The sequence below is a fragment of the Bacillus sp. FSL H8-0534 genome (assembly GCF_038005885.1).
Taxonomy (GTDB): domain Bacteria; phylum Bacillota; class Bacilli; order Bacillales; family Bacillaceae_G; genus Bacillus_A; species Bacillus_A pseudomycoides.
The window spans coordinates 3,040,001-3,097,671 of record NZ_JBBOUC010000001.1; the positions used below are offsets into that span (position 1 = coordinate 3,040,001).

57 protein-coding genes, 4 tRNA genes, 3 rRNA genes and 1 other RNA gene (2 of these 65 running past the window's edge) are annotated in these 57,671 nt (G+C 37.8%); 3 read left to right on the forward strand and 62 right to left on the reverse strand.

Features of this window, described 5'->3' with window-relative positions:
• The 41 genes from dusB to metG all read right to left on the reverse strand — a co-directional run.
• Positions 1-929, reverse strand: the 5' portion of a protein-coding gene (gene dusB / locus MHH71_RS15590; protein WP_003194292.1) for a tRNA dihydrouridine synthase DusB. Its footprint begins 70 nt before the window's first position; the window shows 929 of its 999 coding nt (coding positions 1-929); the start codon lies at positions 927-929; the stop codon falls past the left edge of the window.
• A 23-nt stretch (positions 930-952) separates the two neighbouring features.
• Positions 953-1,156 (reverse strand): helix-turn-helix domain-containing protein, encoded by a 204-nt coding sequence (locus MHH71_RS15595; protein ID WP_000387032.1) that lies wholly within the window; start codon positions 1,154-1,156, stop codon positions 953-955.
• On the reverse strand, positions 1,108-1,623 hold the full coding sequence (gene folK / locus MHH71_RS15600) for a 2-amino-4-hydroxy-6-hydroxymethyldihydropteridine diphosphokinase (RefSeq protein ID WP_018767315.1): 516 nt from the start codon (positions 1,621-1,623) through the stop codon (positions 1,108-1,110). Before folK ends, MHH71_RS15595 begins: the two co-directional genes overlap by 49 nt.
• Positions 1,620-1,982 carry a dihydroneopterin aldolase gene (gene folB / locus MHH71_RS15605; protein WP_003194288.1) on the reverse strand — a complete coding sequence of 121 codons (363 nt, stop codon included), beginning with the start codon at positions 1,980-1,982 and terminating at the stop codon, positions 1,620-1,622. Before folB ends, folK begins: the two co-directional genes overlap by 4 nt.
• On the reverse strand, positions 1,983-2,843 hold the full coding sequence (folP, locus tag MHH71_RS15610; protein ID WP_026008711.1) for a dihydropteroate synthase: 861 nt from the start codon (positions 2,841-2,843) through the stop codon (positions 1,983-1,985).
• Entirely contained in the window at positions 2,818-3,690 is an 873-nt protein-coding gene (gene pabC / locus MHH71_RS15615) for an aminodeoxychorismate lyase (protein WP_033798551.1), read from the reverse strand. Before pabC ends, folP begins: the two co-directional genes overlap by 26 nt.
• Positions 3,684-4,271 (reverse strand): aminodeoxychorismate/anthranilate synthase component II, encoded by a 588-nt coding sequence (gene pabA / locus MHH71_RS15620; protein WP_029427745.1) that lies wholly within the window; start codon positions 4,269-4,271, stop codon positions 3,684-3,686. Before pabA ends, pabC begins: the two co-directional genes overlap by 7 nt.
• Positions 4,272-4,276: 5 nt before the next feature.
• A complete protein-coding gene (gene trpE / locus MHH71_RS15625; RefSeq protein WP_006093083.1) occupies positions 4,277-5,674 on the reverse strand; it encodes an anthranilate synthase component I in 1,398 nt (465 codons plus the stop codon).
• A gap of 211 nt (positions 5,675-5,885) precedes the next feature.
• On the reverse strand, positions 5,886-6,809 hold the full coding sequence (cysK, locus tag MHH71_RS15630; RefSeq protein ID WP_018767319.1) for a cysteine synthase A: 924 nt from the start codon (positions 6,807-6,809) through the stop codon (positions 5,886-5,888).
• Between the two features lie 119 nt (positions 6,810-6,928).
• Positions 6,929-7,804, reverse strand: a complete 876-nt coding sequence (gene hslO / locus MHH71_RS15635) for a redox-regulated molecular chaperone HslO (RefSeq protein ID WP_003194276.1) — start codon at positions 7,802-7,804, stop codon at positions 6,929-6,931.
• A 6-nt stretch (positions 7,805-7,810) separates the two neighbouring features.
• Complete coding sequence (locus MHH71_RS15640; protein WP_003194273.1) at positions 7,811-8,599, reverse strand: type III pantothenate kinase; 789 nt, start codon at positions 8,597-8,599, stop codon at positions 7,811-7,813.
• A 225-nt stretch (positions 8,600-8,824) separates the two neighbouring features.
• Positions 8,825-10,726, reverse strand: coding sequence for an ATP-dependent zinc metalloprotease FtsH (gene ftsH, locus MHH71_RS15645; RefSeq protein ID WP_018767320.1), 1,902 nt, complete (start codon positions 10,724-10,726; stop codon positions 8,825-8,827).
• A gap of 86 nt (positions 10,727-10,812) precedes the next feature.
• Positions 10,813-11,355 carry a hypoxanthine phosphoribosyltransferase gene (gene hpt / locus MHH71_RS15650; protein WP_000981837.1) on the reverse strand — a complete coding sequence of 181 codons (543 nt, stop codon included), beginning with the start codon at positions 11,353-11,355 and terminating at the stop codon, positions 10,813-10,815.
• Positions 11,352-12,782 carry a tRNA lysidine(34) synthetase TilS gene (gene tilS, locus MHH71_RS15655; protein ID WP_033798550.1) on the reverse strand — a complete coding sequence of 477 codons (1,431 nt, stop codon included), beginning with the start codon at positions 12,780-12,782 and terminating at the stop codon, positions 11,352-11,354. Before tilS ends, hpt begins: the two co-directional genes overlap by 4 nt.
• Before the next feature lie 226 nt (positions 12,783-13,008).
• The gene (spoIIE, locus tag MHH71_RS15660) at positions 13,009-15,480 is read right to left on the reverse strand and encodes a stage II sporulation protein E (RefSeq protein ID WP_006093081.1); all 2,472 of its coding nucleotides are present in this window, start codon (positions 15,478-15,480) and stop codon (positions 13,009-13,011) included.
• A gap of 262 nt (positions 15,481-15,742) precedes the next feature.
• Positions 15,743-15,814, reverse strand: a tRNA-Glu gene (locus tag MHH71_RS15665).
• A gap of 13 nt (positions 15,815-15,827) precedes the next feature.
• Positions 15,828-15,901 (reverse strand) — tRNA-Met (locus MHH71_RS15670).
• 169 nt (positions 15,902-16,070) lie between these two features.
• A complete protein-coding gene (locus tag MHH71_RS15675; protein ID WP_003194257.1) occupies positions 16,071-16,571 on the reverse strand; it encodes a S1 domain-containing RNA-binding protein in 501 nt (166 codons plus the stop codon).
• A gap of 87 nt (positions 16,572-16,658) precedes the next feature.
• Positions 16,659-17,018, reverse strand: a complete 360-nt coding sequence (gene divIC, locus MHH71_RS15680; RefSeq protein WP_018767322.1) for a cell division protein DivIC — start codon at positions 17,016-17,018, stop codon at positions 16,659-16,661.
• Positions 17,015-17,668, reverse strand: coding sequence for a spore cortex biosynthesis protein YabQ (gene yabQ, locus MHH71_RS15685; RefSeq protein WP_033798549.1), 654 nt, complete (start codon positions 17,666-17,668; stop codon positions 17,015-17,017). Before yabQ ends, divIC begins: the two co-directional genes overlap by 4 nt.
• Positions 17,665-17,973 carry a sporulation protein YabP gene (gene yabP / locus MHH71_RS15690; protein ID WP_003194251.1) on the reverse strand — a complete coding sequence of 103 codons (309 nt, stop codon included), beginning with the start codon at positions 17,971-17,973 and terminating at the stop codon, positions 17,665-17,667. The genes yabQ and yabP overlap by 4 nt, the downstream gene beginning before the upstream one ends.
• Positions 17,974-18,032: 59 nt before the next feature.
• Entirely contained in the window at positions 18,033-18,308 is a 276-nt protein-coding gene (locus MHH71_RS15695; protein WP_003194249.1) for an RNA-binding S4 domain-containing protein, read from the reverse strand.
• A 12-nt stretch (positions 18,309-18,320) separates the two neighbouring features.
• Entirely contained in the window at positions 18,321-19,784 is a 1,464-nt protein-coding gene (gene mazG / locus MHH71_RS15700; protein ID WP_033799597.1) for a nucleoside triphosphate pyrophosphohydrolase, read from the reverse strand.
• A 12-nt stretch (positions 19,785-19,796) separates the two neighbouring features.
• Positions 19,797-21,398, reverse strand: coding sequence for a putative polysaccharide biosynthesis protein (locus MHH71_RS15705; RefSeq protein ID WP_006093077.1), 1,602 nt, complete (start codon positions 21,396-21,398; stop codon positions 19,797-19,799).
• Positions 21,399-21,570: 172 nt separating this feature from the next.
• Complete coding sequence (spoVT, locus tag MHH71_RS15710) at positions 21,571-22,107, reverse strand: stage V sporulation protein T (RefSeq protein WP_006093076.1); 537 nt, start codon at positions 22,105-22,107, stop codon at positions 21,571-21,573.
• A 135-nt stretch (positions 22,108-22,242) separates the two neighbouring features.
• Entirely contained in the window at positions 22,243-25,773 is a 3,531-nt protein-coding gene (mfd, locus tag MHH71_RS15715) for a transcription-repair coupling factor (RefSeq protein WP_006093075.1), read from the reverse strand.
• Between the two features lie 106 nt (positions 25,774-25,879).
• Positions 25,880-26,104 carry an anti-sigma-F factor Fin family protein gene (locus MHH71_RS15720; protein WP_003194238.1) on the reverse strand — a complete coding sequence of 75 codons (225 nt, stop codon included), beginning with the start codon at positions 26,102-26,104 and terminating at the stop codon, positions 25,880-25,882.
• Positions 26,105-26,174: 70 nt separating this feature from the next.
• Complete coding sequence (gene pth, locus MHH71_RS15725) at positions 26,175-26,735, reverse strand: aminoacyl-tRNA hydrolase (RefSeq protein WP_003194236.1); 561 nt, start codon at positions 26,733-26,735, stop codon at positions 26,175-26,177.
• A gap of 72 nt (positions 26,736-26,807) precedes the next feature.
• On the reverse strand, positions 26,808-27,761 hold the full coding sequence (locus MHH71_RS15730; protein WP_000107420.1) for a ribose-phosphate diphosphokinase: 954 nt from the start codon (positions 27,759-27,761) through the stop codon (positions 26,808-26,810).
• Between the two features lie 18 nt (positions 27,762-27,779).
• Positions 27,780-29,159, reverse strand: coding sequence for a bifunctional UDP-N-acetylglucosamine diphosphorylase/glucosamine-1-phosphate N-acetyltransferase GlmU (glmU, locus tag MHH71_RS15735; RefSeq protein ID WP_018767328.1), 1,380 nt, complete (start codon positions 29,157-29,159; stop codon positions 27,780-27,782).
• A gap of 510 nt (positions 29,160-29,669) precedes the next feature.
• On the reverse strand, positions 29,670-29,963 hold the full coding sequence (gene spoVG, locus MHH71_RS15740; RefSeq protein WP_002174553.1) for a septation regulator SpoVG: 294 nt from the start codon (positions 29,961-29,963) through the stop codon (positions 29,670-29,672).
• A gap of 152 nt (positions 29,964-30,115) precedes the next feature.
• Positions 30,116-30,490: a RidA family protein gene (locus MHH71_RS15745; protein WP_006093074.1), complete on the reverse strand. Its 375-nt coding sequence runs from the start codon at positions 30,488-30,490 to the stop codon at positions 30,116-30,118.
• 204 nt (positions 30,491-30,694) lie between these two features.
• A complete protein-coding gene (gene purR, locus MHH71_RS15750) occupies positions 30,695-31,543 on the reverse strand; it encodes a pur operon repressor (protein ID WP_078211859.1) in 849 nt (282 codons plus the stop codon).
• 54 nt (positions 31,544-31,597) lie between these two features.
• Entirely contained in the window at positions 31,598-32,467 is an 870-nt protein-coding gene (gene ispE, locus MHH71_RS15755; RefSeq protein WP_018767331.1) for a 4-(cytidine 5'-diphospho)-2-C-methyl-D-erythritol kinase, read from the reverse strand.
• Between the two features lie 196 nt (positions 32,468-32,663).
• Positions 32,664-32,843, reverse strand: coding sequence for an acid-soluble spore protein SspF (gene sspF, locus MHH71_RS15760; RefSeq protein WP_016116903.1), 180 nt, complete (start codon positions 32,841-32,843; stop codon positions 32,664-32,666).
• A gap of 90 nt (positions 32,844-32,933) precedes the next feature.
• Positions 32,934-33,197 carry a biofilm formation stimulator Veg gene (gene veg, locus MHH71_RS15765; protein ID WP_018767332.1) on the reverse strand — a complete coding sequence of 88 codons (264 nt, stop codon included), beginning with the start codon at positions 33,195-33,197 and terminating at the stop codon, positions 32,934-32,936.
• 277 nt (positions 33,198-33,474) lie between these two features.
• The gene (gene yabG / locus MHH71_RS15770; protein ID WP_003205440.1) at positions 33,475-34,338 is read right to left on the reverse strand and encodes a sporulation peptidase YabG; all 864 of its coding nucleotides are present in this window, start codon (positions 34,336-34,338) and stop codon (positions 33,475-33,477) included.
• A 239-nt stretch (positions 34,339-34,577) separates the two neighbouring features.
• Positions 34,578-35,459: a 16S rRNA (adenine(1518)-N(6)/adenine(1519)-N(6))-dimethyltransferase RsmA gene (gene rsmA, locus MHH71_RS15775; RefSeq protein WP_016116901.1), complete on the reverse strand. Its 882-nt coding sequence runs from the start codon at positions 35,457-35,459 to the stop codon at positions 34,578-34,580.
• Positions 35,456-36,013, reverse strand: coding sequence for a ribonuclease M5 (rnmV, locus tag MHH71_RS15780; protein ID WP_018767333.1), 558 nt, complete (start codon positions 36,011-36,013; stop codon positions 35,456-35,458). Before rnmV ends, rsmA begins: the two co-directional genes overlap by 4 nt.
• Positions 36,014-36,293: 280 nt before the next feature.
• Positions 36,294-37,061 carry a TatD family hydrolase gene (locus tag MHH71_RS15785; RefSeq protein WP_003194214.1) on the reverse strand — a complete coding sequence of 256 codons (768 nt, stop codon included), beginning with the start codon at positions 37,059-37,061 and terminating at the stop codon, positions 36,294-36,296.
• A gap of 177 nt (positions 37,062-37,238) precedes the next feature.
• A complete protein-coding gene (gene metG / locus MHH71_RS15790; protein ID WP_006093071.1) occupies positions 37,239-39,221 on the reverse strand; it encodes a methionine--tRNA ligase in 1,983 nt (660 codons plus the stop codon).
• A 363-nt stretch (positions 39,222-39,584) separates the two neighbouring features.
• Between metG and MHH71_RS15795 the strand changes: the two genes are divergently transcribed.
• Positions 39,585-39,869 carry an AbrB/MazE/SpoVT family DNA-binding domain-containing protein gene (locus MHH71_RS15795; protein ID WP_003194210.1) on the forward strand — a complete coding sequence of 95 codons (285 nt, stop codon included), beginning with the start codon at positions 39,585-39,587 and terminating at the stop codon, positions 39,867-39,869.
• A gap of 20 nt (positions 39,870-39,889) precedes the next feature.
• Here MHH71_RS15795 and rsmI read toward each other — a convergent pair whose 3' ends face one another.
• The 21 genes from rsmI to tadA form a co-directional block, all read right to left on the reverse strand.
• On the reverse strand, positions 39,890-40,765 hold the full coding sequence (rsmI, locus tag MHH71_RS15800) for a 16S rRNA (cytidine(1402)-2'-O)-methyltransferase (RefSeq protein ID WP_003194207.1): 876 nt from the start codon (positions 40,763-40,765) through the stop codon (positions 39,890-39,892).
• Positions 40,734-41,024 (reverse strand): GIY-YIG nuclease family protein, encoded by a 291-nt coding sequence (locus MHH71_RS15805; protein ID WP_033795807.1) that lies wholly within the window; start codon positions 41,022-41,024, stop codon positions 40,734-40,736. The genes rsmI and MHH71_RS15805 overlap by 32 nt, the downstream gene beginning before the upstream one ends.
• Positions 41,011-41,751, reverse strand: coding sequence for a tRNA1(Val) (adenine(37)-N6)-methyltransferase (locus MHH71_RS15810; protein WP_006093070.1), 741 nt, complete (start codon positions 41,749-41,751; stop codon positions 41,011-41,013). The genes MHH71_RS15805 and MHH71_RS15810 overlap by 14 nt, the downstream gene beginning before the upstream one ends.
• A gap of 120 nt (positions 41,752-41,871) precedes the next feature.
• Positions 41,872-42,222 carry a DNA replication initiation control protein YabA gene (gene yabA / locus MHH71_RS15815; protein WP_016116893.1) on the reverse strand — a complete coding sequence of 117 codons (351 nt, stop codon included), beginning with the start codon at positions 42,220-42,222 and terminating at the stop codon, positions 41,872-41,874.
• 14 nt (positions 42,223-42,236) lie between these two features.
• Positions 42,237-43,064: a PSP1 domain-containing protein gene (locus MHH71_RS15820; RefSeq protein ID WP_003194202.1), complete on the reverse strand. Its 828-nt coding sequence runs from the start codon at positions 43,062-43,064 to the stop codon at positions 42,237-42,239.
• A gap of 5 nt (positions 43,065-43,069) precedes the next feature.
• Positions 43,070-44,053, reverse strand: coding sequence for a DNA polymerase III subunit delta' (gene holB / locus MHH71_RS15825; protein WP_018783058.1), 984 nt, complete (start codon positions 44,051-44,053; stop codon positions 43,070-43,072).
• 35 nt (positions 44,054-44,088) lie between these two features.
• Complete coding sequence (gene tmk, locus MHH71_RS15830) at positions 44,089-44,715, reverse strand: dTMP kinase (RefSeq protein WP_003194196.1); 627 nt, start codon at positions 44,713-44,715, stop codon at positions 44,089-44,091.
• A gap of 8 nt (positions 44,716-44,723) precedes the next feature.
• On the reverse strand, positions 44,724-46,142 hold the full coding sequence (locus tag MHH71_RS15835; protein ID WP_033795805.1) for an aminotransferase class I/II-fold pyridoxal phosphate-dependent enzyme: 1,419 nt from the start codon (positions 46,140-46,142) through the stop codon (positions 44,724-44,726).
• A gap of 82 nt (positions 46,143-46,224) precedes the next feature.
• The gene (locus MHH71_RS15840) at positions 46,225-46,404 is read right to left on the reverse strand and encodes a sigma factor G inhibitor Gin (protein ID WP_016116889.1); all 180 of its coding nucleotides are present in this window, start codon (positions 46,402-46,404) and stop codon (positions 46,225-46,227) included.
• 265 nt (positions 46,405-46,669) lie between these two features.
• Positions 46,670-46,785 (reverse strand): 5S ribosomal RNA (gene rrf / locus MHH71_RS15845).
• Between the two features lie 50 nt (positions 46,786-46,835).
• Positions 46,836-49,757: ribosomal RNA gene (locus MHH71_RS15850) — 23S ribosomal RNA — on the reverse strand.
• Between the two features lie 79 nt (positions 49,758-49,836).
• Positions 49,837-49,912: transfer RNA gene (locus MHH71_RS15855), tRNA-Ala, on the reverse strand.
• An 8-nt stretch (positions 49,913-49,920) separates the two neighbouring features.
• Positions 49,921-49,997 (reverse strand) — tRNA-Ile (locus MHH71_RS15860).
• A gap of 131 nt (positions 49,998-50,128) precedes the next feature.
• Positions 50,129-51,680 (reverse strand): 16S ribosomal RNA (locus tag MHH71_RS15865).
• The 16S, 23S and 5S rRNA genes sit together here with 2 tRNA genes alongside, the layout of an rRNA operon.
• Positions 51,681-51,911: 231 nt before the next feature.
• The gene (locus MHH71_RS15870; protein WP_003205416.1) at positions 51,912-52,181 is read right to left on the reverse strand and encodes a pro-sigmaK processing inhibitor BofA family protein; all 270 of its coding nucleotides are present in this window, start codon (positions 52,179-52,181) and stop codon (positions 51,912-51,914) included.
• A 235-nt stretch (positions 52,182-52,416) separates the two neighbouring features.
• A complete protein-coding gene (locus tag MHH71_RS15875; RefSeq protein WP_003194164.1) occupies positions 52,417-52,638 on the reverse strand; it encodes a YaaL family protein in 222 nt (73 codons plus the stop codon).
• Positions 52,639-52,652: 14 nt separating this feature from the next.
• Positions 52,653-53,249 (reverse strand): recombination protein RecR, encoded by a 597-nt coding sequence (gene recR / locus MHH71_RS15880; protein ID WP_003194165.1) that lies wholly within the window; start codon positions 53,247-53,249, stop codon positions 52,653-52,655.
• Between the two features lie 17 nt (positions 53,250-53,266).
• Entirely contained in the window at positions 53,267-53,593 is a 327-nt protein-coding gene (locus tag MHH71_RS15885; protein WP_006093062.1) for a YbaB/EbfC family nucleoid-associated protein, read from the reverse strand.
• 25 nt (positions 53,594-53,618) lie between these two features.
• Entirely contained in the window at positions 53,619-55,307 is a 1,689-nt protein-coding gene (gene dnaX / locus MHH71_RS15890; protein WP_006093063.1) for a DNA polymerase III subunit gamma/tau, read from the reverse strand.
• 133 nt (positions 55,308-55,440) lie between these two features.
• Positions 55,441-55,705: signal recognition particle sRNA large type (gene ffs, locus MHH71_RS15895), an RNA gene on the reverse strand.
• 78 nt (positions 55,706-55,783) lie between these two features.
• Positions 55,784-56,281, reverse strand: a complete 498-nt coding sequence (tadA, locus tag MHH71_RS15900) for a tRNA adenosine(34) deaminase TadA (RefSeq protein WP_003194173.1) — start codon at positions 56,279-56,281, stop codon at positions 55,784-55,786.
• A 332-nt stretch (positions 56,282-56,613) separates the two neighbouring features.
• Here tadA and MHH71_RS15905 point away from each other — a divergent pair, with 332 nt between their 5' ends.
• Positions 56,614-57,153, forward strand: a complete 540-nt coding sequence (locus MHH71_RS15905; protein WP_006093064.1) for an isochorismatase family cysteine hydrolase — start codon at positions 56,614-56,616, stop codon at positions 57,151-57,153.
• A 121-nt stretch (positions 57,154-57,274) separates the two neighbouring features.
• On the forward strand, positions 57,275-57,671 hold the 5' portion of the coding sequence (locus MHH71_RS15910) for a deoxynucleoside kinase (protein WP_006093065.1). Its footprint extends 239 nt past the window's final position; the window shows 397 of its 636 coding nt (coding positions 1-397); it begins with the start codon at positions 57,275-57,277; its stop codon lies beyond the right edge, outside the window.

A 57,671-nucleotide genomic window follows, 5' to 3' on the forward strand; every position in this document is an offset into this window, starting at 1 on the left:
TCTTCACGAGTATCACAAGTATTAATTGCATTACGTACTCTCGCATTACCACGAACACCTTTTAAATACCAAGCTGCATGCTTTCTCATCTCTCTTACTGCAATATCTTCATTCTTTAAGTCAATAAGACGATCTAAGTGCAACATACATACATCCATTTTCTCACGCACTGTTGGTTCCGGCATTAATTCCCCTGTTTCTAAATATTTTACCGTACGATAAATCATCCATGGATCCCCAAGAGCTGCACGTCCAATCATAACGCCATCTACCCCTACTTCATCAAGCATACGTTTCGCATCTTGAGGAGTTTCTATGTCACCATTTCCAATAACAGGAATATTTACAGATTGTTTTACCTGTTTAATAATATCCCAATCCGCTTTCCCTTCATACATTTGAACACGTGTACGTCCATGAACCGCTACTGCTTGACCGCCTGCACGTTCCACAGCTCTAGCATTTTCAATTGCGAAAATGTGGTCTTCATCCCAGCCAATACGCATTTTAACTGTAACTGGTTTTTCCACAGCATCTACAACGGCCGCTACCATTTCATATACTTTATCTGGATCTAATAACCACTTTGCACCAGCATCACACTTCGTAATTTTCGGAACTGGGCAACCCATATTGATATCGATAATATCCGCCGTTGTGTTTTTATCTACATATTTCGCAGCACCAACAAGCGTTTCTTTCTCACCGCCAAAAATTTGTAAACTTAGCGGCTTCTCTCTCTCATCGATATATAACATATCTAATGTTTTTTGGTTATTAAATAAAATCGCCTTATCACTTACCATTTCAGCACATACTAAACCTGCACCAAATTCTTTTACTGTTAAACGGAATGCAGAGTTACACACTCCCGCCATCGGTGCTAGTACAACTGGATTCTTCATCTCAATGTTTGCAATCTTTAACACTCTACTGTCTCCTTACTTTACCCTCACTTTGGCATTAATTCATCTATTGAAATATTTAATGTCTTAGCAACTTCTACTACAAAATCTTGAGAAGGGGTTCTATTCCCTCTCTCTACTTCTCCTAAAACAGATACAGATACCCCTAATTCCTTTGCAAAACCTTCTTGCGTATAACCTTTCAACTTCCGAAAAGCACGAATGCGTCTTCCCCATTTTTCTGCTTCCATACCGTTACTCCCTCTCGCCTTTTCATTTCATCTACTTGCGAACGTGAAATGTTTTGTTTTATATCTTGATTGATCTCTAACAACGGAACGATAACAAAAGCTCTTTCGAACATCCGCGGATGCGGCACAATAAGATTCTCTGCTTCAATATTTTCTTGATTATAGAGCAAAATGTCAATGTCAATGGTTCGCGGGCCCCATCTGATCTCCCTTTTTCTTCCTAAATCTATCTCAACCTTTTGCGTTACTTTCAACAATTCTTGCGGCAGTAAATTGGTAGAAATTTTTATAACTAAATTTAAAAAACGATTTTGATCTGTATATCCCACTGGATCTGTTTCATATACAGAAGAGACATCCTCCACTTGAATATGAGGATTTTTATTTAACAGCTCAATCGCTTGCAATAAATAAACATAACGATCACCAATATTTGATCCTAACGCAACATATACTACATTTTTCATGGTCGGCCTCTCGTAATTTCTACCGCCACAGCACGATAGTGCCCTGGTATTGGTGGATCCGGTTTAACAACCTTTACTGTACATCGCAAAATACTTACGTACTGATTCAATATATTCGCCGCTATATTTTCCGCAATACTTTCTACAAGCTTATATGTTCGATCTTCTACCACTTGTCTACAAAGTTCAAAGAGCTCCCCGTAGTTTACCGAATGCTCTAAGTTATCACTTTCGCCCGCTTGTTTTAAATCCAGTTCCACTGTTAAATCCACTTTAAACCTTTGCCCCAATTTATTCTCCTCTGGAAATACGCCATGATAGCCATAAAACTCCATATCATGAATATAAATTTTATCCAATCATTTTACCCCCTTGCCAATCATTGCATCCATCATCTTTGCCATACGTGCCATTTCCTTCACATCATGAACACGAATCATTTCACAGCCTTTATCAATACCAAGACAAATCGATGCTCCTGTGCCTTCTACACGTTCCTCTACCGGCAAATCTAAAACATGACCGATAAACGATTTTCTCGAAGTTGCAAGAAGGACTGGATACCCTAACACATGTAATTTTTCTAGATTGCGCATGGCTTCTAAATTTTGTTCTGGCGTCTTCGCGAAACCGATACCCGGATCTAAAACGATATTCTCATCAGGTACACCTGCACCTTTTGCAATTTTAACACTCTCATATAGATCCGCAATCATATCCGCAATAAGATTACGGTAATTTGTGTTATCACGATTATGCATTAAAATTATCGGCACATTATAATGTGCCGCAACTTCTGCAATTTTCGGTTCTGCCTTCGCTCCCCAGATATCATTAATAATATGAGCACCCGCTTCAATTGCTTGCTTGGCTACTTCAGCTTTATACGTATCAATAGAAATAGGCACTTTCACTTCTTTCGAAACCGCTTGAATCATCGGGATTACGCGCCCTAACTCTTCTTCCACCGAAACTTTCGCGAAACCAGGACGAGTTGATTCTCCACCGATATCAATAATATCAGCTCCATTACTCACCATTTCTCTCGCATGACTTACAGCTGCGTTCATCTCATCGTAGTTTCCACCATCTGAGAATGAATCTGGTGTAACATTTAAAATCCCCATGATTAATGTCTTTGTATTTAAATCCAATGTATATTCGCCGCAGCGCAAATCATAATTCCACTTCACACTACACATCTCCTCTTCGCAGTTCATTTCGGCTCCAAAGATTTTCTCTATGCATTTCATATACATACATTAGAGACTTTGTAACCTTTCCTTCTTTACCAGGGAAATTAAATTCTCCAATCTGATTAAGCGGAACAATTTCTTGAATAGAATTCGTTACAAACACCTCATCAGCGGAAAGTAACTCCTTTTGTGTAAAGAAATCTTCTTCCACATGTACATCTAATATTTCAGCAATCCTTATAATAAACGCACGAGTGATTCCATTTAAAATCCCAGTTTCAAGTGAAGGTGTATATAAGATACCCTCCTTTACAAAAAAGAGATTCGAAACAATCCCCTCCGCTACGTGGCCTGCTTCAGTAAAAAAAATCCCTTCTTTGTTCACAACATTTCCAATTTCACGTTTTCCTAAAATGTTATTTAAATAATGATGGGACTTTAAACGAAATGCTCCTTCCGGCGTATTTCGTATTTGCTTCAAAATAACGCCTTCCTTTTCCATCACTACACCAGGGACTGCTAAAGGCTTTATAAACACAATAACAGAGGGCTCTTCATAAACCTCTGTTTGTAAACCTATTTCATCTATACCAGCCGATACATTAAAGCGCACATACGCATGGTCTATCCTATTCCTTACAAGTAACTCCTGTAAAATGCACAGCACATCATCTTTCGTCATCGTCCATTTGATTTGCAACGTAGAAAGAGCATCCATTAAACGTTCATAGTGGTCATCTAATAAAAACGGATGACCATTATAAATACGAAACGTCTCAAAAACACCTAACCCATATAAATACCCATGATCATATGGAGAGATTTTCGCTTCATCCGCTTCCACATACGTGCCATTCACATAAATTAACATGATGATATACTTGGACTATAATTCCGAATAAAGTTCTGCAGCAATTCTTTCCCATGTGAAGTCATAATGGATTCTGGATGAAACTGCACTCCTTCAATTGGCAATGTTTTATGACGAAGCGCCATAATCTCTCCCTCTTCTGTCCAAGATGTCACTTCTAAACATTCTGGCAATGTTTCTTTTTTTACAATAAGAGAATGATAACGCGTTGCTGTAAATGGATTTGGAATGTCTGCAAAAATCATTTTTCCATCATGATACATAAGAGAAGTTTTTCCATGCATTAAACGATCCGCACAAACAACATCGCCTCCGAAAACCTGTGCAATCGATTGATGACCTAGACACACACCAAAAATAGGAATCTTTCCTGCAAAATATTTAATGACATCCATACTTATACCAGCTTCATTCGGACTACAAGGACCTGGTGAAATCATAATAAAGTCAGGTTTCATTTGTTCAATATCTGAAATGGTAATTTCATCATTGCGCTTGACGATAAGCTCTTGTCCAAGTTCTCCAAGAAATTGCACTAAATTAAATGTAAAAGAATCATAATTATCAATCATCAATATCATTTCTCTCACCTAACCGTTTCTTCGCTACTTTCTTTCGCACGCCACAGGGCGATTGCCTTTTTTAACGACTCTTTATATTCATTTTTCGGATTTGAGTCAATTACAATTCCTGCTCCAGCCTGCACATACGCTTGACCATCTTTTGCAAGAAGCGTCCGAATCACAATATTTAATTCCATATCTCCTGAGTAACCAATCCATCCAATTGAACCTGTATAAATCCCACGGCGAACAGGTTCTAATTCTTCTATAATTTCCATCGTACGTATTTTGGGTGCACCCGTAATCGTTCCACCTGGAAATACAGCTCGCACTAAATCGAAAGCATCCTTATCTCGTCCGACCTCACCACGAACGTTTGAAACGATATGCATAACATGCGAATATTTTTCGATAACCATAAATTCATCTACTTCTACAGTTCCATACTTACAAACTCGCCCTAAATCATTACGCTCTAAATCCACAAGCATGACGTGTTCTGCACGTTCCTTTTCATTTTCAATTAACTCTTTCGCTAAGCTCTCATCTTCTTGTTCATTCTTCCCACGAGAACGTGTACCAGCAATCGGACGGGTACTCACTTCATTCCCTTGCTTTTTAATTAACAATTCAGGTGAACCGCTAACAATTTGAAAATCTCCAAGCTCTAAATATCCCATATATGGTGATGGATTAATTTCACGAAGACTCGTATAAATCTCCAGTGGGTGTGTTTGTAATGTTTTCTCTTGTCTTGTAGACAAATTCACTTGAAACACATCTCCAGCCCCAATATATTCTTGAATACGCTGAACAGCTTTCATAAATCCTTCTTCTGTAAAAGCTACCGCTTCATTTCTATGTTCAGGACATTCAAATGGCAATTTAACTTCAGGAACTTCCTTCATCCAAAGGCTCTTCCATTCATTTAAACGACTTTCCGCTTCCTCACATTCATCTATATAATGCGTAATAATCCACAACACTTTCTCTTGTTGATCATACACAAACACGTCATCAAATAATAAAAAGAATATGTCAGGTATATCCACATCATCCTCCGCAAGGGAAGGAAGTTTTTCAATATAACGGATACAGTCATAACTAAAATATCCGATTGCACCACCTTGAAATGGCGGATAGTCTGGATTATGATTCGTTCTCCATCGTTCCATATACCTTTGCATTAAATCTAACGGATTGCCTTTCTCTATTGTTTCCTTACCGCTTTCACTTATATGTAACGTTTCATCTTTCCCCCGAATCACCGCTACCGGATCGAGCCCCGCAATACTATAACGACCCCCACGTCCACTTTCTAACAAAATATGTTGATTCTTATTCTGAGAAAGAGACTTATATTGCTTAAAAAAATCTAAATGATATGGAACAGAAAGCGCTAAAGATTTTCTTCGCTGCATACCAACACCCCGTCTTCTTTTATCCCACTCCCTTAGACTAATCACCCCAAATTACAGATGGTTAATATGAAACAATCGTCCCTGAGAGCTAGTGAAAATATTTTAACTTTACTACTACTTATTTTACATGAAGTTTTCTAGTCATTCACTATTTTCAAACGAAAAAAGAAAAAGCATTCCTTTTCAGGAATGCTTTTTCTGGCCATACTAATTATGATTCAAATTGATAAAGCGGTGTACTTAAATAACGTTCACCATTACTTGGAATAATTACAAGAACCTTTTTCCCTTTACCAAGTTTTTTCGCAACTTCTGTCGCGGCATAAATGACAGCACCTGAAGAAATACCAACTAAAATACCTTCTTCACGAGCCACTCTTCTCGCATATTCAAATGCCTGTTCTGTCTTTACTTGAATAATTTCATCATATACTTCTACATCCAATGTTTCAGGAACGAATCCAGCCCCAATACCTTGAATCTTATGCGGACCTGGTTTCCCACCAGATAACACTGGAGAATCTGCAGGTTCTACTGCGTAAATTCTAATATCTTTATATATTTCTTTTAACACTTCACCAGCACCTGTAATTGTTCCACCAGTACCGATACCAGCGATAAATGCATCTAATTCATTACCCATTTGTTCAACAATTTCTGGCCCTGTCGTCAAACGGTGAATTTCTGGATTCGCCGGGTTTTGGAATTGTTGTGGTATAAAGTAACCATGCTCTTTCGCTAATTCAGTTGCCTTACGAATTGCGCCGCCCATTCCTTCTGGACCCGGAGTTAATACTAATTCAGCTCCATAAGCACGTAATAAGTTACGACGTTCAATACTCATTGTCTCCGGCATTACTAAAATTGCCTTATAGCCCTTTGCAGCCGCTACCATCGCTAAGCCAATTCCTGTGTTACCACTCGTTGGTTCAATAATTGTATCGCCTTCTTGTAATAATCCCTTTTTTTCAGCAGCTTCGATCATAGATAATGCAATACGATCTTTTACGCTACTTCCAGGGTTCATGAATTCTAATTTTAAGTAAATGTCTGCACTGTCTTGCTCTACGATGCGGTTCAACTTAACGATCGGCGTTTTCCCGATTAATTCTGAAACTGATTGTGCCACTCGCATTCCTGTCACTCCTAACACCGAGTATTTTTATTGGTTTTATATACATTTCAATTTTGACAGAATTTTTCTTACTTGTCAATTTATTTAGATGATTTACAATTGCTAGAAAACCTTTCTGTTTACAAGCTTTCAATCAAGTTTGTAATATCTTCTTTAGAGAAATTATATCGCTCATTACAGAAATGACAATGCACTTCCGTTTCATCTTCTTCCTCACGAACTTGTTCTAATTCTTTTTTACCGAGACTAATTAATACACTCTCAATACGCTCACGAGAACATGTACAATTAAATTGAACGTCCATTGTTTCTAATACCTTCACTTTTTCTTTTCCTAGTACTTCGTATAATAATTCCTCTGGCGAAAGTCCTTGTTCAATTAATTTTGAAACAGGTGGGATTTTTTGCAGACGCTCTTCAATAAAGGAGATTGTCTCTTCCTGTGCTCCTGGCATAATTTGTAGGATAAATCCACCTGCAGCAAGTATGCTATCATCCCCATTTACAAGGACACCAATACCAACAGAAGAAGGTGTTTGCTCAGAAACAGCAAAATAATACGTGAAATCTTCCCCTAATTCTCCCGAAACAATTGGAGATTGCCCGATAAATGGTTCACGCATACCGATATCTTTAATTACTGTTAGAAACCCTTCTGTACCTACTGCTTGATATACACGCAATTTCCCTTGCTCTGTTGCTTCAAAATCAACGTGGGGATTCGTTACATATCCACGTACATCTCCATTCGCATGAGCATCCACTAAGATTGGGCCAAGTGGGCCATTTCCTTCCACCTTAATCGTCAGCTTCTGATCACCTTTTAACATAGCCCCCATCATTGCACCAGCTGTTAACGAACGCCCAAGTGCCGCTGAAGCGGTTCTCCATGTATCATGACGTCTTTGCGCCTCACTTACCATATTTGTTGTACGTACACTATACGCACGAACTTCTCCATCAAACGCTAACGCTTTTACTAAATAATCTTTCATACTTATTTATTCACCCTTCTCATGTTGTAAATTTGCATTACGTTCATATAGCATATGCAAGCCTTTTAATGTTAAAAACGGATCTACAACATCAATTACATTAGATTCTTCTGCAATTAATTTTGCTAATCCTCCAGTTGCAATAACTTTCGGTTCTTGTTTAGCTTCTTCTTTCATACGCTTCACAATACCTTCCACTTGTCCAACATACCCATAAAGAATGCCAGCTTGCATTGCACTTACTGTATTTTTCCCAACAATACTACTTGGTTTTGTAATTTCAATACGAGGAAGTTTAGCCGCTCTACTGTATAAAGCTTCTGCCGAAATCATAATACCTGGTGTAATTACCCCGCCCATATAATGCTTATTTTCGTTAATATAACAATATGTAGTAGCTGTTCCAAAATCGACAATAATAAGCGGGCTTCCGTATAATTGGATACCAGCTACAGCATTTACAATACGATCCGCTCCAACCTCACGCGGATTTTCATATTTAATATTTAAACCTGTTTTTATTCCTGGTCCCACTACAAGTGGTTTAATTTTGAAATATTTCTCACACATACGCTCTAAGGCAAACATAATTGGTGGTACAACCGAAGAAACAATAATTCCTTTCACATCTTGAAAAGAAAGGCCTTCATGTTCAAGTAACTGTTTCACTAACATACCATATTCATCTTCTGTTTTATGACGATCAGTCTCCATGCGCCAATGCTGACGAAGTTTCCCATCTTCAAATACACCAAGCACCGCATTTGTATTCCCTACATCCAATACAAAAATCATATTCTCACCACTTATCTTATTTAATCTATATTTGTGCAGTATGTACAAAACTAATAATGCCATCATATCATACATACCTATATAATCAGTTTTTCCATCTTCACCATTTTACAAAAAGATCGTTCACTATTTCAATTTTTAAAGCAAAAAAGCTTCAAATTTATATACAAGTACACAATTTTCTCAGCATAAAAAAAGGAGTGACTATTGTCACTCCTTCATTTCTTATTTATCTTCTGCGTTCTCGTCATCTTTTTTCATTGTGATATTCACTTTCACATCTTCAGAGGACTTTTTACGCTCAGGTAAAACTCCATAATCATATAAATGATTAATTTGCTCTGCATCTAACGTCTCCACTTCAAGTAACGTTTTTGCGATAATATCAAGCTTATCACGTTTTTCAGTAAGAATTTGTTTTGCACGAGCATAACATTCTTTCATAATCGTTTGCATTTCTACATCGATGTCATGTGCAATTGCATCACTGTAGTTTTGTTCTGAATGGAAATCTCTTCCTAAGAACACCTGACCACCTTGTGAGCTTCCAAACTGCATCGGTCCAAGCTTATCACTCATACCAAATTCCGTTACCATACGTCTTGCAATGCCAGTCGCACGTTGGAAGTCGTTATGAGCTCCTGTACTCACTTCACCAAATACAATTTCCTCAGCCACTCGGCCACCAAGTAAACCAGTGATTTTATCAAGTAATTCTGGTTTTGTCATGAAGTAACGATCTTCTTTTGGAAGCATTACCGCATACCCACCAGCTTGACCGCGAGGAACAATTGTTACTTTATGAACGATATCCGCCTCATCAAGCACGACACCAATTACAGTATGGCCCGCTTCATGGAATGCGACAATATTACGTTCTTTTTCAGAAATAACACGACTTTTCTTCGCAGGACCTGCAATAACACGATCCGTCGCTTCATCGATATCAGACATGTCAATTTTCTTTTTATCTTGACGCGCAGCTACTAATGCAGCTTCGTTTAATAAGTTCTCAAGATCTGCACCAGAGAATCCTGGTGTGCGAGTCGCAATTGCTCTTAAGTTAATATCATCATCAAGTGGTTTGTTACGAGCATGTACTTTTAGTACCGCTTCACGTCCATTTACATCTGGACGATCCACTGTGATTTGACGGTCAAAACGTCCTGGACGTAATAACGCTGGGTCAAGAATATCAGGACGGTTTGTTGCAGCGATGATAATAATACCTTCGTTTGCACCGAATCCATCCATTTCAACAAGAAGTTGGTTTAGCGTTTGTTCACGTTCATCGTGACCACCACCAAGACCTGCCCCACGTTGACGACCTACTGCATCAATCTCATCGATAAAGATGATACAAGGAGCATTTTTCTTCGCATTTTCAAACAAATCACGTACACGGGAAGCACCGACACCAACGAACATCTCTACGAAATCAGAACCACTAATAGAGAAGAAAGGAACGCCAGCCTCACCTGCAACAGCACGTGCAAGCAATGTTTTACCTGTACCTGGAGGTCCAACTAGCAGAACACCCTTAGGAATACGGGCACCAACTTCAGCAAACTTGCGAGGATCTTTTAAGAATTCTACTACCTCAACAAGTTCTTGTTTCTCTTCGTCTGCTCCAGCTACATCTCTGAAGCGCACTTTTTTCTTTTCATCATTGTATAACTTCGCCTTACTTTTCCCGAAATTCATAACACGGCTACCGCCGCCCTGAGCTTGGTTTAGTAAGAAGAAGAATAAGATGAAGATAATCACAAACGGAATGATAGAAGTAAAGAATGTCACCCAAGCACTCGTTTCCTCTGCTGGTTGATATTTCACTTCAGCACCTTGCGCTTTGTCATTAATTTTCTTTTGTAATTCTTCAGTATTTGGTGCATAAGTAACAAATTGTTCTTCCTGACTAGCATTGCTAAATTGTCCTTTTACCTCAAACACACCATTTTTTGGTTGAAGCTGCACATTACGCACTTCACCTTTTTCAAGTTTAGTAATGAATTTATCGTAGCTAACTGATGTTGTTTTTTGTGTTGAACCATTAAAATAGCTCACGATTCCAATCACTACTAAGAATATCAGTAAATAAAAGATGGTATTACGGAAGATACGATTCATTCCTAACCTCCTCTCACGGCATAAACACTATAGTAAATCGTAACATAGAAAAACTTTCCTATCCAATTTTTAACGCCTGTATTTAATTAATTTGAGTAAACGCTTGGTTTCAATACTCCAACATAAGGAAGATTACGATATTGCTCCTTATAATCTAAGCCATATCCTACAACAAATTCATGAGGAACAGTAAATCCAACATAATCCGCTTTCAGATCGACTTTGCGACCAGTTGGCTTATCTAGTAGCGTAACAATCTTTACAGATTTCGCCTTACGATATTTGAATAGGTCCACTAAGTAACTTAATGTAAGGCCGCTATCAATAATATCTTCAACGATTAAAATATCGCGACCTTCTACAGAAGTATCAAGGTCTTTTAAAATTTTCACTTCACCTGTTGAAACTGTAGAATGACCGTAGCTAGAAACAGCCATAAAATCCATTTCAAGATATGTATCTGTTCTTTTCAATAAATCTGCCATAAATGGCATTGCACCCTTTAATACACCGATTGCAAGAGGTACTGTATTTTTGTAATCCTCTGCAATAATTGCACCTAGCTCATGCACCTTTTCTTGTATTTGTTCTTCGGAAATTAATACTTTTTCGATATCTTGATTCATCATTTCATTATCCTCCTGGAAGACTCCTTGCTTTTGTAGTGAATAATCATATATTTATCCTTATCTGCTGTTCCATGTGAAATAGCAACTGCAGATTGTTTCAACAACGGAACCCAAATAATGTTCCCGCTTGCATCACAAACAATCGGCCACTCTTCTCTCTTTTCTTTTGGTACTTTTTCCTCAATAAAAATAGCTTTTATCTTTTTCGTACCACTCATACCTTTTATTGACATGCGATCTCCATTTTCTCTAGAGCGGATAAGAAGAGGATATGATATATCATTATACTTAGCAACAAATACTGTTTCATTCATGTTACTTGGTAATTCCTCATTTACTTCTGCTACAAGTTCATCACCGTTTGCTAAGGTAACAGCACCCGGTACTGATAAAACTTGTGAAAAAGGGAAAACAATTTCTTGCTTAAATCGGAAACTACATTCTTCATATGTACGAACAATTTTTAGGCCACCAGGAAAATCAAGTGAGCCTGAAGGGTGTGTCCGCTTAAAAAATGCAATAACTTTGTCAATATGTATAGAAGAAAGCGAAGACGGAATCTTGTATTCATAAAGATAGTTTAATATTAGTTGAATCCCTCTCCTTTGTAAAGGCATAGACATGGATTCAAAGGCAGGAATTGATAAGACGATGTGTTTATCACTTTTTTTTGTAATTACTTTATTCATCTTTTCAAAAGCTAATTCCTGCAAATACGCCTCATCCTCTTGCATAAGCATACTAAAATTTTGAAATCGCTCATGCACATGCGGATTTTCCTCTTTTAAATAAGGTAGAACATACTTACGTAATCGATTCCTCGTATATACTTCCTTTTCGTTACTCGGATCCATACGTGGCGTAACCCCTAACCTTTTACAATAAGCATTAATCTCTTCCTTTGTTACCGCTAACAAAGGCCTAATTACATATCCACTATGGAAAGGGCGTTTCACAGCAATTCCAGCATAACCCTTCGGAGTACTCCCGCGGACGAGACGCATTAAAATCGTCTCCATCTGATCATCCCCATGATGCCCAAGAGCTACATATCGCGCATCATATTTCTTCATTATTCTTTCCAAAAATGCATATCGGCATTCCCTAGCAGCCACCTGTGCATTCATTCCATATTGCTGTTGATATTGCGATACATTAATTCTTATCGTTTCGCAAATAACCCCAATCTTCCGGCAAAGATTTTCTACAAATTGTAAGTCTTCATAGGATTCATCTCCTCTAAACATGTGATCCACATGCGCGACTACAATCTTCAATTTCTTCTCTTCCCTTTTCTCTAATAAATAATATAAAAGAGCTAAAGAATCAGGGCCTCCAGAAACTCCTACAACAATTGTCGAATGTTTCTCTAATACATCATGCTGCTTTGCAAACTCATCTACTTTTTCAACAAATGTATCTTTCAACTCCGCAATCACCTTTCGTTAAAACCAAACAATAACATACTTTTTACCTTACCTATAATGGTACAACTTTTACAAACTTTGTGCAAAAAAAAGATGTACAAAATTCACATTTTTATCTTACATCCCTTCCCTATCTTCATAGAAATAATACAGCTACTTTCTCTATAAAAAAAGGCCTAGGTGTCAACCTAGACCTCATAACCAAACTGAAGAGATTTCCGCTCCCCTATTGCGCTTGTTTACCCATAATTGGAATCGTAGCCCACTTTGGCATATTCTTCTTTACCTTCGCAACGACAATCGTCATATCATCATTGATATATCCATCACTAGATCGAATGACCTCTTCCATAATAATATCAGCAATTTCTTGTGGATCATCGGTTTGTAGTTCTTTAATTTTACGTTTCATCCACAATTCATGGTTTTCCACATGCTGCGCCCCTTCAAAAATCCCATCACTCATCATAATTAGAATGTCCTCTGTTTTTAATTGTTCACCAACAACATCCACCTCAACATCCTCAATGATTCCCATTGGCAAGTTGCTTGCTTCTATTTGTAAAACGTTATTTCCACGTTTTACAAAACTTGGGGTTGAACCAATTTTTAAAAACTTAGCGCTTGCATCACGTAAATCTACCATAGCTAAATCAAGCGTCGTAAACATTTCTTCTGTCGTCCTCAATGAAAGAATTGAATTAATAGACTTAATAGCAATTTCTTCATCAATACCGGATTGCAATATTTTTTGTAACAATTTTACCGTTTCCTTACTTTCCATATGTGCCCTTTGTCCGTTGCCCATTCCGTCACTTATGGCAAGAGCATATTTCCCAACACTTAAATCCATCATCGCATACGAATCTCCTGATACAAATCCGCCTCCTTTTGCCGCTGTAGCAAGCCCTGTATCAAGAGAAAATGTTTTCGCTGATCCAAAAGATATCATGCTATGACCATTTGGATAAGCAGAAGGTTCTTCATGTTTAACAATAATATTTTCTTTTAAAACATCCGAAAGCATCGGCGCAACTAATTTGTCACATTCCCCATGTTGATTAGATGCTGCCGGAATCATCATTTCAATATCAATATTCCCTCTATCTAAACAATAGATATCAACATGTTCCACCTCGACACCAAAGTCACGAAACGCTTGTAAAATTTGTTCTTCCTGTACCTGATGATTTTCCCGTTCACGCTGAATTTCTTTTGCAAAATCTTCCATTACTTTTGAAACACCTAATAATTGTTCTGCAACAATTCTACGATTCTCTTTCATTTGTTTTCGTAACTTTTGCCCCTCATAGAAATGACTTAATTCCCCTGCCATTAAATCTGTTACCTTTTTTCCTCTTACGCAGTGCTTTTCCCATTCACGAACCAACTTACGGTTATGCTGAAGCGTCCCTTCTTCTGTTTCATTCATAATTTGTTTCATATAATCATATGTTTTATCAAAATTCACCACCCAGCATTGATCCTTTTTAAAACATGATTGACACGTCTTTGCTGTAATTGTACTTAAAAATAAATCAGCTTCTGTTTCCTCATCCTCTTCCTCCACATATCCATATACCGAAAAGCTATTAGATAATGCAGAGAATACATTTGCAAATTGATTAATTTTATTCGCTGTCACATCACGCATTCTTCGTAAATATTGTTGTTGATCCTGAGAATGTTCTTGTGTTCCTGGCATAAATTTAGCAAGCCGATCGATAATTGCCTGTGGTGTTAGTAAAAAGAATCCTATCGCCACTCCAGATTCTATTAAAGTTGTTATAATATTTACTTGTTTGTCGACGTATAATGTGATTAGACTTGTACCAATTAGCAACCCTAAACTAACGCCCAAACGCTTCCCTTCTTTTAATAATCCACCAAGTAACCCCGAAAAAGCCAATAGACTAAGTTGAGATAAGCTACCTACATTCGCTAAACTCAATATCAATCCTGTAACAACCCCTACTGTTGAACCAGTAGCTGCCCCTGCAACAAAAGCAAATAATAACACTAAATATCTCGTGAAAATATGTTGAACTGAAGCGTCATAAATAAACCAATCTGTTGTACCCGTTAACACAGATGCAAGTAGTATAATTAAACAAACAATTTCTTCCGTTTCTAACGCTTGTTGCTTTCCCTTTCTTTCTGTCAATAACGGTACACTTTGTAGAAAAATCATTGTTAAAACAAAACTAAGCCCCGCTTCAATAGTACTTACAAGTAAATCATACATAGTGACAGTTTGCTGCGCGAAGTAAACAACAGCGAGATGTGCGGTTAATGCGGAGATAAATACTTGAAATGGTACAAGTCCAACAATTTTACGTGTAAATCGACTAAAGAAGATATTGTAAATGAAGAAAGTAAAAATAGATGCAAAGGCAAAAAGTAAATTATCTAGTGAAACGGAAAGCGCACCACCCATAAGAGCAAGAAATGCGAGTGCCATCTTATCACGTTTCATTACATAAACAGCAGCAAAAAACGGTAGTGCAAACGGTAAAATGTTCGTTAATATATATGCTCTTCCTAAAAGAAAACCGATTACAGCAATAACGAATCCCCATCTAAAGAAAACTTGCTCCAACTTCACTTTCAACTTGCTTGTCCATGTTATTGATCTGAGTTGTCCATCATTCATAGCCAGTGTACTTGTGTTCACAGTATTCCTTCCTGCTTTTGGCATATTTTTAACACCACCTGCATAGTTTAATTACTGTCATTATAAAAGATGATTATTGGGATTTTTGTCAAAACAACAGTTCACACTTACATAATCGTTCGACTTTTTATTCGAAATAAACCTATATATATACAAGTTGTTAAAAATAAGCACCTTAAAAGAACAGAAAATTCAAAAAATATAGGGTGTTTTTGTAGAAGCTTTGCACTTATTTATAATTTCTTAACAAAAAAAAGATCATGCTATCTGCATGATCTTTTCTAGATGACCCGTACGGGATTCGAACCCGTGTTACCGCCGTGAAAGGGCGGTGTCTTAACCACTTGACCAACGGGCCGTTAAAATAAATATAGCGGCGGAGGGGATCGAACCCCCGACCTCACGGGTATGAACCGTACGCTCTAGCCAGCTGAGCTACACCGCCATGTCGTCTTATTTAACGGACAATTAGTATCTTATATCAAATTCACTTTAAAGTCAACATGTTTCAAAAAGTTTTTTATTCTTTTTTTAATATACTCATTTACATAAAAAAGCACCCCGAGTGACTTACTCCGGGCACCTCTCTATATGTTAAGAATAAAACGTTCGTTTTATCCGCGACGAGCGCCACGGCCACCACGTTTAGATTCTGTATTACGCTTTAAAGAAGTTAGACGATCTTCACTGTCTTTTAAAAAGCGTGCCATCTTTTGCTCAAACGTTTCCTTTTGATTGCCACCATTATCACGGCCACCACGGTTATCTCTGTTAAAAGAACGATTGCGTTGTGGACGCCCAGAACGTTGTTGATCACCACCACGTTGATCACCACCACGTTGATATTCACTGCGTGGACGATCTCCTTCTGGTTTTACACGTTCTTTCGCTTTTTTAATAGATAGACCGATTTTTCCATCTTTTTCAACATTAATAACTTTTACTTCTACTTGGTCGCCTACTTTTAAGTGATCATTAATATCCTTCACATAATTATCAGCAACTTCACTAATATGAACAAGACCCGTTAAGCCTTCTGGCAGCTCCACAAAAGCCCCAAAATTTGTAATACCTGTTACTTTACCTTGTAACTTGCTGCCTACCTCGATTGACATAAAAAAAATGCTCCTCCTTAGTGGTTAAAAAGTCAAATTTTACTTTATTATATATAATCCTAAAATATAGTGTCAATAAGACACGACCTACTTAGAAACAGGAAAAATTATCTCCCCTTTTCCAGAGAAGAAATAATCCCTCCTAGCAATCTTTAAAACATACTCTTCATCATTCAACTTTTGAACATCATCTTGTAATTTTTTTTCTTTCTTTGTTAATGAACCCAATTCTTTTTTCATCTCTTCAACCTTTACTTCTTTTGCTTTAATGGAACTATTTTGTTGATAAAACGTTACACTAATGCTCGCAATAATTGTAAAAGCAAAGACAAGAAAAACTGCTAAACGGCGATATAATCGCCTCCTGTTTTCATTTGTTTGTATTATATGTTCTCTTACAGAATTTGGATTCTGCTCTTCAATCAATCTTTGCCTCAGTTCCCTCATTTCCGAGGTCCCCCTAACTTCTTTTTTATACGCTCCCAAATTTGAAAGATATATTTCTTCAATTTCCTTGTATGTTGCAGTAATCCCACATATCTCTTTATAAAAAGTTTAACACGGTTAGGGAGAAGTTTCCATATGAGCAAAGTAAGAAATCGAACAGGCCAGAAAAAAACTTTCCATACAAAAAGTAATATCCATACGGTACACTTCCACAACACATGCCCAATTGAAAATAGTATACGAAATAAAAATAAAATAAAAGCAATAATAAGCTGCGCTATAATAATAACAGGTTTTATCATAAGTAGCTGTACAATTTGGATAAAAAATTGTATCGTTTGTACAAAAATATAAATGAGAAAATTCAATACTCGCATATACACTGCTTTCAATAAGCTTTGATATGCAGCAAAACCACAAAACAAAGCTACAAAAACATATATACGTAATTCAGCTTCATTTACAAGCAGCAATACGTAAAAGACAAACAGTGCTTGGACAATCCAAAACAGTATATCATATATAAATACAATCCAACGCTTACGCCGCGGTCGCTGTAAAAAGCGTTGGTATGTATCTAACGCCGCTCCAATCCAAGCACCCATTCCAATCATAGAAAGCATTGTATACAGTTGAATCGTTAAACTCATTTAAACAACTTACTAAAGAATCCTTTAGCTTTCTCCCCTTGATTTTCATCAATGTACAACATCTCATGAATTTTCCCTTTAATGGATACAATACCTTTTTCTACATCTAAATTTTTCATCTGTAAGTTTTGACCGCGAATTGTTAAAAAACCCATTACAGTTTCTAATAAAAACTCTTCACTATCAAAACTCTCTACTTGCTTTACGCCAGTAATATCTATTACACGTCTACCACGCATAATAATATCATGCTCTACAGAAACATTCTGTTGATTAGAAGACGCAACTGAGTAGCCCTTATTCACGTCAATCCCCCCATAGCTTTATACTATCTAGTAAATAATGTATGAGGAGAGAAAATAATTTAGAACAAGCCTTCTTCTGCTTTCACTTTCTCTTCACGAACTACCGTATACATGTTAGCTGCATCTTCTTTTTTCGTTGTTTCTTTTAATTCATTTACTTTTACAGTTACTACCTTTTGTCCAAAACGAATTGTTAGCTCATCTTCTACTTTCACAACAGAGCTCGCCTTTGCAGCTTGCCCATTAATCGCAATTCTTCCTTGATCAGCTACTTCCTTTGCTAATGTTCTCCTTTTAATTAGACGCGATACTTTCAAAAATTTATCTAAGCGCATCTCATTTCCCCCCTATTGATTCTCTATCTGCTTCGCTTCTTCCCATAAAGCATCCATTTGCTCTAACGTTAACTCCTGCATTTCCTTATTCATTTCAGCTACTTTGGCTTCCATGTATATAAATCGGCGCATGAATTTCTCATTTGTGGTACGAAGTGCCTCTTCTGGATCCAATTTATAGTAGCGAGCAATATTAACAAAGGCGAATAGTAAATCCCCAAATTCACCTAACATTTTTTCTTTATCCATCTTTGCAACTTCCTGCTCAAACTCCTTCAATTCTTCAAAAGCTTTATCCATCATTGGCTGTACATCATCCCAATCAAAACCAACTTTTCCTGCTTTTTTCTGAATTTCATACGCACGCATTAATTGTGGTAAACTTTTTGGAATTCCCGTTAAAGCAGACTCCCTTACATGCCCTTTTTCTTGTTTTTTAATTTCTTCCCAGTTTAAAACAACTTCTTCCGCGCTCTCTACATCTATATCTCCGAACACATGTGGATGACGACGTACCATTTTTTCAGATAGCGTTCGGATGATATCATCAACTGAGAACCAGCCCTCATCTTCTCCAATTTGAGCATGAAGCATAACTTGTAACAACACATCACCAAGTTCTTCAATCAAGTGGTCATCATCTTCTTCATCAATTGCCTCTAACACTTCATATGCCTCTTCAATTAAATATTTCTTTAAAGACTGATGTGTTTGCTTTTTATCCCATGGACAGCCATTTGGTCCACGAAGCTCAGCAATAATTTCTCGGAGCACATCAAATTGTTGATATAAAGAAGCTCGCTCAGTAACAGGCGGTACATATACGCTTGTTAAATTGTTCAACTCTGTTTCATGATCCAACATATAGAGCGGCACTTTTTTCACTTGCTCAAAAGATGTTCCTGCGGCTGTTACAATATATACTTCATACTCATCAGGCAACATTTCCATTAATGTCAACTTAACCTCAGATGCAACAAACGCATCATATACTTGGCAAAAAATTAAGTGTTGACGCAATTCTAATTGACCTCTTTCAAATGAAGTTGCATCAATAAGTTGGAATCCTTCAATTGGATCTATTTTTAAACTAGCAAACATCGGATCCAAAAAGCTTTGTCCACCTTCAATTCGCACCTCAATCTGCTTCGTTTCCCCTTTTTGCAAGAGTAATTGAACAGTTCGTTCTGCAACAAGCGGATGACCTGGTACAGCATATATAATATCCGCACCTTGCGCTTGTTCTATTAACGTATTCGCAATTGTTTCATACACGATTTCAAATGTATCGTGCGACTCATATACATCATCAAAAGCCGTGTACTTTACACCTTCCTTTTCTAACTCTTCAATAACAGGATGCTCTTTCGTACGCACATACATATGATCTGCTTCTTTTATTTTTCGGTATACACCCATTGTCAGCTGATCTAATTCACCAGCACCTAATCCTAAAATCGTGATTACTCTACTCACAACCATTCACCTCTATCCACTCTTCTTCAATGAAGCTTGTACCTTCTCTTGCTTCATAACAGTCCCTAATTCTTTTTTTGTAAAAACACTTAACTTCGTAATTAAAAACAGATATACCAATCCGCCAATCGCTACGCCTAGCAACGCTTCAATTACAGCTAACCCTCTATACCCTTCATCACTTGCTAGTCCCAACCCTTCATAAATACGCATAAATAACATTAATATAACGACCATTCCTAATCCGCTGATCGTTACTCCAAATATGCCTTGTTTATGAATGAGTGGTTCTTCTACAATTCGAATAAGGAAAGCACTATTTAACAAAGCGATAACCATGAGCGAAATTAACGTTGCGACTGCCGCCCCAGTTACACCAAATTGCGGCATTAACATATAATTGAGCAATAATTTTAGACACCCTCCAAATATAACAAACAATGCCGGCTTTACAGTTTGACCAAGCCCTTGCAGAATAGAAGCCGTTGTAATGGATAAGGAACTAAATAAAATAGAAACAGCTAAAATAGCTAATACACCTGAGCCCTCACTATTTTCAAACAACATAATATTTGTCGGCTTAATAATACACGCTAATCCTAATGCTGCCGCAACTCCAATCACAAAAGTTATCTTCATCGCTAACTGCACCTTTTGTTGAATAAACAGACGATCTCCTCGTTCTTTTGCTGAAGTAATAATTGGAATAAGCGAAAGTGAAAATGAAGTCGTCACAACTGTACCAAGCTGCATAAGCGGGATACTTCTGTCATAAACACCCTTTAATACTTTTGCAATTTCCGCCGGTTCTCCTGCCTGAATAAGCAATGTGTAAAACGAAACTGAATCTGCCATTTGTATAAAAATTAACACTAAATTACTAACACAAATAGCCATTCCTTGCCAAAAAAGGATTCGAATGATTTTCTTTTTATTGTGTATCCTCTTCCATCCTTGTAAGAAAATAGAGCGAAAGTTATGCCGCATATAAAATAAAAGTACGAGTATACCAATAAACCCGCCTGCAATCGACCCCAACATCGCTCCTGCTCCAACTGTATATAAATCAAATTCATGTGCGATGAGGAACAACGATAAGAACACAATAATTGACACACGAACCGTTTGTTCAATCACTTGTGATATAGCTGTCGGTATCATATTGTTAAACCCTTGAAAGTGCCCTCGTGCGACAGATAAAAAGGGCATTAACAAGAATGAAAATGAAATAACTCTTAGCAGTTTATCTAAATTTGCATCGCCCATGACTGATGCAATCGTGTGAGCTCCTAAAAACAACGTAAAGAAACCTATACAACCGATTCCTAATAAAAACCAAAAAGAAACACAAATAATTCCCTCTGCCTCTTCCTGTTTTCCTTGTTCTAAACGCTCTGCTACCATCTTAGAAATAATGATAGGAAAACCATAAGTAGCTAAAATTAAACAAAATCCATAAAACGGATAAATTTGTTGATAAATATAAAAACCAACATCACCCGCTATATTTTGATATGGAATACGGTAAAAAGCGCTTAATACTTTCGTAACAAAACTTGCAATCGTTAATATAATAGCCCCGCGCCAAAAAGCTTGATACTTCTTCGCTTCCATACGAGAAAACTCCTTTTCCTATTCTCATCCCTCGTATTATATCACAAAGAAAAAACAGGATTCCTTTTAGATTTATACAATAAAAAAGGTAGCAAGACGCTACCTTTAAATGAAATACAATCCTACTTTCCGAAAAAAACCTTTTATAAAGAAATATTATGATTAAGAAGAATTACTGTTCCATTTGTTTTGCTAAAAAACTTGCAGCAGTATTTACTGCCTTATGCTCTACCTCACTTATAATTGCTTCTTTTGAAAAGATGATAACAGCTCCAATCGGATCTCCATTTGCAACGATTGGGCCAACTGTATAAGAGCTAACCTTTTCAGTTACACCATCGATAATCGAAATTTCACTTTCATCTGTCATAACAACAGATTTTCGATCTTCCATCGTTTTTTCGATTAAATCGCCAACACTTTTATTTAAGTATTCTTTTTTAGATACCCCCGCTACGGCGATAATGGAATCGCGATCACATACGAGTACGTTATGTCCTAAACTATCGTATAAAGCTTCTGCATATTCTTTTGCAAAATCACCTAATTCACTAATTGGAGAATATTTTTTCAAAATCACTTCTCCATCGCGATCCACAAAAATTTCTAGCGGATCTCCTTCTCGGATACGAAGGGTTCTACGAATTTCTTTCGGAATTACTACCCTACCTAAATCATCAATTCGACGTACAATTCCAGTTGCTTTCATTCTAATGCTGCCTCACTTTCTACTGATGATGAAAGTGGTGAATTTACCTGTTCATGTAAAAATCACCAACTGTTAGACATAGTATTTTACACATTAGTTCTTCTATGCACGTCGAATTGCATTTTTTATTTTGTTTTAGGCATTTATTACTTCTTTTTTCACGTCAGACAAACCTTTTAATAAATTTTCGGCGATTGTTAACCATTTTGATGTCTCTAATCCATTCGTTTTCATAACAATTTTCAAACGAGAACCTTCCATACCAAGACCAATCATACGACCAAAACTATTACCAAGCATAAATAATTTTCCACCATCAATATTTTGGCTTGATTGCTCTGAGAATAAAAACGTCACTTCAAATTTTGTTTGCTTAATTAGCTCAATCTGTTCTTTCATTGCTAATACTTTAATATTTGCAATTTGTAATAAATATCCAACTTCTTGCGGATAATCTCCAAAACGATCAATCATTTCTTCTTGTAATTCCTCAATATCTTCAATCGCAGAGACACCTCTAAATTGTTTGTACATCATAATTTTTTGTTTACTATCTGAAATATAGGCGTCTGGCAAGTAAGCATCCACTTCTAAATCAATTTCAACATCAATCGTATTTTCAATTCCTTGTGTTCCTTGACGCTGTTCAATCGCATCTTTTAACATTTGAGAATATAGATCAAATCCAACAGAATCGATGAATCCATGCTGCTCAGCTCCTAACAAGTTACCAGCACCACGAATGGATAAATCTCGCATTGCAATTTTAAATCCTGATCCAAGTTCTGTGAATTCTTTAATTGCTTGTAAACGCTTCTCAGCGACTTCTGACAACACTTTATCACGCTTATATGCAAAGTATGCATAAGCAACACGGTTTGAACGACCAACGCGCCCACGAAGCTGATAAAGCTGTGATAATCCCATACGATCGGCATCAAATACAATTAATGTATTTACATTAGGAATATCAACACCTGTTTCAATAATCGTTGTACTTACAAGAACATCATGCTGCCCATCTAAAAATGATAGCATGACAGACTCTAGTTCACTCTCGTTCATTTTCCCATGTGCATACGTCACACGCGCCTCTGGGACTAACATGGAGATTTCATCTGCTTTTCTTTCAATATCTTCAACACGGTTATACAAGAAATAAATTTGACCGCCCCTTGCAAGTTCCCGTTCTATCGCCTCTCGAATTAACCCTGGATTATACTCAACCACATATGTTTGTACCGGGAAACGATTTTCTGGTGGCGTCTCAATAACAGATAAATCTCGTACACCGAGCATAGACATATGGAGCGTACGCGGAATTGGCGTTGCCGTTAATGTTAATACATCAACATTCGCTTTCAATTGTTTAATCTTTTCTTTATGCGTAACACCAAATCTTTGTTCTTCATCGATAATTAGTAAGCCTAAATCTTTATAGGTTACATCTTTAGATAAAATGCGATGTGTTCCAATAACAATATCGACTGTCCCATCTTTTAAACCTTTAATTGTTTCATTTTGTTGTTTTCTAGTACGGAATCTACTTAACAATCCAATATTAATTGGGTAGTCTTGAAAACGTTCTCGAATCGTTTCATAGTGTTGTTGTGCAAGAATCGTTGTCGGTACTAAAATTGCAACTTGCTTTTCATCCATAATTGCTTTAAACGCTGCACGAATTGCAACTTCCGTTTTACCATATCCAACATCACCACATAGAAGTCGATCCATCGGACGCCCACGTTCCATATCTTTCTTAATTTCTTCAATAGAACGCAACTGATCTTCTGTCTCCTGGTACGGGAAAGATGATTCAAATTCCTGCTGCTCTGCAGTGTCCGGCGTATACGCATATCCCTTTGAAGCCTCACGCTCTGCATACAATTTAATTAAGTCATCTGCAATATCTTGTACAGATTTTTCCACCTTCGTTTTGACCTTTTTCCAATCGTTTCCGCCTAGTTTGTAAACTTTCGGATTCTTACCTTCTGATCCTACATACTTTTGTACTTGATCAATTTGTTCGATTGGCACATATAACTTATCGTTACCTTGATATTTAATGTTCAAATAATCTTTATGGACACCATTAATTTCTAACGTTTCAATTCCTAAAAATTTACCGATACCATGATTTACATGAACAACATAGTCGTCAACTTTTAACTCTGAATAACTTTTAATACGCTCTGCATTCGATAGTTTTTGCTTACGTTGTGATTTTTTTACTTTTTTATGGAACAGCTCTTTTTCTGTAATCACAACAAGCTTTTGCATTGGCATTTCAAATCCTGCATGTAAATCACCTACAGCAATTTGAAGGCGACCAGGAAGCAATATATCTGTAGATTCTATAATGTCTGCTTCAATATCATAATCACTTAAAATATATTGTAATTTTTTTGCGCGTTCTTCATCTGTTCCTAATACAACAGTCGTGAAGTCCCCTTCAGTCCATCTATCAATTTCTGTTTTTAACAATTGCATTTGCCCATGAAAGTCCTGCATTGTTTTACACGTTACATTAACAATATTTTGCGGGTGCGTATGTGCAATATGGCGTAAAAATAATGTTAAATATACAAAGCTTCTCTTTTTATGGTGTAGAAATTCTTCAAATTGGTGTGAGAACACCAAATCTTGAATAATTGCCCCTTCACTTAGAAGCGATGTATACCATTCTGCTTCTTCTGTCTCAAGATGTGATGCCGTTTCTTGAATACGCGAAATTTCATCTAAGATAACGACACCATTCTCAGGTAAATAGTCTATTAGACTAGCATGTTCTTTGTAAAAAATAGATAAATATTTAAACATTTGCTCTATAGTCTGTCCGTTTTTCAATATTTCTATCTCGTGACTAACTGTTTCAAGTACTGCTGTCTTGATTTTATCATCAGAGAGCTTCTGCATCGTCTTCATTAAACCTTCCTCAAGACGCTCCACCCCTAATTTCAGTTCATCTTTTGAAAATAAAAATTCTGTCGCAGGACCGAATTTCACGCTTTCTCTTTTATCTTGAGAGCGTTGTTCTTCTACATCAAATGAGCGGATAGAATCTACTTCCGTATCAAAGAACTCTATACGAAACGGTAATTCTTCAGTTAACGGATAAATATCCAGTATACCCCCGCGCAAACTAAATTCTCCAGGTGCTTCTACCATTGACTTACGTTCATATCCAATATGATGCAATGTATGAAGCAATACATCTAAATCAATCTCTTGCCCTAGACTAATTTCGATTTGCTTTTGCTTCCATAATTCTTTTATTGGTAAAAATCTACGTAATCCAGCAACTGGAACAACAATAATGCCCTGCTCGCCCATCGCTAAACGATTTAATACTTCAATACGCTGCGCTTTTAGTTCTGGGCTTGCAACCCCTATTTCTGACGCAATTAATTCATTAACCGGATATAACCATACATCCTGCTCACCAAGTAGTGATACTAAATCCTCATATACTTTTTGCGCTTGAAATAAGTTGTGTGTAACAACAAGTTGTGACTGCTTTGTTTTTTTATATAAAGCAGCCATTAATAAAGAACGAGAAGAAGTTGCCATACCTGATACAAGCTGTTCTTTCAATCCTTCTTCTAGTCCATTAATAATGGATTGTATTTCTTTATTTTTATAAAATTGCTCTAATAACCCTATCATTTTCAAAACTCCTCTCAACATAAAGAGCAAGTTAATATATTTTTATGCAAATATTTTGGAAAAGGAAAACAGAAAAATGCTTTGGACACGCCAAAGCGACAACATTTTATTGCAAAAATTTTTCATACTCATAATACTCCGGATAAGATGAGAGCGTTTCTTGGCACGACTCACAGATTGTTTTTATATATATATTTCCATTTTCATGAAAATGAATCATATCCAATCGTTCTTGCTCTGTTAGTTGAAATAAAACTTTGTTGTATACCTTTTCTGCGGTAATGGAACCTACGTTACAACCACAATGTCTACAGTAATAATGCCCTTCCATACTATCCTCCTAAGTGTACAATTACTACTAGTATGGATAAAAACATTATAAAATATTCCAATTTAGAACATTAACCGTTAAAAGTATTCATAATTTGAAGAAATGGTTTCTTCAACCACTCTTCACATGCGTCCGCAGCTTTTTCAATAGATTGATTTACCTCTGGTAGCTCTTCTGCTGTGAAACGCCCCAATACATAATCCACAACTTTCATGCCATTTTTTGGACGATCAATCCCCATACGAATACGTTGGAACTCTTGCGTTCCTAAATGAGAAATTGTCGATTTCACACCGTTATGACCGCCTGCACTACCTTTCATACGAAGACGCAATTTACCCACTGGAATATCTAAATCGTCATACATGACAACAAAATCTTCTACATCAATTTTATAGTAATCCATAAGTGGACGAATGCTTTCTCCAGATAAATTCATATACGTAAGCGGCTTTAATAAAATTACTTTTTCACCATTAACAAAACCTGAACCATACATGCCTTTAAACTTTTGTTCACTTAAAGAAATGCCCCATCGTTTCGCAAGCTCATCAATTCCCATAAATCCGATATTATGCCTTGTTAATTCATATTCTCTACCCGGGTTCCCAAGTCCTACTATTAATTTCACTCTTGTACCACTACTTTCTTTTTACGATACGAAAAGACGTAACCAAATTTGGTTACGTCTCATTCTATCCAATTAATTGAATAATACACTCACTGATTCTTCTTCATAAACACGAATGATCGCTTCTCCGATTAATGGAGCAACAGAAAGCTCGTGTACTTTATCAATTTTCTTCTCTTCCGGTAATACAATAGAGTTTGTTACAACTAACTCTTTAATATTTGAGTTTTGGATACGCTCAATTGCTGGACCAGATAAAACTGGGTGTGTACAGCAAGCATATACTTCAGAAGCACCGTTCTCAACAAGAGCGTTTGCTGCTAATGTAATTGTACCAGCTGTATCAATGATGTCATCAATTAAGATTGCTGTCTTACCTTCAATGTTACCGATGATATTCATAACTTCCGACACATTCGGACGTGGGCGACGTTTATCAATAATAGCAATTGGCGCTTTTAGGCGGTCTGCCATTTTTCTTGCACGTGTTACACCACCGTGGTCAGGAGATACGATTACGATATCTTTAAGACCTTTTGTCTCAAAGTAATCAGAAAGAATCGGTACACCCATTAAGTGGTCGATTGGGATATCAAAGAACCCTTGAATTTGTGGAGCATGTAAATCTAGAGTGATTACACGAGTTGCACCTGCTGTTTCAAGTAAGTTTGCTACAAGTTTCGATGTAATTGGTTCACGAGAACGCGCTTTACGGTCTTGACGCGCATAACCATAATAAGGAATAACGATATTAATTGTTTTTGCAGATGCACGTTTTAATGCATCAATCATAATAAGTAATTCCATGATATGTTCATTTACTGGGAAGCTTGTAGATTGAATAATGAATACATCGCAACCACGAATACTTTCTTCAATGTTAATTTGAACTTCTCCATCACTAAAACGGTCAACAGAACATTTCCCTAACCCTACTCCAATATGCTTTGCAATTTGCTCAGCAAGTTCCTTATTAGAGTTTAAAGAGAATACTTTCAAATTAGAATTTAGATATTGAGTCGACATCTAGATTAACCCTCCACATTATGATTTTTTCTTATTCAGCAATTGATCAACATAGTCTTCTTTGTTAACTTGACGTGCACGTGCAATTGATAATGCTTTTGATGGAACACTCTCTGTAATTGTAGAGCCTGCCGCAACATAAGCACCATCTTCAACTGTTACAGGAGCAACAAGGTTTGAATTACAACCAATAAATACGCCGTTTCCAATAACTGTTTTAAATTTATTCTTGCCATCATAGTTCACCGTAATTGAACCACAACCAAGATTCACGTCTTCTCCAACTTGTGCATCCCCGATATAACTTAAGTGTGAAGCTTTACTTCTATTACCAAAAACAGTCTTTTTGATTTCCACGAAGTTTCCAACGCGTACTTCGTCACCAATAACTGAATCTGGACGGATATGTGCAAATGGACCGACTGAAACTTCCATACCAATCTTACTGTCATGTACAGTAGATTGACGAATTGTCGTACGATCTCCAATTTCACTATCACGTACTACTGTATGTGGACCAATTTCACAATCAGAACCAATTACAGTTTTGCCTTCAATAACTGTTCCCGGATAAAGAACTGTATCACTACCAATGATTGCATCAGCAGAAATGTATGTGTTATTTGGATCAATAATTGTAACACCATTTACCATGTTCTTTTGGTTAATACGCTTTTTCATAATAATTTCCGCTTGCGATAGAGCGACTCTGTCATTAACACCTAATGTTTCATCGAAATGTTCTGTTTGATAAGCTGATACAATATGACCTTCACTTTTCAAAATCTCAATAACATCTGGAAGGTAATATTCACCTTGAACATTATCGTTTGAAACTTTAGAAAGTGAAGCAAATAGTGCCTTATTATCAAAACAATACGTACCTGTATTAATTTCTTTAATAGCTCGCTCTACTTCATTTGCATCTTTATGCTCAACGATTTTTTCAACATGACCACTTTCATTACGAACAATGCGTCCATATCCAGCAGGCTCTTCTATGTACGCTGTTAACACCGTCGCTTTCGCTCCTGCTTCTTCATGATGCTTTAACAATGCTTCCATTGTTCCTGCAGTTATAAGGGGTGTATCACCACAAATAACTAAAGTTGTTCCCTCTTCATTTGCAAGTACATCGGCAGCTTGATCAACAGCATGTGCTGTACCAAGTTGTTCTGCTTGCAATGCAAACTCACTTACGTTCCCTAGTTGTTCTTGTACTTTTTCAGCACCATGTCCAACTACCGTTACAAGTTTCTGCAATCCTAATTGAGATACTTGATCAACTACATGCTGTACCATTGGTTTTCCGCATACAGGATGAAGCACTTTGTATAGCTTGGACTTCATACGTGTGCCTTTACCTGCAGCTAAAATCACTGCAAATCTGTTTGACATATAGACCCTCCATCGCAACCTATTTATCCATTAAAGATATTATCCTAAATCATTATATATTTCAAGAAACACAGCATAACTATTAAATTTTACCATACTTCTTATAAGATGTTTTATTCTTTAATATCTTTTTTTAGGAAATAAGATATACTATTTCGAATGATTTTAAAGAAATTAGAAGTTTACATATAACGAGGACAATAAAGTGAGGCTTTAATTAGCGGAAAATTTTGTTCAAAATAAATACTTTATAAGTACAAAACCGTTCTTTTTAGGCGGGAGAGAGCGCCCGGCCTCGCACAGAAGCGGTCAGGGCCTTTTTTGCCTCCATGCCAAGGGAAGACAAAAGGAGATAACGAGTTCAGATCTTCTTTTATTTTCATAGCCGGAACTTAGGTGCCAATAAATCAAAATGGATTTACAAATTAAAAAACAAACCCCTGTAAATGTTTACAGGAGTTTGTTACAAAATTATAGAGCTCCTTTATTAGAGCCCTTTTTATTCGAATTTTACGAAGCTCCTGCTTCTTCAAACTCAACTTCTTCTAACTCGCCTAAACGGTGATACTCAGCTAAAACCGCATCTTGAATTTTTGAGCGTGTGTTAGAATTAATTGGATGCGCAATATCACGGAACTCCCCATCTGGAGTACGTTTACTTGGCATTGCTACAAATAATCCATTATTACCATCAATTACACGAATATCATGAACAACAAACTCATGGTCTAATGTAATAGAGGCAATCGCTCTCATACGGCCTTCTGTGTTTACGCGGCGTAATCTTACGTCAGTCACTTCCATCTTGTGTTCACCACCCTTTTCTAAATAAGCGATATGTTTGTATAAATTCCACAAATTTTCTATTTTCCCTTTAATTTTTTAAAAATTTTTAAGATAAAAATTTTTATTTTAACGGAATATAACAATTAATGGACGTTATCGCTTACAAATTTTCATTTTACAAGGGCAATAACTTCAATTTCGACGGAAACATCTTTCGGTAATTTTGCAACTTGTACACAAGAACGAGCTGGTTTATGTGCAGAAAAATATGTTTCATATACTTCGTTTACATCATTAAAATCATCCATATCTTTTAAAAATACAGTTGTTTTTACAACCGTATCAAATGATGCTCCTGCCTCTTCTAACACAGCTTGTAAATTTTGAAATACTTGTTCGGTTTGTATTTTCACATCACCTGTTACAAGTTCTCCACCTACCGTTAATGGCATTTGTCCTGAGCTATAAAACATGTTATTTACGATAATCCCTTGTGAATATGGACCAATCGCTTGTGGTGCTTGATTTGTTTGAACTACTTTCATATTCTCTCACCCTTTTATTATTTTATTTTCCTTAAATAAAAACTCTTAGAAAATTTTCTTCCCATATAAACTCAGTTCATCCTATCTAAAATAATTAGGATGCCCTGTGCTAGCGGGCGGTAAGACTTTCACAATACAAGAAAAGACTTAACGCCCACTAGCACTTTCATTTACAAAAAAAGATAAAGCTTCTGCTTTACCTTTTTATTCAGCTTCTACAAGCCCTTCGTCAAATGGCACAAGTGAATAATTCCCTTTTTCCACTTGAATTGTTTTCTCTTTAATATCTACTTCTGATAAGCGGATTAAAGAAACAAAGTTATTAATAAGTCTTTCTTCAATATCTGTCGATTCTACTAATACGCCGATTCCAACAACATTAGCATTAAACTCTTCTAGCATGCTAATCATGCCTTGAATTGTTCCTCCAGCCTTCATAAAATCATCAACGATTAAAACATTGGCACCTTCCGGAAGACTACGTTTTGCTAAAGTCATTGTTTGAATACGCTTAGATGAACCTGATACATAGTTAATACTAACTGTTGGTCCTTCTGTTACCTTATTATCTTTTCTTGCAATTACCACAGGTACATCTAAATAATTCGCTACCGCATATGCAAGCGGAATTCCTTTTGTTGCTACCGTCATAACCGCATCAATCGGCTGCCTCGCAAATACAGAAGCAAATAGGCGACCTGCCCCGTTGATATAGCGTGGATTACTCAAAAGATCCGTCATATATAAGTATCCACCTGGAAGAATACGATCTGGATTCTCAAATAAGCCACAAAGCTCATTAATGATCAGATTTGCTTCCTCTTCACTTATATATGGAATATATTTCACTCCTCCTGCTGCCCCTGGTATCGTTTGCAATGTGCCGACCCCGTGTTGTTCAAACGTTTGCTTAATAATAACTAAATCTTCACTAATGGAAGACTTAGCTGATTGATACCGTTCAGCAAAAAAAGTGAGAGAAACTAACTGACGAGGATTTTGCAATAAATAGTAAGTCATATCAACTAGTCTTGTACTCCGTCTAATTTTCACATTCTCACCCCAAATCACGAATATTCTAAACAAATCATAACTTATTATACGTCTTTATTCAAGCGTTTCTCGCTCTCCTAATAGACGGACTGCGTATACTTGTTCACAAAATCCTTTTAAACCGTTATAAATACGGTGCATACGCGAATCATGATGCACAAGCCCAAACACAGTTGGACCACTGCCACTCATTAAAACTGCATCTGCGCCAAAGCGCTTCATCTGTGCTTTAATACGTGCAACTTCAGGATGCATCGCAAATGTCACATCTTCTAATACATTTCCAACTGCATTGCATATTCCTTTATAGTCACCTTGATTGATAACTTCAACCATTTTATCTACGTCTGGATGTGTAACACGATTTAATTGTAAATTTCCATATACGTCAGCAGTAGATACACCGATATGAGGCTTCGCTAAAATAACCCAACAAGAAGGAGGTGTCTTTATATGCTCAACCTTTTCTCCTCTTCCTGTCGCAATCGCTGTTCCGCCATATACACAAAAGGATACGTCAGACCCAATTTCTGCTCCAAGTTCCGCTAATTCACCTATTGTAAGACCTAAATTCCATAGCTTATTAAGACCACGTAATGTAGCAGCCGCATCACTGCTTCCACCTGCTAATCCTGCTGCTACTGGAATTGTTTTTTCAATAGCAATAGATACACCTTGTTTTACCTTAAATTTCTCTTTTAATAATTTCGCTGCTTGATAAGCTAAATTACGCTGGTCGTCTGGGACATACCGATTATGGGATACAATTTCAATACGGTCTTCTGATAACTCCGTTAACTCTAAACGATCTGCTAAATCGATTGTTGTCATAATCATTTTCACTTCATGATAACCGTCTTGTCTTTTCCCTAGTACATCTAACGACAGATTAATCTTTGCTGGTGCTTTCACTAGTAGCTTCAATCTATTCACCCACTCTATGTACTCAATCTTTTATCGTTTATTTTACCATAAATTTATAGTAAGACGATGACACTTCCCTAATTATAACGAAAAGCATTCAGAATGAAACTACTTATGCAAAATGATGATACCTTTTGGCGTGCAAAAAGCCGAGGAATTTCTCCTCGGCTACCGTAGCATAGAAGTTATTTTGCAACTACTGGTTTTGTTTCATTAATTGCTGCTGTGCAATTTCAATAGCACGTTTCACCATATTACCAGCATCTTTCGCACGAATTCCGCCCCATCCTTCTTTCTGAACAACATCATAAAATCCAAGCTCTTTTGCAAGCTCTTCTTTAAACTGATTTGACATGACTCCTCTTCGTCTACTCAATGCAGGTCCCTCCTTATTTTGCTACGGTATAATTAGTATGCAAAAAAATGTCTTTTTTATTTATGGGAATATATGTAACAAATTAGACGATTACCCTAAAATAACCTCGTTCTGAGGATCATCATAAAACGTTAATTCTACCGTTTCTGTTAAAACATCTGCATAGCTATAGGAAACACGCTGCAATGTATCTTCTTGTTGATCTAACTGTACAACAAAAACAGAACGATAAGTTTCTGCTAGTACGCCTGATTGTTCCACTGTTTTTCTTCTTCCACTATTCGCCTTTAACATAAGGCGCTTCCCAAGATGATGATCTAATTCACTTTTAATTTCATCTAAACGTTTTGACATATACTTTGCTACACCTCGCTGTAATTTAGAGTGAATACATAAATACATGATATATCTATCCCAATCATTGCCTATACATAACAAGCAATATCTTCGCAAGAACCTAATGCGTTCGAATAGATAGAAGAATTACTATATTGTAAAAGTATTATTGTATAGTCTGTACGTTCTTACCTTTTTTTATCCAAGCACCTACAAATCCTTGTTTATGGTACATCTTTCACCAAACAAACTGATACTTTTCCCATAAGAAAAACAAGGTACATATATACCTTGCTTACTCTTCATAATATTGAAAAGGTAATCCTGTTCGTAAAAGTCCTCGGGTCTCAATACCACCAAGGCCTTTTTGCCCAGTAATAGTATTTCGAACAACATCCCATACATTTACGCGTTCCATAAATGAAGTAAAACTAATCTTCCCCACTACATATACTGGATCCAATGCATGAATATTAATACGCGATGGTGAACTAGCAAAATTAGCACCAGCTCGAATTAATGCTTCAAAATGGGACTGACATGCCCCTGCAAAAATAACAAGTTGATCTAAAGAAGGGTATTTTTTTCGCACTTCCCGAACGGCCTGTACAAAGTGCCGAGAATGACGATAAGCTGCTAAGTCTCCCATAACTCCTTTAGATTTTGTATATGCATCATGACCTGTAATGACCAAAATGTCTGGACGAAAATGATCGATTAAATCAACTACCTTTTCATGCATTTCTGTTTCTTTACAATGTACCCCTTGAACTGGAACACCTATCTTTGTATATAAATCTAAACATTTCCGTAAATATAATGGGTCTCCATCTATATGCAAAACCCTACCTGGCATTTGAAAATAATTGACTTCACTCGTATATCCTCCTGTAGAATTATGCTCGTGACGTTGCTTCATCAAAACATAGTCTTGTTGAAACAGGCGATATGTTCGCTCCATCGTTTCCTTCTCACGCTTTTCCCTTTTCTTATACTCTCTCTGATCAATGCTAATTAAATCTTCAAGCGGTGCATCTGCCACAAGTCTGACTTCTTCTCCAAATAATATTGCAATTTCACCTTTTATTTCTGTAATGCGAAAAAGAATGTCTCGGTTATAAGACTGTCGTTCCACTAAATCTCCAACATGTACAGCCATTATCCTACCTCCAAATTCATTAGGCCATCTCACTAACCATGTTCTGTTTTTAACGTATGAATTTAGAGTGAAAAGGGTGACAAAAAGGACAGCTCGAATTGAGCTGTCCTTTTATTGTTTATCCCGCTATTTGCGACCAGTAAGATCCCCACCTCAAAATTCAGCGAAAGTAAAGAAGTTAGGTGGGGGATTAACTGCCCATAAAAGCCCGATTGGTTCAACTAATAATCAGTGGGGGATTAAAGTTTCACTTTATGAGAGACTAATGCATTACTCAGTGCTGCAAATTCTTCGATTGATAATGTTTCGCCTCTTCGCTTTGGATCAATGCCTACTTCCGTTAAAATACGATCTAATAACTCTTTATCTTTCGGGAAACCATTTAGATTATTTGATAAGTTATTCATCAACGTTTTACGACGTTGTGCAAAGCTTGCTCGTACTACTTCGAAGAAAAACTTCTCATCTTTCACTTCAACAATTGGTTTTGGACGTTTTAAAAGACGAATAACTGCGGAATCTACATTTGGTTGTGGGACAAATACGGTGCGCGGAACAGTCATAACTGTTTCTACCTCCGTATAATATTGAATTGCAATAGATAGAGAACCGTAGTCTTTCGTTCCTGGTTTAGCCGCTAAGCGATCTCCCACTTCTTTTTGCATCATAACAACAAACCCACGAACTGGTAATTGTTCTTCTAGCAATTTAAACAAAATTGGTGTTGTAACGTAGTATGGTAAATTTGCTACTACCATTACGTCTTGCCCTTTTTCGAACTGCTCTCCGAATACTTCATGTACATCTGCTTTTAAAATATCTTTATTAATTACAGTTACGTTGCTGTAAGGAGCTAATGTTTCATCTAGAATTGGTAATAGTCGTTGATCGATTTCGAAAGCGACTACTTTCTTAGCACGTTTTGCTAACTGCTCCGTTAACGCTCCAATACCAGGACCAATTTCAATTGCTCCGCTCTCTGGGCCGATTTCTGCATAATCCACAATACGATTTAATACGTTTGTATCAATTAAGAAATTTTGACCTAAACTCTTTTTGAATGAAAACCCGTACTTTTCAACAATATCTTTCGTACGATTCGGTGTTGCGATATCCTTCATTTCTTTTCCTCCTGTAATACTTGTTTATATGCTTCCGCAAATGCTTCTTTTGAAACTTGAAACATTTGTAAACGTTTATGTAGCTGCTTCGCATTTGTATAACCAATCTTTAATAGTTTACCCATTTTTTCTCTACGACTTTTTGCCTGTTCTCCGCCTACTAGTCCAGCATCTACTAAGTCACTCCAACTAATTTCGCTCGTATAGGCTTCCATTTCTTCGTGAACATTTTCTAAAGCACGGCGAATGGATTCATTGGAAGCATGTTCAATTCCGACTCCTTTTTTTCTCTTGGCAAGTGCCTCTTCTTTCGGTAAGAAAGCATGCTTACAACCCGGAACCTTCTCAGAAATAATTTTCCGAATACGCTCTCCCGGGTAATCAGGATCCGTCAAAATAATAACGCCTCGCTTTTGCTGTGCCAATTTTACTTGCTCAATGACATGTTCACCGATTGCTGAACCGTTCGTTTCAATTGTATCTGCATCAACAGCACGCTTAATTGCAACTGTATCATCTTTACCTTCTACAACGATAATCTCTTTAATTTTCATGACTGCCTCCACACTGATTTCGTCTCTACTTAGTAAAACAAAAAAACGAATACTTTTCCATTATTATTTTCCCACTGATACAATTTAAAAAACAGAGGAGAAAAAATCCTCTGCCTACTCTTCTTATTGTAACACTTTAACCTCACTTGTTTTCTTCCCTACAAATATATCCGTTAGTTAGCTAGCTTGTATTGCCTTCTGGGTATTGTTGGCGTCTCTTCATTGGGAGGTAACAATAGTGGCAGGGTAAAAGAAAAAGAATGGAATTCACCATTCTTTCTTATTCAACACCAAATAAAGCTTTTGCATTTTCTGTAGTTACCTTTGCGACCTCTTCGTATGAAATACCTTTTAAGTTAGCAATTTCTTCTGCAACAAGTTTCACATAACTTGGCTCATTTCGTTTACCACGAAATGGATGTGGCGTTAAGTATGGACAATCTGTTTCTATTAGCAGCTTTTCCATTGGAATTTCCATTGCAACTTCTTTCGGTTTCTTTGCATTTTTGAAAGTTACTGGCCCACCCAATGAAATTAAAAAATTCATATCAATACATTGTTTTGCCACCTCTACACTGCCACTAAAGCAATGCATAATGCCGCCTACTTCAGCTGCATTTTCTTCTTCTAGAATATCTACAATATCTTGCGTTGCATCACGGTTATGTATAATAATAGGCAATTTCACTTTCTTTGCTAACTGAATTTGTTTACGAAATACTTCTTTCTGTACTTCCTTCGGAGACTTGTCCCAATGATAGTCCAACCCCATTTCACCAAGAGCAACTACTTTTGGGTGTGCAGCTAACTCTTCTAACCAAACTAAATGTCCTTCTGTCATATCAATGGCATCAACGGGATGCCAACCAACCGCTGCATAAATAAAGTCATATGTTTCTGCGAGCTCAATTGCTTTTTTTATTGTTACCTCATCAAAACCAACAACAACTGTATACGAAACCCTAGCTTCTTTCATTCTTGCAATAACTTCCTGTAAATCTTCTTCAAATTGCTCTGCATTTAAATGTGAATGTGTATCAAACAACATAACAAATAACTCCTTTTATTTGAAATAAATTCTATCATAGTAAAAAATCTCTTCCCTAAAAACGTAATAACAATAGTACAATCTTAATACAAAAAAGGAATTTTTAAAAAGATTCCTAACAAGAAAAAAAGATGCTCCACGAATGTTACACGTGAAACATCTCTTATTTTGTCAAGATTACTTGATTTTTGTACCATTTGATAAATTTTGATCAATTGTTGCTAAAGACAATACTCCGTTTTCTTCGCCTGCTAAAATCATACCTTGTGATAATTCACCACGTAATTTCACTGGTTTTAAATTTGTTACACAAATAACTTTTTTCCCTTTTAATTCTTCTGGTGTGTAAAATTTAGCAATTCCAGAAACAACTTGTCGCTTTTCTGTGCCTAAATCAAGTTGAATCTTTAACAGTTTGTCTGCTTTTTTTACAGGCTCTGCTTCTATTACTTCCGCCACACGCAATTCAACTTTAAAGAAATCATCAATTGTAATTTCTTCTGCCTTCGGTTCCTCTTCCTTTTTCTCTTCTACTTTAGGAGCAGAACCTTTCATTTGTTCTTTGATATATTCAACTTCAACTTCTACCTCTAAACGTGGGAAAATTGGTTGTCCTTTGACTACCTTCGTGCTAGCTGGAATACAACCAATCGTAGAAAGGCTATCCCAAGATTGATAAGCTTCATCAGTAAGGCCAAGTTGTGTAAAGATTTTACTTGGTGTTGCTGTCAAGAATGGCATAAGCATAATAGCCATTTGGCGAAGCATTTCTGCAAGGTGTGCCATTACGGACGCAAGCTTATCACGATCATTCTCATCTTTCGCTAATACCCAAGGTTGTGTTTCATCAATATATTTATTAGTACGGCTAACCAGTTGCCAAATAGAACTCAATGCTACTGAAAACTCCATGTTTTCCATTGCTTCTTCTATTTTTTTCAATGTACCCTGTGCAAACGTTACTAATGTTTCATCAAACTCAGTTACATTTTCTTTAAAAGCAGGAATTTCTCCATTAAAGTACTTATCAATCATCGCTACTGTACGATTTAATAAGTTTCCTAAGTCATTTGCAAGGTCAAAATTAATTCGCTCAACAAAACCTTCTGGCGTAAATACACCGTCTGATCCAAATGGAACCTCACGAAGTAAATAGTAACGCAGTGCATCCAATCCATAACGATCAATTAACGTAACTGGATCAACTACATTACCTTTTGATTTACTCATTTTTCCGTCTTTCATTAAGATCCAACCATGAGCAAATACCTTTTTCGGCAGTGGTAAATCTAGTGCCATTAAAATAATCGGCCAATAAATTGTATGGAAACGAACAATTTCTTTTCCTACTAAGTGAACATCTGCTGGCCAATACTTTTTATATTTCTCTTCATTATCTGTTCCATATCCTAGTGCTGTAATGTAATTAGATAATGCATCTACCCATACGTAAATAACGTGTTTGGGGTTACCTGGCACACGAATTCCCCAGTCAAAAGAAGTACGAGAAACTGCTAAATCTTCTAGACCTGGTTTAATGAAGTTATTAATCATTTCATTTTTACGAGATTCAGGTTGAATGAAGTGTGGATTTTCTTCATAAAATTGTAGTAGTCGATCTACATATTTACCCATTCTAAAGAAGTAAGATTCTTCGCGAACAAGTTCTACAGCATGGCCACTATCTGGACTTTTTCCTCCGACTACTTTATCGCCTTCCATAATCGGATCAACAAGTTGATGTTCTGTGTAGAATGTTTCATCCTGTACAGAATACCATCCTTCATATTCATCAAGATAAATATCACCTTGATCAACAAGTTGTTTAAAAATCTTTTCAACAACTTCTTTATGACGATCTTCGGTTGTCCGAATAAAGTCATCGTAAGAAATGTCCATTTTCTCCCACAATTCTTTAATTCCTGCTACAATGTTATCAACATATGCTTGTGGTGTAACTTGTAGTTCTTCTGCTTTCTTTTGAATCTTTTGTCCATGCTCATCAGTACCTGTTAAATAATGAACATCATATCCTTGCATGCGCTTGTAGCGTGCCATTGCATCTCCTGCTACCGTTGTATAAGCATGTCCAATATGAAGCTTTCCGCTTGGATAATAAATTGGAGTAGTGATATAAAAGGTCTTATTTTCCTCTGTCATTGTTTTGAACCTCCCAAATGACCTCATATGTATTTATAAACAGTATATCAAAAACTGACGCATAAAAACGAATTAATGCTCGATTATCTTTATCATCTATTACTCATATTCAAAAAAAATATACAGTAATTTATCTGAAATATTGATAAAATTTAAAAATACAGTAAAATACTTGTGTAATTCTTTCATTTTCTATTATATATAAGAAGTATAAAAATCTACAATTCTTTCATAAAATATAAAATTTATGAATTGACGGAAATGTAAATGATTGGTATCATATGTTCATAGGGTATTTTGTCGAAAAATGACGAATTAAAATATAGACTCGCAAACTTACAGAATATGAGGAGGATAACGAATATGAAATCTACTGGTATCGTTCGTAAAGTTGATGAATTAGGCCGTGTTGTAATTCCGATTGAATTACGTCGTACATTAGGTATTGCTGAAAAGGATGCTCTTGAAATTTACGTTGATGACGAAAAAATCATCCTAAAAAAATATAAGCCTAACATGACTTGCCAAGTAACTGGTGAAGTGTCTGATGGTAACCTTTCTTTAGCTGAAGGTAAAATTATCTTAAGCAAAGAAGGCGCTGAACAGATCTTAAACGAACTTCAACAATATATTCAAGCAGTAAAATAAGCTTCTCAATTATGAGAAGCTTATTTTTTATCAACATGATAGATTTGATAGACGTCTCGTTTCGACAAATCTCGATCTTTGGCCGCCTTTTTAATTGCATCCTTTGAAGACATTCCTTGCTCGTTTATGTAATGTTCGATATGATCGTATACTGATATAGCTTCCCACCACTGTTCCTCTGGAGCAGCTTCCTCCTTTGACCCGGATACTAATATACAAAATTCACCACGAACCTCATTTTGCTTTGTCCATTCAATCGCTTCTTCTACCGAACCACGAATAAATTCTTCAAATTTTTTCGTTAGTTCTCGGCACAATACAATTTCTCTATTTCCAAGTACTTCTTTCATAGAAATTAATGTATCATCTAACCGATGCGGCGCTTCATAGAACATCATCGTAGTTGGAACATAACGAAGCTTTTCTAATTCCGCCTTACGTTCTTTTTTATTTCTGTGCAAAAATCCGTAAAAATAAAAATGTCTCGTTTCTAACCCTGATGCAATTAGCGCTGTAAGAGCAGCATTTGCCCCTGGAAGTGGAATAACATGATATTGTTTCTCTACAGCTTCTACAACAATGTCGTAGCCTGGATCAGAAATACAAGGCATACCTGCATCACTTACAAGAGCTACTGTTTTTCCATCTTCTAGCTTATCTAAAATTTTCTGTCCACTTACTTCCTTATTATGCTCATGATAACTCATAACTGGTGTTTCAATTTCAAAATAGTTACAAAGCTTTTTCGTCTGCCGCGTATCTTCAGCAGCAATGATATCAGCCTCTTTCAATATCCGAATCGAACGAAACGTCATATCTTCTAAATTACCAATCGGCGTTGGAACTAAATATAAGGCTCCCTTTTCATTTGCTTGAAAACTTTTTTGCTGCCACATAGCGTTCTCCTTTTTGCATATATTCTTCTTTTTCTTTTCGCTTTAACTGTTTAAAATGATATTCAGCTTGCATCGCTGTCGTTTTATCTCCATGAACCTCTACGTATTTTAAAACAACAGGAAGCCTAGCACGAGTATAACGTGCTCCCTTCCCACTATTATGAGTTTGAATTCGTTTCTCTAAATTATTTGTATACCCTGCATAATAACTCCTATCTGAACATTCTACTACATAAAAATAATGTTTATTCTTCTCCATATAAGATTGAACGAAGCTCCTTTGTATACTCATTATTTTCCTCATATACAAAAAGGGGTGGCAAAATTTTCAAATCTGCATTTCCATCTTTAATTCCTTCTATTAGTAGCGTATTTGCTTCTTTACCCGCCTTTGGATATACAAACTGCACACGTTTTGGTTCAATCTTATACTTTCTCATTAGTGTTACAATATCAAGTAATCGACCTGGACGATGAACAAATGCTACCTTACCACCTTGCTTTACAAGCTGACTACTAGCATATACGACATCCTCTAATGTACACATAATTTCATGACGAGCTATAGCTAAATGCTCGTTAATGTTTTTCTCAGATGCCTTTGGCGTTTGAAAATACGGCGGATTACATGTTACAACATCGTATTGATGACGCCCAAGCTGCTCTGGCATATCCTTTAAGTCTCCATGAATTAACTGGATTCTTTCTTCTAACTTGTTATACTGGATGCTTCTTACTCCCATATCATACAAGCGTTCTTGAATTTCTACCCCTGTAATATTCCCTTTCGTTCTCGTGCTTAACAAAAGCGGAATAACAGCATTTCCTGTACATAAATCAAGCAAATTTCCCTTTTGAATCGGAACCCATGCAAAATTCGCAAGTAACACTGCGTCTAAAGAAAAATTAAACACAGATGGACTTTGAATAATTTTCATTTCTTCCGCTAGTAAATAATCTAAACGTTCATCTTCATATAAGTGCATATACGATTTCCTTTCTTATACTTAACCTACCCTATTTGAACGTAAAACTAAGACCTATTTCATCTTATCTTTACTCTCATGTATAAAAAATTACCTTTCCAATATATTGGAAAGGTAATTTCATTTTTTATTTAAAAATGACAGACAGAATAAACAATCCCCTTCTTTACGTACACTTCCATAATGTAAATTACAGATATGGAAACCTTCTTGATATAGGCGTGCTAGGTTATCGTAGCCTTCACCAATATCCGTTTTAGGCTTCATTTCTTTTCGTTTTTGAGTTTTTTGTTTTTCCTTATTCTGTATTTCTTCAAAACGACGTCGCAAATTTTCATTTTCCATTTTAATATGTTGGTTTTCTTCAAGTAACTCTGCAAGATGTTGCTTTAATTCTCCCAACTGCTTATATAAATGTCCAATTTGCTCTTCCATACTGGAAACCGCTGCAAAAATATCCTTTTTCTCCACAAGCACCCACCTCATTAATCTGTGGTTTGACTCGAAACGACCCCTTCATTAATTAATTCATCTAACGTATATTCTACTATCCGTTCCTTGTCTACTAATTCCACTTGAATTAATCTTTCTAAAATATTTAATCCGATAACGCGTCCAAGACCATGCGGTGTTTGTATACGTTGATCTAAATCAGGAAGTTGCTCTTTTGCCGCTTCATACTCGTCATTCTCATATTTTAAGCAACACATTAATCGGCCACATAAGCCAGAAATTTTCGCAGGATTTAATGATAAATTTTGATCCTTTGCCATTTTAATGGATACAGGTTCAAAATCACCTAAAAATGTAGAACAACAAAGCATACGGCCGCATGGACCAATACCACCAAGCATTTTTGCTTCATCGCGAACACCAATTTGTCTTAGCTCAATTCTTGTCCGAAAAATTGCAGCTAAGTCTTTTACAAGTTCACGAAAGTCAATACGACCATCCGCTGTAAAATAGAAAATAATCTTATTACGATCAAACGTATATTCTACGTCTACAAGCTTCATATCAAGTTTATGTTCCCCTACCTTTTGTTGACAAACTTGATATGCTTCTTTTGCAGCATGTTTGTTCTCTTCAACAATTGTCCGATCATTTTCATTTGCAATGCGAATGACTTTCTTTAGCGGTAGTACCACATCATTTTCATCAACTTGCTTTTTTGTAATAACTACTTTCCCATATTCAATACCTCGTACAGTTTCCACGATCACAAATTCATTTTCCGAGATATCGAATTGATTCGGGTCAAAGTAATACACTTTTCCGGCCTTCTTAAAGCGAACACCTACTACATCATACAAAACGGTCATCCCTCCTGCAACCGCAACACTAACTGTTCGAACACAAGCTGCGCATTTACATTAGCGTTGATTCTATTTTTTGCTTCTAATATATTAAAAAGAGCTGATACAATGCGCTTCTGAGCGTAAGAGAAAGAATGAAACATCTCCTTTTGATCTTGAAAGACAAGACGATCTTCCTCTCCTAATTGAACATATAATAAATCCCTATAAATAAGGAGTAAAATATCTAAACCTTGTTGTAATTGTTCCTTCTCTCCAAAGTGTTTCCCCCACTTTTCTTGTACAAAAAAAAGAGAGGTTGTATCTTTTTCGAGCGCTTCACATAATTTTATCACTAAAGCTCGTGCTTGTGCAAACCATTCATCATTACACAGTAATAACGCTTCCTCAAAACTATTCGTAAGCTGTGCAGCAAGGGTAGATAAAGAAACTGCAATTCCATCCCCCTGCAGTCTCTCAATTAAAGATTCTGTAGACAAAGGTCTAAATGTCACAACTTGGCAACGAGATAAAATAGTATTTAAAATTTGATGACTTTGTTCAGTAAGTAAAATAGCTGTTGTATTGCTGCTTGGTTCTTCTAAAAATTTTAATAAGGTATTAGCAGCATTTGCTGTCATTCGATCTGCATGCTCAATAATATATACCTTTTTATTTGCCTCTAAACCCGTTTTTGAAAACTCTTCCTGTAAATCATGAATTTGTTGTTTTTTAATAGATAACCCATCTGGCCTTACAATATGTAAATTAGGATGGTTACCCGAATCAATCCGGCGGCAATTCGTACATGTATGACACGGCTCCACACCGTTTCTTTGTTTACAAAGAAAACTCTTTGCCATTTGAATTGCCGTTTCATATTTTCCAGTTCCTTTTGCACCTTCTAACAAATAAGCGTGGGATATACGCCCTTTTGCAATACTATTCATCAACATCTTTACACCAATGGGCTGTATAGCAGAAAGCTGCTCCCACGTCCTCGTCATAATGCATACCTCACTTGTTTTATACTTTCCTTCTATTATAACAATTTATCTTCTATAAGCTGAATAACTTCTTCCACAATCTTTTCTATTGGCTGATCTGCGTTCACAACGACTATGCGATCTAAGAAGCGATCTACAACCTGTAAATAACCATCACGTACACACTTATGGAATTCAATACTTTCCATATCTAAACGATTCACTTCACGATTAGCATCCTTTTCGATGCGAGCTAAGCCTGCTTCAGGTTCAATATCTAGATAGATTGTCAAATTAGGCATACAATCTTCAGTCGCAAACCGATTAATTTCAAATACCTTATCAATCCCTAGACCTCTTGCATAACCTTGATAAGCAAGAGAGCTGTCAATAAAGCGATCACATAACACAAGATAGTTTTTCTCCAAAGCTGGCATAACTTTTTCTACTAAATGTTGTCTGCGTGCTGCAGCATATAATAATGCCTCCGTACGTGCTTCCATCATCGTATACTCTTGGTTATGTAAGATTGCTCGGATCTCTTCTGAAATCGCTATACCACCTGGTTCTCGCGTTGCTATGACTTTTTGTTCTTTCTTTTCAAAGTACGGTAATAACTTTGTAATTAATGTCGATTTACCTGAACCCTCTGGTCCTTCAATTGTTACAAATAATCCCTTCATCCTAAAACCTACTTTCTTCCTATATCATACACATTCATATATTTTACATTCCCTTGAAAACGAGCACCCGTTTCTTCTAAATAAGAAATTTGTTCGATGTGTTCTGTCGTAATTTCTTCTCCATACATCAGTAATGGAATACCCGGTGGATACGGAATAACCATATCCGCTGCAATCATCCCCGCAGCTTCTTGTAAAGGTACAATTTTTTTCTTATACTTTCCTAATTGCTTATAAGTAAATGGTAAAGAAGAGAATCCCTCTCTGTAAGTATACCGAATAGATGGTATCTTGTCTGTTACCGTATAATTACGTAATGCTGACCGTATTACTTCTATGGCCTTCATATACTGCTCATTCACTTGTAATGGTAAAATAAATAGAACATTATATGGATCTGCCATTTCTGCGTATATACCTATCTTTTCAAATATAGATTGTAATTCATATCCAGACAGCTCACAGCGTGTTTGTACCGTAACTTTTAACTCATCCTGCAAAGGATACTGTAAAACAGCAATTTGTGGAATACCCTGCAATTCCTCCCTAAATCGCCTCACAAACTCCACGATTTTATGACAGCCCTTCTCCTTCATATTTGCTAATGTAAAGCGAGCCACATCTAATGAAGCCATAATCGGATAAGACGGACTGCTAGATTGTAACATATTTAAATAAGAAGAAACTTTTTCTTCATGCACTAAATTACTATTGATATGTAAATAAGACCCCATAGTCATAGCGGGTAATGTTTTATGCGCTGAGTGTACAACTATATCAGCACCGTATTCTAATGCTGACTTAGGAAATGGCTCTCCTATACAAAAATGAGCTCCATGTGCCTCATCTACTAAAACAGGAATTTTATGTGCGTGTGCGCACATAATACTTTTCTTTAGGTCAACTCCCATACCATAATAATTGGGATGTGTTAAAATCAATGCCTTTGCTTCTGGATATCGTTCAATAGCTCCCTTAATGACCTCATGCTCAACTCCAACTGGTATGCCATACAATTCATCAATCCAAGGCTCTAAAAATACTGGATTCGCTCCAGCTAACTTCAAGCCATTAATAATAGACTTGTGGCAATTTCTTTGTACAAGAACAATATCATGCTCCTTGCAGCATGATAAAATCATTGCCAAATTTCCAACTGTAGAACCATTAATTAAAAAATAACTCTTTTTTACATTATATACATCAGCCAATAATTGCTGTGCTTCATCTATACATTCAAACGGACTATGCAAATCATCTAATCCTGTTAATTCCGTTACATCAATAGAAAGCACATCACTAAAACCTGCTTGTGCCTGCTCCGGAAAATTCAAACCATTTTTATGTCCTGGAACATGTAAAGATAAAGGCTTTTTATTTTTAAACTGGAGTAACGTCTCATATAATGGTATTCGATTTTGATTCATGTTTATCTCTTCCTTACTTTTCATTCTCTATCTATTATACAGAGATATTAGGACAAAAAAAATAATAGGCATGTGCGCCTATTTATGAATATGATATTTGGATCTTTCGCAGTTGTTCTAAATAGTATATATATTTAGGATCATTCGTTTCAGTTTCTACCATGTCCCGTTCACAAGCATCACATATAAAACTTGTGTGTACATGTATACCATCATCTTTCCTATTCCCACATACAATGCAAACCTCATGTTTTATTTTCATATCTTTATCCTAATCATTTTTCTCTAAATGAAAACGATGTAGGATATTCCTCCCCTCTATTTTGAATTAAAATATACTTACTTCTATTCCTTGACACTTTTCCGAAAAATATACATCGTTTCGTTATATATGTATGATATGAATCCTATTTGGGCAGTGTGTTTGTCACACACATGATGAAATTAAACTTTCTTCCACAGTACTTTTATTATATTTTCACCTGAAAATATAATAAAGCACGAGTCAAATGACTCGTGCTTTAATTGCTTGGCGACGTCCTACTCTCACAGGGACAAGGTCCCAACTACCATCGGCGCTAGAGAGCTTAACTTCCGTGTTCGGTATGGGAACGGGTGTGACCTCTCTGCCATCATCACCAAACTATTGAAGGTATATTCCTTCAAAACTAGATAACATTTGCTTCATATTATATGGTTAAGTCCTCGATCTATTAGTATTCGTCAGCTCCACATGTCACCATGCTTCCACCTCGAACCTATCAACCTGATCATCTTTCAGGGATCTTACTAGCTTACGCTATGGGAAATCTCATCTTGAGGGGGGCTTCATGCTTAGATGCTTTCAGCACTTATCCCTTCCGCACATAGCTACCCAGCTATGCCCTTGGCAGAACAACTGGTACACCAGCGGTGCGTCCATCCCGGTCCTCTCGTACTAAGGACAGCTCCTCTCAAATTTCCTACGCCCACGACGGATAGGGACCGAACTGTCTCACGACGTTCTGAACCCAGCTCGCGTACCGCTTTAATGGGCGAACAGCCCAACCCTTGGGACCGACTACAGCCCCAGGATGCGATGAGCCGACATCGAGGTGCCAAACCTCCCCGTCGATGTGGACTCTTGGGGGAGATAAGCCTGTTATCCCCGGGGTAGCTTTTATCCGTTGAGCGATGGCCCTTCCATGCGGAACCACCGGATCACTAAGCCCGACTTTCGTCCCTGCTCGACTTGTAGGTCTCGCAGTCAAGCTCCCTTATGCCTTTGCACTCTACGAATGATTTCCAACCATTCTGAGGGAACCTTTGGGCGCCTCCGTTACACTTTAGGAGGCGACCGCCCCAGTCAAACTGCCCACCTGACACTGTCTCCCGGGTCGATAAGACCCGTAGGTTAGAATTTCAATACAGTCAGGGCGGTATCCCACCAGCGCCTCCACCGAAGCTAGCGCTCCGGCTTCAAAGGCTCCCGCCTATCCTGTACAAACTGTACCAAAATTCAATATCAGGCTACAGTAAAGCTCCACGGGGTCTTTCCGTCCTGTCGCGGGTAACCTGCATCTTCACAGGTACTATAATTTCACCGAGTCTCTGGTTGAGACAGTGCCCAAATCGTTACACCTTTCGTGCGGGTCGGAACTTACCCGACAAGGAATTTCGCTACCTTAGGACCGTTATAGTTACGGCCGCCGTTTACTGGGGCTTCAGTTCAGAGCTTCGCTTACGCTAACCCCTCTCCTTAACCTTCCAGCACCGGGCAGGTGTCAGCCCCTATACTTCGCCTTACGGCTTCGCAGAGACCTGTGTTTTTGCTAAACAGTCGCTTGGGCCTATTCACTGCGGCTTTCCGTTAAGAAAGCACCCCTTCTCCCGAAGTTACGGGGTCATTTTGCCGAGTTCCTTAACCAGAGTTCTCTCGCACACCTTAGGATTCTCTCCTCGCCTACCTGTGTCGGTTTGCGGTACAGGCACCTTTTATCTCGCTAGAAGCTTTTCTTGGCAGCGGGGAATCAAAGACTTCGCTCCATAAGGAGCTTCCCCATCACAGCTCAGCCTTCACGATAAGCGGATTTGCCTACTTATCAGCCTAACTGCTTGGACGTGCACAACCAATCGCACGCTTCTTCTATCCTTCTGCGTCCCTCCATTGCTCAAACGATAAAGAGGTGGTACAGGAATATCAACCTGTTGTCCATCGCCTACGCCTGTCGGCCTCGGCTTAGGTCCTGACTAACCCTGAGCGGACGAGCCTTCCTCAGGAAACCTTAGGCATTCGGTGGACGGGATTCTCACCCGTCTTTCGCTACTCATACCGGCATTCTCACTTCTAAGCGCTCCACCAGTCCTTACGGTCTGACTTCACTGCCCTTAGAACGCTCCCCTACCACTGATACCATAGGTATCAATTCGCAGCTTCGGTGGTGTATTTAGCCCCGGTACATTTTCGGCGCAGAGTCACTCGACTAGTGAGCTATTACGCACTCTTTAAATGGTGGCTGCTTCTAAGCCAACATCCTAGTTGTCTAAGCAACTCCACATCCTTTTCCACTTAATACACACTTTGGGACCTTAGCTGGCGATCTGGGCTGTTTCCCTCTTGACTACGGATCTTATCACTCGCAGTCTGACTCCTAAGGATAAGTCATTGGCATTCGGAGTTTGACTGAATTCGGTAATCCGATGAGGACCCCTAGTTCAATCAGTGCTCTACCTCCAAGACTCTTACACTTAAGGCTAGCCCTAAAGCTATTTCGGGGAGAACCAGCTATCTCCAGGTTCGATTGGAATTTCTCCGCTACCCACACCTCATCCCCGCACTTTTCAACGTGCGTGGGTTCGGGCCTCCATTCAGTGTTACCTGAACTTCACCCTGGACATGGGTAGATCACCTGGTTTCGGGTCTACGACCACGTACTAAACGCCCTATTCAGACTCGCTTTCGCTACGGCTCCGCCTCTTCAGCTTAACCTCGCACGGGATCGTAACTCGCCGGTTCATTCTACAAAAGGCACGCCATCACCCATTAACGGGCTCTGACTATTTGTAGGCACACGGTTTCAGGATCTCTTTCACTCCCCTTCCGGGGTGCTTTTCACCTTTCCCTCACGGTACTGGTTCACTATCGATCACTAGGTAGTATTTAGCCTTGGGAGATGGTCCTCCCAGATTCCGACGGAATTTCACGTGTTCCGCCGTACTCAGGATACATTCAAGAGAGAACGAAGTTTCGACTACGGGGTTGTTACCCTCTATGACGAGCCTTTCCAGGCTGCTTCGTCTACCTCGTTCCTTTGTAACTCCGTATAGAATGTCCTACAACCCCAAGAGGCAAGCCTCTTGGTTTGGGCTAGATTCCGTTTCGCTCGCCGCTACTCAGGAAATCGCATTTGCTTTCTCTTCCTCCAGGTACTTAGATGTTTCAGTTCCCTGGGTCTGTCTTCCTTACCCTATGTATTCAGGTAAGGATACCATACCATTACGTATGGTGGGTTTCCCCATTCGGAAATCTTCGGATCAAAGCTTACTTACAGCTCCCCGAAGCATATCGGCGTTAGTCCCGTCCTTCATCGACTCCTAGTGTCAAGGCATCCACCGTGCGCCCTTTCTAACTTAACCAAACTAAAATTAAAAAAAATATGAGCTACACTGTTATCTAGTTTTCAAAGAACATACCATGCTATGTAAAATAGCGTTTTGGTGGAGCCTAGCGGGATCGAACCGCTGACCTCCTGCGTGCAAGGCAGGCGCTCTCCCAGCTGAGCTAAGGCCCCAAATTGTATGGTGGGCCTAAATGGACTCGAACCATCGACCTCACGCTTATCAGGCGTGCGCTCTAACCAGCTGAGCTATAGGCCCATACAAATTGCAGAATTATTTTATATCATATTATCTTTTAAGAGTCAATACGTTTATTGAACTCTCAAAACTAAACGAAAACAAAACACGGAAACTTATATTGATGAACAGCGTTCATCAATTCTCCATAGAAAGGAGGTGATCCAGCCGCACCTTCCGATACGGCTACCTTGTTACGACTTCACCCCAATCATCTGTCCCACCTTAGGCGGCTGGCTCCAAAAAGGTTACCCCACCGACTTCGGGTGTTACAAACTCTCGTGGTGTGACGGGCGGTGTGTACAAGGCCCGGGAACGTATTCACCGCGGCATGCTGATCCGCGATTACTAGCGATTCCAGCTTCATGTAGGCGAGTTGCAGCCTACAATCCGAACTGAGAACGGTTTTATGAGATTAGCTCCACCTCGCGGTCTTGCAGCTCTTTGTACCGTCCATTGTAGCACGTGTGTAGCCCAGGTCATAAGGGGCATGATGATTTGACGTCATCCCCACCTTCCTCCGGTTTGTCACCGGCAGTCACCTTAGAGTGCCCAACTTAATGATGGCAACTAAGATCAAGGGTTGCGCTCGTTGCGGGACTTAACCCAACATCTCACGACACGAGCTGACGACAACCATGCACCACCTGTCACTCTGCCCCCGAAGGGGAAGCCCTATCTCTAGGGTTGTCAGAGGATGTCAAGACCTGGTAAGGTTCTTCGCGTTGCTTCGAATTAAACCACATGCTCCACCGCTTGTGCGGGCCCCCGTCAATTCCTTTGAGTTTCAGCCTTGCGGCCGTACTCCCCAGGCGGAGTGCTTAATGCGTTAACTTCAGCACTAAAGGGCGGAAACCCTCTAACACTTAGCACTCATCGTTTACGGCGTGGACTACCAGGGTATCTAATCCTGTTTGCTCCCCACGCTTTCGCGCCTCAGTGTCAGTTACAGACCAGAAAGTCGCCTTCGCCACTGGTGTTCCTCCATATCTCTACGCATTTCACCGCTACACATGGAATTCCACTTTCCTCTTCTGCACTCAAGTCTCCCAGTTTCCAATGACCCTCCACGGTTGAGCCGTGGGCTTTCACATCAGACTTAAGAAACCACCTGCGCGCGCTTTACGCCCAATAATTCCGGATAACGCTTGCCACCTACGTATTACCGCGGCTGCTGGCACGTAGTTAGCCGTGGCTTTCTGGTTAGGTACCGTCAAGGTGCCAGCTTATTCAACTAGCACTTGTTCTTCCCTAACAACAGAGTTTTACGACCCGAAAGCCTTCATCACTCACGCGGCGTTGCTCCGTCAGACTTTCGTCCATTGCGGAAGATTCCCTACTGCTGCCTCCCGTAGGAGTCTGGGCCGTGTCTCAGTCCCAGTGTGGCCGATCACCCTCTCAGGTCGGCTACGCATCGTTGCCTTGGTGAGCCGTTACCTCACCAACTAGCTAATGCGACGCGGGTCCATCCATAAGTGACAGCCGAAGCCGCCTTTGAATTTCGCACCATGCGGTGCAAAATGTTATCCGGTATTAGCCCCGGTTTCCCGGAGTTATCCCAGTCTTATGGGCAGGTTACCCACGTGTTACTCACCCGTCCGCCGCTAACTTCATAAGAGCAAGCTCTTAATCCATTCGCTCGACTTGCATGTATTAGGCACGCCGCCAGCGTTCATCCTGAGCCAGGATCAAACTCTCCAATAAAGTTAGTTTGTCTAGCATCTAAAATAAAAATTGACGTTTCACGTTGTTTGTTTCGTTTAGTTTTCAAAGTTCAACATCGCGTTTCAGCGACTTTTATAATATAACATTTCTCAATCACTTCGTCAACTTCTTTTTTCTTGTGTCGTTGACGACGCTTATTAATTTATCACATTAACAATTAATAAGTCAACACTATTTTTCACTTTTTTAAAATAAATGCCAAAATGTTATTCATCCTGGCATTATATATAATTTAATGATAACTAAAGCACAAATACCCGGTACCCCCAAAATGCTAGAAATAGAAGCTGTACCAATATTAATTGGAATATGAAAACCAAAATATGTTCCAATCACATTAACGGCAAACAATAATACTACACCTATCATTACTTTAACGAATATCTTTCCTATGAATTGCAACGGTTTCACTGAGGCGCCAAAAATCAGCAAAACAAATACCAAAGCAAGAATTCCACCAATAATCAATGTAGAGTTCATTTTCCCCCTCCTTATATAACCTATACACTCTATTTGTATGGGACAAGGAAACAAAAAATACCGTTCAATTATTTTATTCAGTGTGGAGATTCATCCCTACTAATTATTAGTTCTCACTGATCGGGATTTTACGAGCAATTGATTACTTATAATTCCGCTGCATTTTTAGATTGAGATTTCGCCGCCCGAGAATAATAGTATAAAGAAAAGACCCTATTTTAAAAAACAGGGTCTTTTACCATTGCTCCATTTTTACAGGACGCCTTTTTGCTTCTTTTAGCAAGAAAAAGTATTTTGCTTCTGCTATTTTCAAAGAACATAGTACATCTTGAGATGGTTCGACACTTTGTTCTACCATCCTTTTTTGACGTAACCACTCATTCTTCACTTTTTCTAATGCAGCAATTAACTTATCATCATATTCTTTTCGCAACTTGCCCTTTTTTTGAAAAAACATTTTGATTTCTCCTCTTATATTTCTCTACGGCCTTCTAGAGCCTTCGATAGCGTTACTTCATCCGCATATTCTAAATCTCCACCAACGGGAAGACCATGCGCAATACGAGTCACTTTAATACCTGTCGGTTTTAAGAGGCGGGAAATATACATCGCTGTAGCTTCCCCTTCAATATTCGGGTTCGTTGCTAAAATAACTTCTTGTACAGTTTCATCTTGTAACCTTTTTAATAACTGTGGAATATTAATGTCCTCCGGTCCAATTCCCTCCATTGGTGAGATTGCACCACGAAGCACATGATAGACACCTTGATATTCTTTCATTTTTTCCATCGCGATTACATCTTTTGCTTCCTGTACAACACAAACAACCGATTGGTCACGATGTGAATCATCACAAATATAACAAGGATCACGATCTGTAATATGTCCACAAACAGAACAGTATGTTAAATTCCGCTTTGCATTTACAAGTGATTTAGCAAAATCTAATACGTCGTCTTCTTTCATATCTAACACGAAGAAAGCCAATCGGACTGCCGTTTTCGGACCAATCCCTGGCAACTTCATAAAGCTATCAATAAGCTTCGAAATCGGTTCTGGATAATGCATATATCAATATCCTCCTACTAGAACATTCCACCTGGTAAGTTTAAGCCTTTTGTGAATTGCCCCATTGTAGAGTTTGAAAGTTCCTCAGCTTGCTTAAGTGCATCATTTGTTGCAGCTAACACAAGGTCTTGTAACATTTCGATATCTTCTGGGTCTACAACTTCTTCTTTAATTTTCACTTCAAGAATTTGCTTGTGACCATTTACAATAACGGTAACCATTCCGCCGCCAGCTGTACCTTCAACTGTTCTTTCACCAAGTTCCTCTTGTGCTTTCGCCATTTGCTTTTGCATTTTTTGCATTTGTTTCATCATGTTATTCATATTTCCCATTCCGCCACGCATCATAATAAATTCCTCCTAATTGTTATTATTCTTTTATTTCAATAAGTTGTTGCCCTACTAACTTTACCGCCTCTTCTACGAGAGGATCTACTTTTTGTTCCGCAGCTTCTTCTGAATTCCCACCTTCACGTTGTAAAAATTCTTCGCGAATTTTCCCCCACTCACTCTTTGGAATTGCAATCATATTCAACCTTTTACTCAACAATTCAAAAAGAATTTGTTCTACGGTATCCATTGCATCACGATTTTCACTTGCCATTTTGCAATGTATCTCATATTGGAAAGCTAACACATAAGAATCTTCAGAAGCTGCAACTGGTTCACTATTCTCTAATAATACAGCAAACGCTACTTTATTATAGGATTTAAGTCTTCCTAGCAACTCACCCCATATACCTTTTAATTTCTCTAAATCTTGGCGTTTCGCTTGCTTTAATACTTCATGTACCCGTCCAACAGGTATTTTCATACTTCCTGTCCGCACAGGTTTTGGCGTTGTACGTGCCTCTCTTACTTCCTGTTGCGCACCAGCTGGCACACCATTCTTCTTCACATGTTCTAGTTCTTTTTCTAGTTGTTGCATTCTATTCATAATTGCTTGCAAACGGTCTGCACCATTCGTCTGCACCATAAATTGCTGGCAAAGTTGCACCATAACAACTTCTAAGAAAATCCGCGGATGATTTGTCCACTTCATCTCCTGTTGCCCCTTACTGAGCGTATGAATAATTTCATAAATCATCTCAGGTTGCATCGCTTCACTTAGCATACGGAACTGGTCATCTACAATTACCCGTTCTAACATATGTTCCAATTGTGGTGAAGTTTGATATAAGAGCATATCACGATAATAGTAAATGAAATCTTCCATAAAACGAACTGGGTCTTTTCCTTTACTCATCATATCATCAATAATACGCAATGCTCTTGATACATCATTCTCGCGCATGCATTCTACAAGGTTACCTAAATATTGTTGAGAAACAGAACCTGTTACCGCTAAGACATCTTCAGTCGTAACTACTTCATCGCTATAAGAAATAGCTTGGTCGATCAGACTGAGTGCATCACGCATACCACCCTCAGCAGCACGCGCAACAATTTGTAATGCTTCATCTTCTACCTTTGTACCTTCATTTGTAACAACCGTCGCTAATCTCTCTACAATATCATGTACTGATATCTTCCGAAATTCAAAACGTTGACAGCGTGAAATGATTGTAGGTGGGATTTTATGAGGCTCTGTAGTCGCTAAAATAAAGATAACATGTTGTGGTGGTTCTTCTAACGTCTTTAAAAGCGCATTAAAAGCTCCCATAGAAAGCATGTGGACCTCATCAATAATGTATACTTTATATCTCACTGCACTTGGGGCATACTTTACTTTATCTCTTATATCTCGAATTTCATCTACACCGTTATTTGAAGCCGCATCAATTTCTAATACATCCGAAATAGACCCTTGTGTAATGCCTAAACACGCAGGGCATTCATTACAAGGTTCAGCTACTGGAGCATGCTCACAGTTAATTGTCTTTGCAAATACTTTTGCAATTGTCGTTTTACCTGTTCCTCTCGGGCCTGAAAATAAATAAGCATGCGAAGCTTTCTCTTGAAGAATGGCATTTTGCAACGTTTTTGTTACGTGCTTTTGACCGACTACATCTTCAAAATTTTGCGGTCTCCATGTTCGGTATAACGCTTGGTATGACACGAAAATACGGCCTCCCTCAAAGGTTATTATCTTGTATATTATAACCCATTCTGTTTATAGATTCCAAAAGTTATTTTCTATACAAAAAACCCACCTCTTTATATAAGGTGAGTTTTGTATACATATATAACTGCCGTGCACCTTCTGTCGATTACGTACCATAAGCGTTACTTAAGCAGTTAGCTCGGTTCAGGCACTCCTGCGGCACACGAGAAAACCCGCTTATTGCTGCTTCCTTCCGGACCTGACAAGGTTCACGGGGTCCCGTTGCGCAGGACCCAAACGTCAACACCACTTACTTAAGGCAGGCCTTACAGTAACATAACCTCGAGAAGGGATTCGGCCTCGCTAGAGCGGATTGCGAGTACAGGGCACCGCTACCTCCCCGCTTAGCACGGCAAAGTTAAAACCAATATTCGGTTGCCTTAATGAAGGCAATATCAGTATAACTTGTTTCTTCATAAATTGCAAATATGTTAAGCACCTGTATTTTTATCCAATTTTTCCTTCTTCTCTTTCCTTCTTTTACGAAGCTCTCTAAAAAAATTCGTTAACAACATGCCACATTCTTCTTCCATCACACCAGATACTACTTCACATTGGTGATTAAAACGCTCGTCCGTTAAAAGGTTCATTAAAGTGCCTGCACATCCACCCTTTGGATCACTTGCACCATATACGACACGTTTTACACGGGATAACACAATTCCACCTGCGCACATCGGACATGGTTCTAATGTAACGTATAACGTTGCATTTTCTAAACGCCACGTACCTAACTTTTTACAAGCTTCATCTATAGCTAATAACTCTGCATGAGCAATTGATCGTTGCTCTGTCTCTCTTAAATTGTGAGCAACGCTGATTACTTCTCCACCGAGTACAATAACAGCTCCAATCGGAACTTCTTGTATTTCTTCAGCTTTCTTCGCTTCTTCTATTGCAAGCTGCATAAAATAAATATCTTGTTCCATAATACAGTCCTCTCATTACGAATAAAGTATTATAACCCTTTACTACTATATCAATCCATTTTGATTTTTGGACATATAACCCCCTGCTACGCAGAACAAAAAGTAAACTCCACTCATTTTATCCTTTTGTTTTCACTTGACATGGCGTAGGAAAAGGATCTGACCGCTTCTACCTATGATCGGATTCTCTCTCCAGCCCAAAAAGGAAGGTTTTATGTCAGTTTTTCAATTTATATTTATATACATACTATTCAATTACACTTCTCCTTACAGATACGGGATAACTTTCACACATCCAATCCACTCTAAAGAAAAAGGAAGGGTGATTACATATGAAAAATACCGCATTGCTCATTATTGACATGATTAACGACTTCCAATTCTCGCATGGACCAACCCTTGCACAAAAATGTCAAATAATTATAGAGCCTATTTTACACTTAAAACGAACAATGAAAATGAATGGTTATCCTGTTATTTATATTAACGATCATTATCAACTATGGAGAGCTGATATCGATCAACTTATTACTCATTGTACAAATGATTATAGCAAAAATATTATACAAGCAATCGCTCCCAGGGCAGATGATTATGTGTTTATTAAACCACATTATTCAGCATTTTATGAAACTCCCTTAAATTCTTTATTAGGACATTTAAAAGTTGAAAAACTTATCATAACAGGGATTGCAGGAAACATCTGCATTCTTTTTACAGCCAATGACGCTCATATGAGGAACTATACTCTATATGTACCTCAAGATTGCACTGCTTCTAACTCTGATCAAGATAATAAACACGCTTTAAAAATAATGGAAACAACATTAAAGGCAAATATTACACCCTCTTTTCAATTAAAACTTGAATAGCGTGCGTCGATTTTCCAACTTTTTATGACAAATTAGTCCGCTTGCTTCCCTCTTGTGCTACAATAATTCTGTTTTGTGCTTTGTATTTACAGGAAATTATGAATTGAAAGGAGGAAACAGCGTGACCGGAGTACCATTTATTACGGTTGAAGGACCTATCGGTGTTGGAAAAACTTCACTAGCGAAGGAAATTTCAGCTCACATGCAACTCCATTTATTAAAAGAGATTGTCGATGAAAATCCTTTCTTAGGGAAATTTTATGAAAATATTGAAGAATGGAGTTTTCAAACAGAAATGTTCTTTCTTTGCAATCGCTATAAACAATTGGAAGACATTAATATAAAATACTTGAATCAGCGTAAACCAGTGGTAGCAGATTATCATATACTTAAAAATTTAATTTTTGCATCTCGCTCATTAAAGGACGCTCAATATGACAAGTACATGCAAATTTATCGTATTCTTACGCAAGATATGCCCGTACCAAATGTCATTGTATATTTAACAGCAAGTCTAG

Coding starts and splice junctions, on each gene's coding strand:
- MHH71_RS15595 (WP_000387032.1), bottom strand. CDS start 1,156: ATGGAAGCAGAAAAATGGGGAAGACGCATTCGTGCTTTTCGGAAGTTG.
- MHH71_RS15785 (WP_003194214.1), bottom strand. CDS start 37,061: ATGTTGTTTGATACACATTCACATTTAAATGCAGAGCAATTTGAAGAA.
- rsmA (WP_016116901.1), bottom strand. CDS start 35,459: ATGAAGGATATCGCAACACCGAATCGTACGAAAGATATTGTTGAAAAG.
- MHH71_RS15875 (WP_003194164.1), bottom strand. CDS start 52,638: ATGTTTTTTCAAAAAAAGGGCAAGTTGCGAAAAGAATATGATGATAAG.
- mfd (WP_006093075.1), bottom strand. CDS start 25,773: ATGATAGGGTTATTAGAGCAATTTTATAAAAATAAAGAAATACAATCC.
- rnmV (WP_018767333.1), bottom strand. CDS start 36,013: ATGAAAATTAAAGAGATTATCGTTGTAGAAGGTAAAGATGATACAGTT.
- tadA (WP_003194173.1), bottom strand. CDS start 56,281: ATGGAACAAGATATTTATTTTATGCAGCTTGCAATAGAAGAAGCGAAG.
- folK (WP_018767315.1), bottom strand. CDS start 1,623: ATGAAAAATGTAGTATATGTTGCGTTAGGATCAAATATTGGTGATCGT.
- hpt (WP_000981837.1), bottom strand. CDS start 11,355: ATGATGAATCAAGATATCGAAAAAGTATTAATTTCCGAAGAACAAATA.
- MHH71_RS15695 (WP_003194249.1), bottom strand. CDS start 18,308: ATGCGCTTAGATAAATTTTTGAAAGTATCGCGTCTAATTAAAAGGAGA.
- cysK (WP_018767319.1), bottom strand. CDS start 6,809: ATGCGAGTGGCACAATCAGTTTCAGAATTAATCGGGAAAACGCCGATC.
- MHH71_RS15675 (WP_003194257.1), bottom strand. CDS start 16,571: ATGTCAATCGAGGTAGGCAGCAAGTTACAAGGTAAAGTAACAGGTATT.
- MHH71_RS15810 (WP_006093070.1), bottom strand. CDS start 41,751: ATGCACTTATATGAAGATGAACGTTTAGATTATTTACTAGCGGAAGAA.
- MHH71_RS15885 (WP_006093062.1), bottom strand. CDS start 53,593: ATGCGTGGCGGAATGGGAAATATGAATAACATGATGAAACAAATGCAA.
- tmk (WP_003194196.1), bottom strand. CDS start 44,715: ATGAAGGGATTATTTGTAACAATTGAAGGACCAGAGGGTTCAGGTAAA.
- hslO (WP_003194276.1), bottom strand. CDS start 7,804: ATGAAAGATTATTTAGTAAAAGCGTTAGCGTTTGATGGAGAAGTTCGT.
- glmU (WP_018767328.1), bottom strand. CDS start 29,159: ATGTCAAACAGATTTGCAGTGATTTTAGCTGCAGGTAAAGGCACACGT.
- yabG (WP_003205440.1), bottom strand. CDS start 34,338: ATGGCTGTACATGTTGGAGATTTAGTGGAACGACAGTCTTATAACCGA.
- yabQ (WP_033798549.1), bottom strand. CDS start 17,668: ATGAGTTTAACGATTCAACTGTATACAATGCTTTCTATGATTGGAATG.
- MHH71_RS15805 (WP_033795807.1), bottom strand. CDS start 41,024: ATGGAGAAGAATAAACATTATTTTTATGTAGTAGAATGTTCAGATAGG.
- MHH71_RS15745 (WP_006093074.1), bottom strand. CDS start 30,490: ATGAAAGTAGTTCAAACAAATCAAGCACCACAAGCGATTGGTCCATAT.
- holB (WP_018783058.1), bottom strand. CDS start 44,053: ATGACGAGGACGTGGGAGCAGCTTTCTGCTATACAGCCCATTGGTGTA.
- MHH71_RS15705 (WP_006093077.1), bottom strand. CDS start 21,398: ATGGAAGCGAAGAAGTATCAAGCTTTTTGGCGCGGGGCTATTATATTA.
- pabA (WP_029427745.1), bottom strand. CDS start 4,271: ATGATATTGATGATTGATAATTATGATTCTTTTACATTTAATTTAGTG.
- MHH71_RS15905 (WP_006093064.1), top strand. CDS start 56,614: ATGAAAAATACCGCATTGCTCATTATTGACATGATTAACGACTTCCAA.
- MHH71_RS15640 (WP_003194273.1), bottom strand. CDS start 8,599: ATGATTTTTGTATTGGATGTAGGGAATACAAATGCGGTGCTTGGTGTA.
- MHH71_RS15795 (WP_003194210.1), top strand. CDS start 39,585: ATGAAATCTACTGGTATCGTTCGTAAAGTTGATGAATTAGGCCGTGTT.
- MHH71_RS15720 (WP_003194238.1), bottom strand. CDS start 26,104: ATGGAAGGGCATTATTACTGTAGACATTGTGGTTGTAACGTAGGTTCC.
- spoVG (WP_002174553.1), bottom strand. CDS start 29,963: ATGGAAGTGACTGACGTAAGATTACGCCGCGTAAACACAGAAGGCCGT.
- MHH71_RS15835 (WP_033795805.1), bottom strand. CDS start 46,142: ATGAATCAAAATCGAATACCATTATATGAGACGTTACTCCAGTTTAAA.
- veg (WP_018767332.1), bottom strand. CDS start 33,197: ATGTCAAAACGTTTAGATGAAATTAAAAGTGAATTAGATCATCATCTT.
- MHH71_RS15730 (WP_000107420.1), bottom strand. CDS start 27,761: ATGTCGACTCAATATCTAAATTCTAATTTGAAAGTATTCTCTTTAAAC.
- folP (WP_026008711.1), bottom strand. CDS start 2,843: ATGAACTGCGAAGAGGAGATGTGTAGTGTGAAGTGGAATTATGATTTG.
- trpE (WP_006093083.1), bottom strand. CDS start 5,674: ATGCAGCGAAGAAAATCTTTAGCGCTTTCTGTTCCATATCATTTAGAT.
- rsmI (WP_003194207.1), bottom strand. CDS start 40,765: ATGTGGCAGCAAAAAAGTTTTCAAGCAAATGAAAAGGGAGCCTTATAT.
- ftsH (WP_018767320.1), bottom strand. CDS start 10,726: ATGAATCGTATCTTCCGTAATACCATCTTTTATTTACTGATATTCTTA.
- MHH71_RS15870 (WP_003205416.1), bottom strand. CDS start 52,181: ATGAACTCTACATTGATTATTGGTGGAATTCTTGCTTTGGTATTTGTT.
- divIC (WP_018767322.1), bottom strand. CDS start 17,018: ATGAGGGAACTGAGGCAAAGATTGATTGAAGAGCAGAATCCAAATTCT.
- spoVT (WP_006093076.1), bottom strand. CDS start 22,107: ATGAAAGCAACTGGAATTGTACGTCGAATTGATGATTTAGGTAGGGTA.
- MHH71_RS15840 (WP_016116889.1), bottom strand. CDS start 46,404: ATGAAAATAAAACATGAGGTTTGCATTGTATGTGGGAATAGGAAAGAT.
- metG (WP_006093071.1), bottom strand. CDS start 39,221: ATGACAGAGGAAAATAAGACCTTTTATATCACTACTCCAATTTATTAT.
- spoIIE (WP_006093081.1), bottom strand. CDS start 15,480: ATGCCAAAAGCAGGAAGGAATACTGTGAACACAAGTACACTGGCTATG.
- recR (WP_003194165.1), bottom strand. CDS start 53,249: ATGCATTATCCAGAACCGATTTCGAAGCTTATTGATAGCTTTATGAAG.
- pabC (WP_033798551.1), bottom strand. CDS start 3,690: ATGTTAATTTATGTGAATGGCACGTATGTGGAAGCGGATGAAGCGAAA.